Origin of the sequence: Thermovibrio sp. (assembly GCA_015488335.1) — a bacterium.
Taxonomy (GTDB): domain Bacteria; phylum Aquificota; class Aquificia; order Desulfurobacteriales; family Desulfurobacteriaceae; genus Balnearium.
This window is the reverse complement of the sequence record WFNZ01000022.1, coordinates 1-52263: the sequence shown is the minus strand read 5'-3', so window position 1 is coordinate 52263 and position 52263 is coordinate 1. Positions and strand designations below refer to the sequence as shown.

Below are 52263 nucleotides of genomic sequence, written 5' to 3'. Positions count from 1 at the left end.
AGCTTACCCTCTTCTTTTTCTATAAAGGTGGTCAGGTTTTTGAGGGCAACTACAGGAGAAGGCACCGTTAAGAGTAGTCTGAGAAATCGGTCTCCCATGGCATCAAGCCTGCTTTTCTCCTCCGGAAGAAGGCTCCTGGTTGAAAGGAGAACCTCTATAAACCGCTTAACCTCTTCAGGCTGTTCAAAGCCCATTTTCCTTAAATCTTCAACTTCGTAAAAGGAGAGAGCTCTCCTATCTCCGGTAGGGAAGAACCTGTTAAAGTAGTAGTTAACTCTTTTCATCACCCTTTTCAGCTCTTCTACGAAATCCTCTCTGCTTCTAAAACCCATTTTCCTTGCAAGCTCCTCAGCTTCTTCGCTTTCAGGATGAAAGGTCTGGGTCTGGCGGAAATCTGTTATCTGGAGCATGTGCTCACACTGCCTCAAAAAGAGGTAAGCGTTTTTAAGCTCTTCAAACTCCTCTTTAGTCAAAAAACCCCACCTCAAGAGCCTTTTAAGGGCAATAAGTGTGTTCTTTGAGCGAATCTGAGGGAACTTGCCTCCGTAGATGAGCTGGAAGGCCTGAACGATAAACTCTACCTCCCTTATTCCACCAAGGCCTAACTTAAGGTCTATTCTCTCTCCCTTTTTCCTCACTTTGGCTTTTATCATCTCTTTCAGCTTCAAAACCTCTTCAACAAGGGAAATGTCTATATACTTCCTGTAGACAAAAGCTTTCGCAAGCTTTAAGAACTCAATTCCCGTTCCTTCAACGTCTCCCACTGAAGGGCGAGCTTTTAGAAGGGCGAAACGCTCCCACGGCCTTGCAACGGCAGTGTAGTATTGTTCAAGGGCTTCAATGTCGTTAACAAGAGGCCCCATCGTTCCGTTGGGTCTTAAACGGGTATCTACAGGGCAGCAGATTCCCTCTTTTGTTCTTTCGGTAAGGAGCTCCGTTATCTCCTTCGCCAAAAGGGTGAAGAAATCGTGGTTGTGGAGCTCCCCGTAACTTCCCCCTGAAGTTTTCCCGTAGTGGCTTCCGTAAACGTATATAAGGTCTATATCTGATGCGTAGTTAAGCTCAAATCCTCCGGCCTTCCCCATATCAACAACAACAAAGGTTGAAGAGGGCTCTCCGTACCGTTTAATCAGCTGTGAGTAGGCGAAACGGTAAGCGGCGTCTATGCAGGCGTCGTGAATCAGCGTTACGTCTCTGACCAGTTCTTGAAAAGGGGCAAGGTTGAGAATGTCCCTGAGAACTACCCTTGCCATGTGAAGGTGTTTGAAGATACGAACCTCATCCATAAAGGCTTTTCTGTCGGTTGAGGAAGATTTAAACTCAAAATCTCCCGGGAGAAACTTCTTCTGGTAAATCTCCTGTAAACGGGAAAGGAGCTCCGTATGCCTTACAAGGAAATCTGCAAGGAACCGTGAGGCAGAGAAAAGCTCAATCAGGTGATAGAGAAACTCTGTTTTAACCTCTCTCGGGAACTCCCCCTTCAGAACAGTGTAGAGCCTTTCAAGGTAGATGAGAGCTCTCCTCGGGTTAGGAAGCCTATCTGCGTTTCCCTCAACGTAGGAGAGGAGCTCCCTCCACTCCCCGGAAAACTCTGCCTTTAATTTTTCAATCAGGTAATTCACGCCTTCCTCAACCTTCCCGTGACTTTATAGAAATAAAAAATAAGAACGAAAAAGAGAGCAGATGCAAAGGTAAGGACGAAAATAAGGTGGGCATTCTGAGGTTCAGGAGAAAGAAGTATGAGCTTCCTCGTAACAACGATAAAACCTATTTCAAGGAGAGATAAAACGTAGTGAATCCTCTTCTGATAAAACATTGCCGATATAAAATCAATAACAATTAAAACGAAGAGAGCATCTGTAAGGAAATCTCTCATCCGAGTAAAAGTCAAAATATAATTATTTACTTTTATTACTGAGTAAAGCCTTTCTATAAGACTTAAAAGGCAAAAAACAAGATATATTGTAAGAACAGAAATAAATATAAATCTCATAAATTGGACAATCTTCTGAAGAAACTTATAACTTCTCGTTCCTATTAACTCCATTTTATCTGGAGTCTCTATTCTCACTTAACCCTCCTTTTAGAAGCTGCAGGAATTCCCATCTCTTCCCGATACTTTGCCACGGTTCTTCTGGCAACTTTAAAACCTTTCTCTTTAAGGAGCTCCGCTATTTTGCTGTCGCTGTAAGGTCTTCTCTTATCTTCACCCTCAATTATCTTTCTAATTGCTTTTTTAACCTCTTCCTGGTGGGAAGATGCAACCTGTCTGCTGAGGAAGAAAGCAGCAGGATAGACTCCAAAGGGCGTCTCTATCAGCTTATCTTTTAAAGCCCTGCTCACTGTTGACTCATGAATGGATAGGGAAGAGGCTATCTCTGAAAGGGTAACCGGCTTTAAGGTTTTCCCGTCCTTTAAAAACTCTTTCTGCCTGTTAAATAGCTCTTTCAAAACCCTCTCTAAGGTCTCTCTCCGCTGGTCTATGGCCTTTTTGAGCCAGAGAGCTCTCTGGTACTTCTCCTTGATAAACTTTTTAAGCTCTTCTCTGGCAGCGTGTTTAAGGTAGTAGCTGTTTATCCTAAAGTTGAAATATTTTGGAAGCAGGACTTCCACTCTTATATCTCCATCTCTACTAAGCCACACCTTTGCATCGGGTTTAACGGCAGTGTTAAACTCTCCACCTTCACCGGGACGGGTATCACACCGCTTTAGGTAAGAGAGGAGCTCTTCAAACTCTTCTTTTGTCAGACTAGACTTCAACATGAAAGTTGAAGGTGACGAAATAAACTCAAGAAAAGAGAGAGAATCTATAAGTTTCTGGGGAGCTCCCATCTCTTCAAGCTGAACCTGAAGGAGCTCCCCAATTGAGTAGGAACCACATCCAACCGGCGTAAGCCTTTTGAACCTCTCCCTAACTTTTCTGACTCTCTCAGGAGAAATTCCAAAACGGGAAGATATCTCATCCTCTGGGACAAGAAGAAATCCTCTAAAATCAAGGTTTTCAAGGATGTAAAGGGCAACATCTCTATCCAGTCCATCAAACTCCAGCAAAACCTGACGTTTCAGCTTATCGTAAATGCTCTCTCTAAAAGGAAAAACCTCTCTTTCATTTTCCTCTGAAATAAACAGGTTCCCTCCCTCAAAAACAAAATCAAAGCTTTCATCCGAACTGGTCTCCTTTTCTGTTTTCTGGACAGAGAGTTCTTCCTCCTCAACCTCAATAAGGGGATTTGTTTCTATCTCGTTCTTCAAGAATTCTTCCAGAGAAACAAGGGGAAGCTGAAGAAGGTGAAGCTTTAAAACAATAGAAGGAGTAAGTTTCAGCTGCTGTGTCAGGTTAACGTTTAACTCAAACTGCTGCCTCAAATCTTTCTCCGTAGTAAAATTTTTCTGCCATGAAAAGAATATATGTTTTGCTACCAGTCCTCGTTTTAACGCTCTTTTCCTTCGCCTGTGGTGTTGTTAGAACCTCTCCTTTCGGAGAGAAATCTCTGATTCTCATTCCCACATCCGAAGAAGTTGCACTGGGTAGAGCTACCGCCCGGCAGGTTGAAAGCCGCTCGGTAATGTGCAAAGACCCGGTAATAAACAACTACGTAAACTGGGTAGGGCAGAAAATAGCTGCAGTTTCGGGAAGGTACGACATAACCTACCACTACAAAGTAATAGAGAGTCCTGAACTCAATGCATTCTCCCTGCCCGGGGGTTGGGTTTACGTTTACACAGGCCTTTTAAAACACCTAAAAAATGAAGCAGACCTTGCCTTCGTTTTAGGACACGAAACGGGACACATAGTTGGAAGACACGCCATCAGAAGGCTTCAAGTAATTTATGGAATTAACTTCCTCCTCTCTCTCACCTTAGGAGGAAAAGAGGTTTCTCAGACAGAGCTTGAAGTAATAAAAGTCCTGTATCAGATAGTCCTTGCAGGATACAGCAGAAAAGAAGAGATGGAAGCTGACGAGATGGGAGCCTACTTTACCGGTAAAGCAGGCTGGAACCCGGTTGCTTCAATAGAGACTCTTGAGATACTGGATAAATTGATGAAGTTCAAACCTTCAGGAATAACAGAGCTCTTTATGGACCATCCTACCAATCAGAAAAGAATAAGGAACCTTAACCGCTGGATAAGGACGTTTCCGAAGAAATGGCTAAAGAATCCGTTTAACGAAGAGAGGTACAGAGAGAAAGTCCTCAGGAGGCTTAATGGAGATACTGAAAGAGGGGAAAAGAGTAATAGAGGAAGAGGCAGAAGCATTAAAACGGCTGGCAGAGAGGCTTGATGAGAACTTTGTAAAGGCTGTGGAGCTCCTTCTAAAAACAAAAGGAAGAGTTGTTTTAACAGGTGTTGGGAAATCGGGGCTCATCTGCAAGAAGATAGCAGCAACACTCTCAAGCACAGGAACTCCCGCCTTCTTCCTCCACCCAACAGATGCAGCCCACGGAGACCTTGGAATGGTTAAAGGAGAGGATACGGTAATTGCCGTTTCAAACAGCGGAGAGACGGAGGAGCTCCTCTCCATAATTCCCATAATAAAAAGTTTTGGAATACCGGTAATTGCCATAACCAGTAATCCGAAATCATCACTTGCAAAGCTCTCAGATGTAGTTTTAAACCTCCACGTTGATAAAGAGGCCTGTCCTTTAAACCTTGCTCCAACAACGTCAACAACTGCCACCTTAGCCATAGGAGACGCCATTGCAGCCGTGCTTATAAAACTAAAAGGTTTTACCAATCAAGACTTTAAACGACTCCATCCAGGGGGAAAACTGGGGGTGAGGCTCTCTAAAGTAAAAGAACTAATGAGAAAAGGAAACGAAATACCGAAAGTAAAACCTGAGACATCGGTAAAAGAGGTAATCTACGAAATCTCTTCAAAAAAATTAGGAGCAACTCTCGTTGTGGATGAAGAAGGGAAACTCATAGGAATAATAACCGACGGTGATCTGAGAAGGGCTTTTGAAAACGGATTTGGTCTTGAGTCAAAAGCAGAAGAGATAATGACAGAAAAACCAAAAGTTATTGATGGAAACCTATTTGCAGAAGAAGCTTTAAAAATCATGGAAGAAAACAAAATAACCGTTCTTCCCATAGTTAACCAGGAAGGAAAAGTAGAAGGTATCATTCATCTACACGATATTTTAGGTCGAAGAATACTCGGTTTTTAAAGCAGAAGCTGAATTTTGTGATAGAATAGTTACAAACAAACAGAAATTCTGGAGGATAAAATGGCAAGAGGAAGAAAAGCAGGAAAAAGGGCCAACAGAATTGTTCGTCTCTCTATACCCAAAAGGCTCTACTTCATCCTCTTAGGAGTTGCAGGCAACAACGAGCAAAAACTTAACAGACTCATAAGGCTTATTGTTGAAGAGAAGCTTGAAAACTCAACAGTTGCCGAACTTGCACAGCTCCTTGAACCTACAAAGAGAAAAGGGGAAGAGGAAACAGAAGAGGAACAGTAGTCAGAACTCTACCCCAAGGGACTCAAGAAGGGCCCTTCCTTTGTGGAGGGTCTCCTCAAACTCCCTCTCTGGAACCGAATCCCAAACGATTCCGGCTCCAACTTGAAGAGTCCCAAGATTCCCCTTGAAAAGAAGTGTTCTAATAACGATGTTAAAGTCCATACTGCCGTTAAAGGCCATATAGCCAACGGAACCTGTATAGAGAGCTCTCCGGGTCGGCTCAAGCTCGGCGATAATTTCCATTGTTCTAACTTTGGGAGCTCCCGTTATCGTTCCCCCGGGAAACATAGCTTTTAAAACGTCAACGTTTCTAACTCCTTCTTTCAAAACTCCTCTAACGTTTGAAACGATATGGATAACGTGGGAGTAGTACTCTGGAACCATAAGCTCATCAACCTCAACTGTTCCATACCTGCATATCCTCCCAAGGTCGTTCCTCTCAAGGTCTACAAGCATCACGTGTTCTGCCCTCTCTTTTTCTGAAAGAAAGAGCTCCCTCTCAAGCTCTTTGTCTTCTTTAGCCGTCTTTCCCCTCCTTCTGGTTCCCGCTATTGGTCGTGTCTCAACAATGCTACCCTCCACCCTGACAAGCCTTTCCGGAGAGCAGGAGACAGCAGTAAACTCCCCAAGCTGGAAGAAAAAGGAGAAGGGAGAAGGGTTTAACTCCCTGAGTCTTCTGTAGAGCTCTGTAAAACTCCCGTCAAAAAGAACATCTATCCTCTGAGAGAAGTTAACCTGAAATGAGTCGCCAGAGGCTATGTAGTCCTTTATCTTCTCAACGGCACAGGTGAAGTAATCTTTACTCATATTGGTCTTATAAAAGACGGAAGAGTACTCTTCCTGAGAATATTCAGGCAGCTTATCAATCTCTAAACCACCCTCAAGGGAAATCAGATAGGCCTTCTTTTTCAAGTTGTCAAAGATTAAGGTCTGCTTCGGAAGGAAGAAGTGGACGTCGGGCATCACTAAATCGTCAACGTAAGGAGAGGGAACGTTCTCTATAAAACGGTTGGCATCGTAAGAGACGTAGCCGTAGATTCCAAAGGGCAGGCTTTCAACCCGGTACTTTTCAACATACTTTGTGTAAAAGAGGTGGAGTTCCTCAAAAACTTCCGGGTTATCCCTTAAAATTAGCTCATCTTCAATCCCTACACAGATAACAGAGAACCTGCCGGTTTTCCTGTTAACGTTAGCAGAGTCAAGAAAGAGTTTAACAGGGTAACCGGCTTTAGAGAGTGACAGGAAAACCCTCTCAGGTTCCCTATAAGCTAAAGGCTCAATCCTCAAGGGCTATCCCTCCTCTACTGAGAGTGAAACTCAATATAGGAGGGAAACGACCGTTGTGCTATCATTCCCAATTACACGAAGCAGGAGGAACGTAATGAAACTTTCCGGTGCAGAGATTCTCCTGAGAGCTTTAGAACTTGAAGGAGTTGAAAAGATATTTGGATACCCCGGAGGAGCTGTCTTAGACATCTACGACAGGCTCCCCTTCTCACCTCTTAAACACTACCTCACCCGCCATGAACAGGGAGCAGCCCACGCAGCCGACGGCTATGCAAGGGCAACGGGAAAGGTCGGGGTTTGCTTCGCAACTTCCGGCCCTGGGGCAACAAACCTTGTTACAGGCCTTGCAACGGCCCAGATAGACTCTGTTCCCGTCGTTGCCTTCACGGGAAACGTTCCAACCTACATGATTGGAAACGACGCCTTTCAGGAAGTTGATACAGTTGGAATAACGAGGCCTATAACGAAGCACAACTTTCTTGTGAAAGACGTGAAAGACCTTGCAGATACGGTAAAAAAGGCATTCCACATAGCAAGAACGGGAAGGCCGGGAGTAGTCTTAGTTGACCTTCCAAAAGACGTTACGAGGGAGATAACAGACTTCTTTGAGGAAGAGTATAAAACTCCTGTTCAGATAAGGAGCTACAAGCCCGTTCTAAAAGGACATCCCGGCCAGATAAAGAGGGCTGCAAAGGCGATAGCCTCTGCCGAAAGGCCCATCCTCTACATAGGGGGCGGTGTCGTCTCTTCCGGAGCTTCAGACCTTGTTGTAAAGATGGCAGAGGTTGCAAACATACCTATGGCGGCAACCCTTATGGGGTTAACGGCAGTTCCTGGAAACCACCCGTTCTTCTTAGGAATGTTGGGAATGCACGGAACCTACGCCGCCAACATGGCCATTCAAGAAAGCGACCTGATAGTTGCAATAGGTGCAAGGTTTGACGACAGGGTTACAGGGAAGCTCTCAGAGTTTGCTCCAAACGCTAAAGTAATCCACATAGACATAGACAGTGCAGAGATTGGAAAGAACAGGGCAGTTGACATCCCGATAGTCGGAGACGCGAAGCTGGTCATGGAGGAGCTCCTCCCCGAAGTTGAAAAGCAGGTAGCCAAGAACAGGGAGTTCTACGCCGTTCGCGAGAAGTGGATACTGAAGGTGAGGAGCTGGAAGGAGAGGTATCCGCTCTGGTACGAGCCCAGCGACAGAGTGATAAAGCCCCAGTTTGTAATAGAGAAGATATGGGAAGTTACGAAGGGGGAAGCAGTTATAACAACAGACGTTGGACAGCACCAGATGTGGGTTGCCCAGTACTACAGGTTCAGTTTCCCCAGGCAGCTGATAACCTCCGGCGGCCTTGGAACGATGGGCTTTGGAGTTCCTGCGGCAATAGGGGCAAAGGTTGGAAGGCCGGACAAAACTGTCTTCTGCATCTCAGGAGACGGCTCCTTCCAGATGAACATGCAGGAGATAGTTACGGCAGTCCACTACAACATCCCCATTAAGGTTGCAATCATAAACAACGGCTTTTTGGGAATGGTCCGCCAGTGGCAGGGAATCTTCTACCAGAAGAACTACTCCCAGGTTCACTTAGACGTTCAGCCGGACTTTGTGAAGCTTGTTGAGGCAATGGGAGGAGTTGGACTGAGGGCAACTAAGCCTGCAGAAGTTGAGGCCGTTCTTAAAGAGGCGATGGCCATAGACGACAGGCCCGTTGTTATAGACTTTATCGTTGACAGGGAAGAGGACGTCTTCCCGATGGTTCCTCCGGGGGGAGCTCTCCACGAGATGATACTCCCAAGCTACGGTAAGAAGAAGGAGAAGAAAGCCGTTTAAGAGGTTGCTATGGATAGAAAGTGCGAACAGAGGAAGCACATAATCAGCGTTTTAGTAGAGAATCAGCCGGGAGCCCTCGCAAGGATAATAGAGCTCTTTAGCTCAAGGGGATACAACATAGAGAGCCTGAACGTCGGCCACACTGAAGACCCCAGCATTTCAAGAATTACTATGGTAGCCAAGGGAGACGAGCACACGATAGAACAGATAGTAAAGCAGCTCAGGAGAATAATTGACGTCTTCAAGGTCAGGGATTTAACCGATAAGAAGAAGCTTGACAGGGAGCTCCTCATCGTTCGGGTAAACGTTGAAACACCTGAGAAGAAAGAAGAGGTAATGAGGTTAGTTGAGATATTCGGAGCCCAGGTTGTTGACGTTTCAAAGGATACCTACACGGTAGAGCTTACAGGAGACGAAGAACAGGTAGACGCCTTCTTAGAGCTTATCAAACCTATGGGAATCAGAGAAATGGCGAGAACCGGAAGGGTTGCAATGGTCAGAGCCCTTCAAGGAGAAACCTTCGGAGAACAGAAAGAATAATTGATATAGGAGGTAGCAATGGCAAAGGTTTACTACGACTCAGACGCAAGCCTTGACTACTTAAAGGGTAAAACTGTGGCAATCCTTGGTTACGGAAGCCAGGGGCACGCCCACGCCCTCAACCTGAGGGACAGCGGAATAGACGTTGTTATCGGCTTAAGGCCCGGAAAGTCTGCAGAGAAAGCAAAGGCAGACGGGTTTGAAGTTCTCTCCCCTGAGGAGGCGGCAAAGAGAGGAGACGTTATCATGTTCCTCCTTCCAGACCCTGTTCAGAAGAAAGTCTACGAGGAGGCCGTTAAGCCAAACCTTGAACCTGGAAAGGCTTTAGCTTTCGCCCACGGCTTTAACATCCACTTCAACCAGATAGTCCCTCCCGAAGACGTTGACGTTTTCATGGTAGCACCCAAAGGCCCCGGCCACCTGGTTCGCTGGACTTACCTTGAAGGAGCAGGAGTTCCTGCCCTCGTTGCAGTTCACCAGGACGCAACAGGAAAGGCCTTTGACATCGCCCTTGCCTATGCCAAGGGAATTGGAGCAACGAGGGCTGGAGTTATAGAGACAACCTTTAAGGAAGAGACAGAAACTGACCTCTTCGGAGAACAGGCAGTCCTCTGCGGTGGAACTGCAGCACTCATTAAGGCCGGATTTGAGACCCTTGTTGAGGCAGGATACCAGCCGGAAGTTGCCTACTTTGAGTGCCTCCACGAGCTCAAGCTCATCGTTGACCTCATCTACCAGCACGGACTTGCAGGAATGAGGTATTCAATCTCCGACACTGCCGAATACGGAGACTACACGAGAGGCCCAAGGGTTATTGATGAAAGAGTTAAAGAGAACATGAAGAAGATTCTCAAAGAGATTCAGACTGGAGAGTTTGCAAGGGAGTTTGTTTTAGAGGCACAGGCCAACTACCCTGTCCTCAACGCCCACAGGAAGATGGAAGCAGAACACCCAATTGAAAAGGTTGGAAAGAAACTCCGTGAGATGATGCCATTCTTAAAGCAACAGAAGAAAGAGCTCAAGTAAACCGAGGGAGGGGTTATCCCCTCCCCTTAAATTCCTTTCCGTAGAGTTCATCGGCCTTCCTTCTAAATTCCTCAGAAAGAACAGAAAGTCCTTTCCTGTTCAGTATCTCGGCTATTTCCTCGTAAATGGAAGCTGCTTCAAGGAGCTTTCCCAGTTTTACATAGCAATCGGCAACTGCTTTTCTCAAAAAGGTGTTGTCGGGCTGAGACGGAAGGGCGGGAAGGACAGCCTCAAGGAGCTCCCCGCACCTTTCCTCTTCAAGGAGCTCCGCTACCAGCTCTTCAAGGTCTTTTGGGGGAGCTCCCTTTTTTTTCTTCAACCTGAGGAAGATTACCATAAGAGCAAGCAGAACTAAAACAGGAACGCCAATTTTCACTAAAAGTTCCCCAATCTTTAAACTTGTCCTGCTGGAAGAAAGTCTATTCTGAATATTTCTAGGTTTATTAGTTTCTAATAATTTATCCTTACCTCGTAATAAAGAGTTTTTAGGCTTAAGTTCACTTTTATTTTTAAACTCTCTGTCCTCTCTTTGTTCCTGTTTTTTGGCATTTACACTCACATTTTTTTCTATTATGACCTGGGTTTTCTTTAACTCTTCCTGGGCATTTTTCAAAATTTGCTCATTTAATTCCTCATTTATGGCCGTTTTATCAGTTATATCTTGGCTTTTAGATGTAATATTGATAGCATTATTGATTTTAACCTTTTGGTTTTTAGAATTGCCGAGGTTTTTCAAAGAGGTGCTCTTGGGTTTTTTCTGAAGATTAGAATGTTTAGGTTTTGATTTAACAGTAGACTTAAACTGAGCGAAAAAAACATTTTTCGGGGAGTATCTAATTCTTGTTATGTAGTAATCTTTTATTTTTCCTTTAAGTTTTTCGTTTACAAACCGCTCAGCATCGGAAAAGGATTTAAAAAAGCCGATTCTTACCTTATACCTTCCGTTTCTGTAAGAGATTCTCGCATAAGGAAGATCTTTAAGCTTCCTTAAAATCTCCTGAGCCTTTGACATCTCCTTAAAGGAAGCCACCTGAACAGTATAAAAGAACTTTCCTGGTTCAGGTTCAGCTCCATGAGTGTTTAAAGTAAAAATCAGAAAAAGAAGAGTTAAAAATTTCCACATTACTCACCAACCTTCTTCTTTAAACTCTTCACTTCAAGCTCTAAATCGTGGATTATTGTAAGCATCTGTTTCAATGTTTCCATAACAGGGTCTGGAAGCTGACCGTGTTCAAGGTCAACCCTTGTGGGTTTTATTCCATCCCTCTTAACAACCTTTCCGGGAATCCCAACAACCGTTGAGTTCGGCGGAACGTCTCTGATAACAACTGAATTTGCCCCTATCTTACAGTTGTCCCCTACTTTCACAGGCCCCAGTATCTTTGCGCCGGCACCTATAACAACGTTGTTTCCAATCGTTGGATGTCGCTTTCCCTTTTTTGTGCTCGTTCCCCCAAGGGTTACCTGGTGGTATAGGGTAACGTCGTTCCCTATCTCCGCAGTTTCCCCGATAACAACGCCCATTCCGTGGTCTATGAAGAAACGCCTCCCTATCTTTGCTCCCGGGTGTATCTCTATTCCTGTAAGCCAGCGGGAGATGTGGGAAACAAGGCGGGCAAGTGTTTTTAACCTGTGGTTCCAGAACCAGTGGGCCAATCTGTGGAACCAGATGGCGTGGAGGCCAGGATAGCAGAGGATAACCTCTAAAATACTCCGAGCTGCCGGGTCTCTTTCAAAAACAGTTTGAATATCTTCCCTCAAGCGTTTCAACATTTTCTATACCTCTATGCTAAAATTGAGCTGCTGGAGATAGGAGGTGTCTATGTCTGACGCTTGCGAAAAAAAGTATAAAAAATACGAAAATTTCGCAAAGCTGTTTGAAATACTCTCCAACCCAATAAGAATAGGAATTATAGTATCCCTGTCTGAAAGGCCAAAAAAGCCAAAAGAGATAAGGCAGGAGCTTGGAGTTCCACAGCCTCTTCTATCGCAGCACGCAACAATTCTGAGGGAGATGGGAATAATTGAAAAGGTTGACAGGTTTAACGTTAAATCTCCCTGCAGACTTAAGGATAAATCGGTAATAAAGATACTAAAAGCTGCAGGAGTTCCCATCAACGAATCTTCAGAAGACTCAGGGAAATCAGTGCAAGAATAACGGAGATTATCCAGAAACGGACAGTAATCTTCGGTTCTTCCCACCCTAACTTCTCAAAGTGGTGGTGGAGAGGAGCCATTCTGAAAATTCTTTTTCCCTTTCCGTATTTTTTCCTTGTGTATTTAAAGTAATACCTCTGAACTATCACAGAAACGGTCTCTAAAACGAAAATTCCACCGGCGATCGCAAGGATAAACTCCTCTTTTGTCAGAAGGGCAACGGTTCCGAGGAGAGCTCCCAGAGAGAGGGAACCCACATCTCCCATGAAAACCTCTGCAGGGTAGGCATTAAACCAGAGGAAGGCTAAGGAAGCTCCAATCAGAGCGGAACAGACAATTGCAAGCTCCCCGGCACCGGGAACATAAGGAAGGTGTAAGTAGTTTGCAAGCTTAACGTTTCCGGCAACGTAGGAGAAAACTGTAAATACGAGGGCCGTTGTAATAACTGGGCCAATTGCAAGGCCGTCTAAACCGTCTGTTATGTTCACGGCGTTTGAACTCCCAACTATGATAAAAACAGCCCAGGGAATGAAGAGCCACCCGAGGTTAACGTGGAGGTTTTTAAAAACGGGGAAGTAGAGCTCCGTTGAGAAGCCGGAGAAGTAGAGGAACAGGGCAACAGCAGTTGCAACGGCAAGCTGTGAGAGAAACTTTGCCCTCTCTGAAATCCCCTCAGGGTTTTTAAGCTTAGCCTTAACGTAGTCGTCAACAAAACCGATGATTCCAAACCCGACAACGACGAAGATAACAACCCAGATAAACGGATTTAAGAGGTTATTCCAGAGAAGGACGGCCAGAAGAAGGGCAGTTATTATGAGAAGCCCTCCCATTGTAGGAACCTGCTTCTTCTTGTGGGTTTCAGGCAGGTATTCCTTAATTGTCTGCCTGAACTGTAAATCTTTCAGCTTTCTCTCAAAGTAGGGGTAGAGGAAAAAGCCGACGAACATTGCAGTAAGGGCTGCGTAGATGCTCCTGAAGGTTATGTATTTAAAGAGCGTTATTCCAAGGGCTTTGTAGAGCAGAAGGTAGAGCATATCACCTCTCTAACTTTACGTCAAAATAGTCTCTCAGTCCGTCTCCCAAAAGGTTGAAGGCAATAATAACTAAAGAGATTGCAACACCGGGCACAAGAACCCAGGGGTAGGCCGAAAGGACGTGAACGTTGCTGGCCTCGGAGAGCATGTTTCCCCACGAAGGAAACGGCTCCTGAACCCCAAGACCAATAAGGCTTAGAGCGGCTTCCCCCAAAATGTAGCCCGGAATGCTTAGAGTAGCGGCAATTATAACGTAGGAATACGTAGAAGGTATAACGTGCTTTAAGATTACGTAAAAGTGGCTTCCGCCAAGAACCCTTGCAGCCTTAACGTAGTCAAGCTCCCTGATAGAGAGAACCATTCCCCTTATAACCCTTGAAAGACCTGCCCAGCCGATGAGGGAGAGGATTGCAACGATAACGATAAAGACCAGGACGCTCGGCATATCAACGGGGAACATAGACCTTAAGGCAAGCATAAGGTAGAAGGCGGGGAAGGCCATTAAAATCTCAACAAGCCTCATTATAACGGTGTCAACTACTCCACCAAAGTAGCCGGCAACACCTCCTATTAGAAGGCCTAAAGTGAAAGAGATTGCAACTCCAACGAGTCCCACGGTTAGAGAGATTCTGGTTCCGTAAATAAGCCTTGAGAAGATGTCCCTGCCCAGCCTGTCCGTTCCGAAGATAAAGATGTGGCCTCCATCTTTAACTCCAAAGAGGTGAAGGTCTGTCTTTATGAATCCAAAGAGGTAGTGAGGGTATCCCTTAACGAAAAACTCAATCGGGTATTTCTTTGAGTAGTCAACTGTGTAGAGCTTATCTACAGGGTCAACGAGTTTGTGGCCGTAAACAAAGGGCCTTAAGTGGAAGTGGCCTTTCTCATCAAAGAAGTGGATTGGAGTTGGGGGCTGGTAGGGGTGGTGGCGGAACTGGATGTCGTAAGGGTAGGGGGCTATGAAGTCCGCAAAGAGGGCAACGAAGTAGAGGAAGATGAGGAAAACGAGGGAGTAGGCAGCGAGGGAGCTCCTCCTGTAGAGTGAAATAAAAAAGTTGAGGAACTTACCTGCCAACCTTTCCCTCCACTTCCCTTTCTCTTATTCTCGGGTCGTTGAGGGCTAAGAGAACGTCTGCTATAAGGTTTCCAATAACCAACATTATCCCGCCGATGTAGAGGGAGCCCATAACGACAAAGAGGTCTTGAGACATTACGGCGTCAAATATGAGCCTCCCCATTCCCGGCCAAGCCGTAATTATCTCAATGAGGGCAGCACCAGAGAGGAGGTTGGCTATGTCAAAACCGATGAGGGTGAAAAAGGGGTTCAGTGCGTTCCTGAAGGCGTGTTTTAGAACAACCCTTTTGTATGGAAGCCCTTTGGCGATTGCTACTTTAACGTAGTCTTTGTTTAGCTCGTCCAGAACTGTAGACCTGACAAGGCGGAGAAGACCTGCAATGCTTCCGATAACAAGAACGGTTAGGGGAATCGCCATGTGCCAGAGCCTGTCAAGGACTTTCCCGAGAAGTGAGAGCTTCTCGTAGTTCTGAGAGACAACTCCCCCTATGGGGAAAAGCCCAGTTTTTGCGGCCAAGTACATAAGTATAAAGGCTAAGAAGAAGTTGGGAACAGAGATTCCAAAGAGGGAGAAGAAGACGATGAGCCTATCTAAGAGCTTTTCCCTGTAAACGGCTGCAACTATTCCCAGTGGAACGGCTATGAGCCAGGAAAAAATAAAAGAGGTAACTGTTAATTCCAGAGTGTTTAAAAGCCTCTCTTTAATCAGGTCTAAAACCGGCTTGTGGTAGGCGAAGGAGTAGCCAAGGTTAAACGTAAGGGCGTTTTTGAGCCAGTGGAGATACTGTAATAGGAGATTCTGGTCTAAACCGTAGAGGCGGCGGAGCTCCTCAATGGTCTCTTTTGAAACCGAAGGGTTCAGTTCAAGCTGTGTAAGGTAATCTCCCGGGGCAAGCTTTATAACAACAAACGAGACAAAGGTCATCCCGATAACTATCGGAACCATCTGAAGCAGACGCTTCAGTATGTATCTGAGCATATCAGCTTCTTAAGTATTCAGTAATTACCTGATTGCCGCACTGGAAGACTCTCTTTATCCTGAATCGCTTAACGGCATCAAGGGTTTTAAAGCCCTCTCCAGAAGTGAGGGAAGGAACGTCGTCTCCTCCAACAACAACGGGAAGGTGGATGAGCCTTATCTCGTCAACAAGGTCGTTCTTTATAAGTTCCCAGTTGACGGAGCTCCCCCCCTCAACCATCAGCTTCTCAATTCCCATCTCCTTGAGTTTCTTGAGGAGCTCCACAAAGTCAACCCTATCCTTGCCGGCAATTACAACGTCTGCTCCCTTTTCCTTAAAAGCTTTTATTCTGCCAGCGGGAGCTCTCTCAGAAACGGCAATAACAGTTGGAGCAACACTGATGTTTAAAACGTTAGCATCTAAAGGAATATCTCCCGTTGAAGTTGGAATAACCCTTATCGGGTTTTCGCCCTCAACGTAGCGGACTGTGAGGTTCGGGTTGTCTATCCGAACGGTGTTTGCGCCGACCATTATCCCATCACACTCAGCCCTTATCTGGTGAAGGTATTTATTGGCCTCTTCGTCCATAAGCTTCATTATCTCTTTACTTGAAACCCCTTTAGCAAGGGTGAGTTTACCGTCTATAGTTACTTCAGAAACTATCAAAACGTAAGGTCTATCCATCTTAAACCTCATACTCTTTCCCGTAACGTTTGTAAAGGTAGTAGAGCCTGTGGAGAAGAGAAAGGAGAGACATAACGGCTATAAACTCAATTCCGTAGGTTAGAAGCTTGTGGTTAACAGGGTATAGGATTGAAGTTGTAAAGAGGACGATAAAAGTTTCAGGTCTTCCAAAGAAGCCTGTGTTCTCAAGGGGGTCTTTAATTTTGCCTATCTCCCTCTGCTGATAGCCGATTTCAGCGTAGGCAACGGGCTTTATGAACGTGTGGAGCATCGTTGAAACAACTGCAAGGAGAGCAACCCACGGGCTTGCATACTTGAGAGCAACGGCTCCAAGGACAAAGCCGTCCACCCACTTGTCGGCTATCCAGTCAAAGACTGCACCGAACTTTGTGGCCTTTCTGTTGTTAACGGCAACGTAGCCGTCGCACAGGTCAAGGACTCCAGAGACAAAGAGGAGAAAAGCTCCAATAACAGGATGGCCTGAAAAGTAGAGAACTGCAGAGAGTGTTCCAAAAACGACGGCCATAAGCGTAATAACGTTGGGTGAAACGTTGGCCTTTGCCAGAACCCACCCAAAGGGCGAGTAGAGTTTCTTCAGAGTATCTCTCTTACTGGTTATGTTCATTACGGTCTCCCGATACTTTCATACGTGCATATCTGTTTCATAACGGAAGGCTCCCAGAGGTTCCTCCCGTCAACGACAACCTTGCCCTTAAGTTTATCAAAATCAACGTCTTTAAACTCTTCCCACTCGGTAACAAGAATTAAGGCATCTGCTCCCTCAAGGGCTTCATACTTATCCTCTACGAACTTCAGCCTGTCTCCAAACCTTTTAATATCTTCACTGAAAACCCTCTTGGCGTTCTCAAGGGCCACAGGGTCGTAAGCTTTAACTACTGCTCCAAGCTCAAGGAGTTTCCTTACTATCGGAATTGACGGAGCTTCCCTCATGTCGTCTGTTTCAGGCTTGAAGGCAAGCCCCCAAACGGCCACCGTCTTCCCTTTAAGGTCTGGAATGTGCTTCAGGAGTTTCTCTACAGGCTTTAACTTCTGCTTCTCGTTTACATCTATTACAGCTTCAAGAAGCTTAGGTTCCTCTCCTGCTACTTTTCCTGTGTGTATCAAAGCCTTAACGTCTTTCGGAAAGCAGCTTCCTCCGAATCCGCAACCTGCCCTTAAGAAGTGTGGGCTTATCCTGTGGTCTAACCCCATTCCCCTGGCAACTACCGTTACATCTGCTCCGAACTTTTCACAGATGTTTGCCACTTCGTTTATGAAGGAGATTTTCGTTGCAAGGAAGGCGTTTGAGGCGTATTTGATCATCTCCGCTGTTGGAAGGTCTGTTATGAGGATTGGGGGCTGGAGCTTTTCGTAGAGTGAGGCAACCATTCCTGCAACGTCTCTGTTGTCTGCCCCTACAACTACCCTGTCGGGCTTCATGAAGTCCTCTACAGCCTTTCCCTCTCTTAAGAACTCCGGGTTTGAGACAACGTCAAAGCACTTCTCAGGCTCTTCTATCCCTCTCTTCCTTAAAAGACCGGCTATGAACTCCTTTGCCCAGCGGCCTGTTCCAACGGGAACTGTTGACTTGTTGACTATTATCTTGAAGTCCCCCTTGCAGATGTGCTCTGCTATGCTCCTATAGGCGCTCTCAACGTAGGAGAGGTCTGCAGAGCCGTCTTCCCGGGATGGTGTTCCGACGGCTATGAAGATGAAGTCTGAATTTTTAACGGCATAGCCGTAGTCTGTTGTGAACTCTATGTTCCCGTTTTCTATGGCCTTTTCAAGTATCCTGTCAAGGCCGGGCTCGTATATGGGAACCTCTCCCCTTTTCAGCCTCTCTATCTTCTCCTCATCAACGTCAAGGCCTATGACCTTGTGGCCTAAGTAGGCAAAGCAGGCTCCAGAGACAAGTCCTACGTACCCTGTTCCTATTACCGCTATCCTCTTCAACCTTTCGCCTCCCTTAAAGCTAAACCGTAAAGTAGTCCAAGCTCGCTTACAGTCAAATAGTCTTTATCAAAGACTTCACAGAAAACCTTAAAAAAGGCAAGTCCGGGAACGATTACGTCTGCCCTGTTCTCCTCAAGGCCTTTTATCTTCTTCCTCTCCTCAACGGTCAATTTCGTAAGTTTTCTATACCACTTCTCTATTACATCCCTCCCGACCTTGTAGCCGTGGACGATTTCAGGCCTGTATACCTCCATCTCCTCTTCCATTGCAACAACGGAAGTTATGGTTCCTCCAACGGCATAGACCTCAAAGGGCGGTGAGACGTGCTCCTTTACCTTGAGGAGCTCCTCCCTCACAAACTCCTCAAGGGATGAAAGCTCTTCCTTTTCTGGTGGATCAGACTTTAAGAACTTCTCCGTAAGAAAAACGACTCCAAACTTTAAACTTTCTAAATACTCAATCCTCTCCGCCGTTCCGTAGACTATCTCTGTGCTTCCCCCTCCAAGGTCAACCGTCATTGCACGGCCTTGTGGCTTAAAGGCGCTGACGTTTGCCCAGAAGACAAGCTCCGCCTCTTCCCTGTCTGAAAGGACGGAGAGCTCTATCCCAAGCTCTTTCACCTTTTTTAGAAACTCATCTGAGTTCTCGGCAAGCCTTGCCGCCTCAGTCGTTACCGCAATAACTTTTTCAGCTCCATACTCATCTATGAGCTTTTTAAACTCCTTTAAAACGGTTAGTGTTCTCTCTATGCTTTCCTCTAAAAGTCTTTTTGTTTCTCTAACGCCTCTTCCCAGTTTTGTAACCTTTCCAACCTTTAAAACGGGCTTAACTTCTCCATCTTCAACGTCTGCAATAAGAAGCCTTGTTGAGTTCGTCCCTATGTCAACGGTGGCTATCCGCAATCTTCCCTCCCGGCTATAATTGGTTGAAAATTCTACCAACCGGAGAAGAGGTGTTTACCGGGCTGATTGAGGAAGTTGGAACGGTAAAGGAGATAAGAAAGGGTGGGAAGGGAACTCTCCTCTCCATAAGGTGCTCAAAAGTCCTTGAGGGAACAAGAATAGGAGACAGTATAGCTGTTAACGGCGTCTGCCTTACCGTTGTTGAGATGGGGAAGGACTACCTCTCGTTTTTCGTCTCAAACGAGACGCTTCAGAGGAGTAATTTGGGGGAGCTCCGCTCCAGAACCCCCATAAACCTTGAAAGGGCACTGAAGGTTGGAGACAGGCTTGGAGGCCACATAGTTCAGGGGCACGTTGACACAACAACCAAGATAACAGGAGTAAAGAGAGAAGGAGAGAGCTTTATCTTCACCTTTAAACTACCAAAGGAATACTCTCACCTGTTGATAGAAAAGGGATCCATAGCCGTTGACGGGATCAGCCTAACGGTTGCAAGGCTTGGAAGTGAGGAGTTCTCAGTGGCCGTTATTCCCCACACTTACGAGAATACAAACCTTAGATGGAAAAAGGCAGGAGACAGGGTAAACCTAGAGTTTGACCTGATAGGAAAGTACGTGGAAAGGATGTTGAAGGGCGCCCCGGGAAGGGACACCCGGGGAATTACTCCTCAACTTCTACTGTAACGTCTTCGCTGTGCCAGAGGCCGTGAAGGTTGCAGTAGGCGTGGGCTGTAAGTGTTGTTGTCTCCTCAAGCTTAACCTTGAAAACGACCTCAGAAGCAGCCCTTTCTGGCTCAAGGTCGGCCCTTCCTGCTAGAAAGTCTCCAGCCCAGAGGGAGATGTGGGAGATCCAGTGCTCTTTAGTGTTTGGGTGGGGAATGTCCTTTCCTACAACAACCCTTACCTCAAACCACTCTCCCTTTTTAACCTTTGCAGGAGCTTCAATTACAGGTGTGTGCTTCCTCTTGCCTTCTGGCTCTGGTCCGTGAACTTTCATGGTTCCTCCTCCTCATCAAAGTTTTTATCTCAGCATTCCTTGAACAATTACATCTACAGCTTCGTCCTCTGTTAATCCCCTTGCCATAAGGGTCTCAAGCTGTTTCTTGTCTATGCTACCGATTGCCGCCTCGTGGGTAACTTTGGCCGTTTCATCGTTAACAACAACAACGGGAACAGCCTTAACCGTTACGTCTTTTCCTCTAATAACCTCGGAGCAGTCAATGTGGCCTCTGCACCTTGGTGCGTTTCCGTAGGTCTCACCTACGAATGTTGCCTTTGTCTCATCTACAGCAATTATACGGCTCTTTGATATGCCCCTGGACTCCTCACCGTTCAGGTGGATCACGTCCTCAACGTATATCTCATCATCCTTCTTTCCAATCATCTTTGTTTCAAATACTGCAACGCCCTTCTTATCAACCTGTGCTTTGAGGACTATACGAACCTTTCCGGCCCTTCCCCTTGTCTGCTTGAAGACAGATCTAAAGTAGGCGTTCTCACCTATGTAGGCGTCGGTCTCCGTATCAAGCTCAACGAAGGTATCCTCACCGTTGTAGTGGAGGTCTAAGAACTCAAACCTTGCGTTCTTCTCAACCCTAACCTTTAGCTTGTTCTTGTGCTTAAGCTTTATCCCCTCCGCCATAGCACCGTAGACCTGGAACTTAACGTCGGCACCCTCTCCAACAACGATTTCACCCTCTGTTGTCTGAACCTCTGTTGTTTCAGCAGCGCCGAAGCACAGGGTTACAGGCTCTTCAAGTTTTGTTCCCGGCTCAACGTAAACCTTAGTCTTAACGCCCGTTGGAGTCTCTATCACCTCAGACCTTACGCCGGGAGCCGGATAGCGGACGATGATCTTGTTCCTGTCAACCAACAGGTTGAACCTGTTTCTCTCAAAGAGGTCTTTGGGAAGGCCTATCTGGATGAACTTCTTTGCAACTGTATCAAGAACGTTTTTTGTTGCCATTACTCACCTCCTACAAGTTCCGGGTTGCGGACTTCACACTTGACGCACATTGTTTTGAACTTCTGACCCACATCCTTGGGGTTTCCGGTCTGAACAACCTTGCCGTCACACATGAGGGTTGCCCTGTCTGCAATCTCGGCAATCTCCTCCCTGTGGGTAATCATCAGAACGGTTGTTCCTCTGTCCCTCATCGTTTTAATCATATTTGCAATGTCTTCCATTGATGCAAAGTCAATGCCTGAGTCGGGCTCGTCTAAAACGGCAAGCTTCGGCCTCATTGCGAGAACTGAGGCAAGCTCAACCCTCTTCCTCTCGCCGCCAGAGAGGGTGTCATCAACGAACCTGTTGAGGTATGAGCAGTCAAGGCCAACAAGCTCTAAGCACTCAACAACGTCAAGCTCCGGGTTGTTCCTGCCCGAGAGTTTCAGGTATTCCTCAACGGTTATCCCTTCAAAACGGGCAGGTTCCTGCCAGGCGAGTGTAATTCCAAGTTTTGCCCTTTCGGTTATGTCAAGGCCGTTGACCAGTTTGTCCTGAAAGATTATCTCTCCAGAATCGGGCTCTTTCAGGTCGTTTATTCCCATTATGAGGCTTGCGAGGGTTGACTTACCTGCACCGTTGGGGCCCAGAACTGCGTGGATCTCACCCTCGTTAACAACAAGGTTTACACCTTTCAGTATCGGTCTTCCGTCTATGGTAAGCTTTACATCGTTAACCGTTAGAAGTGGAGCCATTGCCTCCTCCTGTGCTGTTTAATTTGAATCTTAATTCCAACTTTCCTGATTGTCAAGCATTTTATCAGCCTTATTGAGAATCTTTATCAATTAATTGACTGGCTGTTCACTTTCCATAAATTTCTGAGGGTCAGAAAAGAAGAGGAGAAGGAACTTGAAGCTGATAATTGTTGGAGCAGGAGAGGTTGGAAGGGAGCTGATAAAGAGGCTCCAGAAGGAGTGGAAGCTGGTAGTGATAGACCAGGACGAGGAAAAGCTCCAGAAGGTTGTAGAGCTCCTCAACTCCGAATCCCTCAACAGGGTTGTTTTACTTCAGGGAGACGGAACCAGCAAGCTCCTTCTGAAAAAGGCGGGAGTTGAAGATGCAACGGCCTTTACAGCCTGCACGGGGGACGACGAGGTAAACCTTGAGGCCTGCAGGATAGCAAAGGAGTTTGGCGTTCCAACGATTTTTGCCGTCTCAAACAGCACAGAGAACGATGAGAAGTATGAGAGGGAAGGGATAAACTACGTAAACAAGGCAGTTGCAACGGCCTCCCTCCTTGAGAGGCAGATAGAGTCGGGGATTGTAAGCCCAACCAACATCGGCCTTGGACAGGGGGAGATAATTGAGGTTTCTGTTATGCCAACCTCCATACTGGCAGGCTACCCTGTCGGGAAGTTCACGTCCCGAAGGTGGAGAATAGTTGCCATTTTCAGAGGGGATAAGCTGATACTCCCAAGGCCGAAAACGGTAATAAAGCCGGGGGACAGAATTCTGATAGTTGGAGATCCGAAAATCCTTAAGTATATTGCCGGTCTCATAAAGTCTGGAGAGCCCCAGTTCCCTCTGCAGTTTGGAACGGAAGAGGTGGTTTTCCTCCCTGAACATTCAGAGAAAGCAGTTAAGGATGCAAAGTTCTTCTACGAGAACACAAAGCTCTCAAAGGTCTCTTTCTACACCTGCAGAGACAGGAAAGACCTCCTTATACGCTCCTTTGAGGAGATAAAGAAGGGAGATGTTAGCGTTAAAGAGCTTAAAAACTGTGAAAAGGAGTTTTTTGAAAACATAAAGGAAGAGAACTTCGGCCTCATTGTTATGCCGGATAAATACAGGGAGCTCCCGCTGTTCTTAGGAATAAAGACGTTTCCTGTAGTAGTCGGAGAGGAAACTTTATCTCCCGTTGCCGTTGCAAGGGGAACAACCCCCGTTGAGAGGATTCTTGTTCCAGTATCAGGATCTTTCAGCGGTATAAGGGCCCTTGAGGTGGGGATAGAGCTCTCCCTGATGCTCAACGCCTCCCTTACAGCCCTCTACGTTTCACCCTTTGAAAACAACAAGAAGACCGAATCTTTAAGAGAAAGGATTACAAAGCTTTCAACTATGTATAAGGTTCCCATAGAGTTTAAGGTTAGGGTTGGAAACCCCATAAGGGAGTTTGCCGATGAGAGCAAGGGCTACAACCTCTCTGTAATAGGGGCGAGGAAGGGCAGAAAAACAAGCTGGTTCAACCCTTACCCACCCTACCACATGCTCCACAGGTCTAAGTGCACCTCAATCCTTGTCTGCGTAGGTGAGTAGATGGAAGGTTTGCTGGTATCTTTAATTTTTATCTCAATAGGCATTCTCTTCGTTCCTTTCCTCAGTAAGCTCCTGAGAATTCCCGTCTCTGTAGGTGAAATACTCTACGGAATAGCCGTTGGGAAGTCGGGGCTTAACCTGATTGAGCCGTCCCAGTGGCTCCAGTTCCTCTCAACCTTTGGCTTTCTTCTCCTTATGTTCATTGCAGGGCTTGAGGTTAAGATTAAGGAAATCTATAGGTTGCCTTTAAAAACAAAGCTCATCTACACGGCCGTTCCCGTTTTAATCCTCTCTATTGCCTTTGTCTCTGGTATGGAGCTCTCCTTTAAACCCTTAGTTTCGTTAGCTTTGGGAGCCATATCTGTCGGAATTGTTGTTGCAGTTTTAAAGGAGAAGGGGCTTCTACCCACCCGCTACGGAAAAACGGTCTTCTTAGTTGGAATTGTTGGAGAGGTTCTAAGTATAGGAGCACTTACACTTTTCGGCCTCTACACGGAGTTTGGCTTTGGGATTAAGTTCTGGAAGGGAATTGGGGAGCTCCTCCTCTTCCTCCTTGTGGCAAGGCTCATCCTCGTTTTCCTGAGGAGCTTTGTCTGGTGGTATCCGAACCGTTTCAGGTTCTTCTTTGAGAAGAACCCGTCTGAAATTGGGGTAAGGATAAGTTTAGCCGTTATGTTCGTCCTCTCTGTGGCGGCATCCCTCATAAACGTTGAGCCCATAATCGGGGCTTTCCTTGCCGGGGTGATATTTGCAACGGTATTTGAGGACACGGAGAACATAGAGGAGAAGCTCTCAGGGATCAGCTTTGGCTTCCTCATTCCCATATTCTTCATCTCTGTAGGGATAAACTTTGTGATGCCCCACCTTTCGCTCCACCTTCTTGAAGTTCTGTTAACCATGGTTGCTGTAAGCTTTGGCTCAAAGGTTGTTCCATCTCTCTTTTTGAAACTTGAGGGCTTAACCCTAAGGGAATCGGCTGCAGCAGGGTTTCTCCTCTCTGCACCACTTACCCTCGTAATCGTCATTGCAGAGCTCGGCGTTAAGATGGGGGTGATTGACCACCACGTAGAGAGCTCCCTAATTTTACTGGCAATCATTACCGGAATCCTTGCCCCTGTTCTCTTCAACCTCACCTACGGGAAGGGAAATGAGAGTAGTAATACTTGACGGATACGTTGACGAGCCCACCTGTTTAGGGGTTCCCCCATACATCTCAACCTACGTTCGTTACGTTGCGGGAGCTCTCGTTTCTGCAGGGCTCCCGGAAGAGAGCATCTCCTACGTTGCTGTAGACGACTACAGGAGAAAAGAGGAGAAGAGGGAGCTCCTTAAAGAGGCAGACGTTATCTTCCTGATAACGGGAATGACCGTTCCCGGAAGGTATTTAGGGGGAACTCCCATAACAAAGAAGGAGATTGAGGAGGTTGGGGAGCTCCCTGCCTACAAGGTTGTTGGCGGCCCTGTTAAGTTCGGCTTTACCTTGAAAGGGGGAAGCAGGGCTGAAAGGCTTGAATTCAAAGGATTTGACCTTATTTCATTAGGAGACGTTGAGCTTGCAGCTTACCACGTTGGGAGGGCACTTGTTGAGGGGGTGGAGCTCCCCACGGGAACATTTACCTTGAAGAGAACAGCCAGGGAAGTTGACAAGTTTGCCCCCCTTGGAGCCTTCATAGTCAAAGACCACTTCTACTACCCTTACGTAATCTGCGAGATAGAGACCTTTAGGGGCTGTGAAAGGAAGCACCACTGTTCATACTGCACGGAGGGGCTCTACGGAAGGCCAGACGAGAGGGAGCCAGAGAAGGTAGTTGAAGAGGTAAAAGCCCTCTACAGAGAAGGAGTTAAATACTTCCGGATAGGAAGGCAGCCAAACATTCTGGGCTACAAGGCCGTTAAAACGGAAGGGGAATTCCCTGAGCCAAACCCCGAAGCAATCTGTAAGCTCTTCAGAGAGATTAGAGAAGTTGGGAAGATAAAAACTCTCCACATAGACAACGTAAACGCCGGAACGATTGCAGCCCACACGGAGAAGTCAAGGGAAGCCTTAAGGTGTATAGCCACCTACGACACAGAGGGAGACATAGCCCCTTTTGGCCTTGAGAGTGCAGACCCGGAAGTGATAAAGAGAAACTACCTAAAAGTTGACCCTGAAGGGGTTAAAACGGCCATAAGGGTTGTAAATGAGGTCGGAGCCTTTAAGGAGAGGGAAAAGGGGCTCTACAAACTACTTCCGGGGATAAACTTCCTCGTCGGACTTCCAGGAGAAACGAAGGAGACCTTCAGGAAAAACATTGACTTCCTGAAGTCTATTTTAGACGAGGGGCTGCTGGTTAGAAGGGTAAACATAAGGCAAGTTATGGTGTTTGACGAAACGCCGATAGCGGATATGGTTAAAAGGCCGAAGACGAAACACAGAAGGGAGTTTGAGAGGTTTAAGGAGTGGGTGAGGGAAAATTTTGACCTGCCTATGATGAGGAGAGTCTTTCCCGTTGGAACAGTAATAAAGGACGTTCTCCTTGAAGCCTACGACGGAGCCCACACCTTAGGAAGGCAGATAGGAACCTACCCGATTCTGGTAAGAATTCCGGAGAAGTTAGAGCTTTTCAGGACAACAAATGTTGTTGTTGTAGGCCATAGAGAGAGGTCAGTAATAGGAATTCCCGTTCCAATAAAGATAAACGAGATTTCACACAAACTCCTTACATACATTCCAGGAATTTCTAAGAACACAGCCTCAGAGATAGTTCTTAAAAGACCTTTCAAAGATAAGGGAAAGCTCCTCTCCCACTTCCCACAGCTTGAGAAGTTTTCAAACGAAATTGAGGTTTAGGGCAGGGGAAATTCCCCTACCCCTCTAAAAGCTTCGCAGCCTCTTTTGCAGTCTTACCCTCGTGAACTATGGCAGCAATAGCCCTGACAATCTTTTCGGGGTTCTCATGCTGAAAAGCGTTCCTGCCAATTGAAACACCTTTAGCACCGGCCTTCATAGCCCCTTCAACCATTTCCAGAATCTCCATATCGTTGCTCATCTTGGGGCCGCCGGCGATAACAACGGGAATGGGGCATCCTTCGGTTACCCTTCTGAATGTTTCAGGGTCTCCGGTGTAGGCAACCTTAACGATGTCTGCTCCAAGCTCTGCAGCGACCCTTGCGCAGTGGGCAACAACGTCGGGATCAAAGGGGTTCTCAATGTGCTCTCCCCTTGCGTACATCATTGCAACGAGGGGCATTCCCCACTCTAAGCACTTCTCAGAAACCCTGCCGAGGTCTTCAAGCATCTTATCTTCGTTCATATCTCCAAGGTTAACGTGGACAGAAACCCCGTCTGCTCCAAGCTTTATGGCTTCCTCAACGGTGCAGACAATAACTTTAGAGTTGGGCTTTGGAGAGAGGTTTGTGCTTGCAGAGAGGTGAACAATGAGGCCAACGTCCCTACCGTGCTTTCTGTGGCCGTGGCGGACGAGCCCCTTATGGATAATGACCGCGTTTGCCCCGCCGTTTGCAACCTTATCTATTGACTCCCTTATGTCTATAATACCGGGAATTGGCCCCATTGAAACGCCGTGGTCCATGGGAATAATGACCGTGTTTCCCGTCTCCCTGTTGATAATCCTCTCCATTCTAATGGCTTTTCCTATTTTCATAACGGAAACCTCCGAAAATATTTTCAGGGTTTAAAAGAATTTGGGTGGGATTTTACGATATTTTAAGGAGAACTACTCCCTTCCCTCCCCGAAGGGAGGGAAGTAGCTGTTGTAGGAAAAGAGATACTTCTCAATGAAGTCGCAAAGGACGTGGCCTAAAGTGATGTGAACTTCCTGAATTCTTGGTGTTGAGAAGCTTTTTACTATAAATGCGTGGTCAACCATTTCAGATAGTTTACCGCCGTCTCTTCCAAGGAACCCAACTGTCAGAATTCCCATCTTTTTCGCCTTCTCAACAGCCTTTATAACGTTTTCTGAGTTTCCGCTGGTGCTTATTCCTATTAAAACGTCTCCTTCCTGCCCTAAGGCTTCAACTTGCCTTTCAAAGATTCTATCAAATGAGTAGTCGTTTGCAACGGCAGTGAGGATTGAAGTATCAGTTGTTAGGGCTACGGCGGGGAGAGCCCTCCTCTCCATGTTAAACCTTCCAACCAGCTCGGCGGCTATGTGCTGGCAGTCTGCGGCGGAACCCCCGTTTCCGCAGAGGAGGATTTTGTTTCCGCTCTTTACCCTCTCTGCAATCTCTTTAAAAACAGAAAAGATCTTTTCTCTGTTCTCCTCTATGAACTCTCTTTTAAGGTCCGCACTCTCTAAAAAGCTGTAGTAGATGAGCTCCCTCATGCGTTCATAGCCTTTAAGAAGTCTTCATTTGTTTTATACTTCCTGAGCTTTTCAAGGAGAAACTCCATAGCCTCAACGGGAGACATTGATGTTAAAAGCCTTCTAAGAATCCAGACTCTATTGAGTTCCCACTCAGGTAGAAGGAGCTCCTCCTTTCTGGTTCCAGACTTGTGAATGTTTATTGCAGGGAAGACTCTCCTCTCAACTAAAGACCTGTCAAGGACAATTTCCATATTTCCGGTTCCCTTGAACTCCTCAAAGATAACGTCGTCCATACGGCTTCCCGTCTCAACGAGGGCTGTAGCAAGGATCGTAAGGCTTCCACCCTCTTCTATGTTCCTTGCAGCTCCGAAGAACCGCTTGGGCTTGTGGAATGCGTGGGCGTCAATACCACCGGAGAGAATCTTACCGCTTGGTGGGGTAAGGGTGTTGTAAGCCCTTGCAAGCCTTGTGAGAGAGTCTAAGAGGATAACAACGTCCTTTTTGTGTTCAACGAGCCTTTTGGCCTTCTCAATAACTATCTCTGCAACCTGAGCGTGCCTTTCTGGGGGCTCGTCAAAGGTTGACGAGATAACCTCGTCAGCCAGAGTGTTCCTCTTCATGTCTGTAACTTCTTCCGGTCTCTCATCTATCAGGAGAATGATGAGGTATGTATCGGGGTAGTTTGTCTTTATTGCGTTTGCAATCTTCTGGAGGAGAACCGTTTTCCCAGCCCGTGGAGGAGCAACGATAAGCCCCCTCTGCCCCTTTCCTACGGGAGTTATCAGGTCAACAACACGGGTGGAGAGCTCCGAAGGGTCGTGCTCCAGCCTGAACCTCTCCATAGGATGGAGGGGAGTAAGCTGGTCAAATTGTGGGCGGGTTTTGGCAACTTCTGGTGGTTCCCAGTTTATTGCGTGAACCTTCAAAAGGGCGTAGTACTTCTCCCCTTCCTTTGGAGGCCTTACCTCTCCTGCTACCGTATCTCCCGTTCTAAGGCCGAACTTCCTTATCTGGGAGGGTGAAACGTAGATATCGCTTGAGCTTGGAAGGTAGTTATTCTCAGGAGAACGCAGGAAACCAAAGCCATCAGGAAGGACTTCTAAAACCCCAACCCTGAAGTTGGAACCCCTCCTTTCCGCATCCTTCTCAAGGATTTTCTTAATAAGCTCCTGCTTCTTTACAGACTTTACCTCTAACCCCAATGATTTGGCAATCTTCCTCAGGTCAAAAATACTCATTTTCTGAAGCTGCTCTAAAGAAAGACCTTCGGCCAAGTTTTCAGCCATGAACGGCTCCCTCCAAGTAGGTTGTTAATATGAGATCTCTTCTTCCTCTTCCCGTCCCCTTCCCGCAATTTTTGAAACCCAGATGCTCAGCTCGTAAAGAGCTAAAAGGGGAAGCGCCATCATTATCTGGGAAAACGCATCAGGAGGTGTGAGAAGTGCTGCTACTATAAATATAACAAGAATTGCAAACTTCCTGTTCTTTTCAAGCATCCTGTAATTTATTATTCCAAGTTTTGAAAGCAACCAGACAACAACCGGCAGGAGGAAAACAAAACCGAATGCAAGAATCATCTGAATAACAAAGGAAACGTAGCTCCCTATCGTTATCTGAGGTGTTAACAGGTCTCCCATAAACCCGAGTAAAAACCTCAAGCCGAACGGGAGTATAACAAAGTAGGCAAAAGAAGCCCCCAAGAAAAAGAAAAGAACTGAAAAGAACATAAACGGCAGAATAAACTTCTTCTCGTGTTCGTAAAGCCCCGGCTCTATGAACTTCCACACCTGGTAGAGGACGTAGGGCAGGGATATGAGAATACCGGCAAAGAACGAAATCTTCAGGGCTGTGAAGAAAGCTTCCGGTGGTGAAAGGAATATGAGCTTTCCCTGAAGGTTTGGCGGAAGAGGCCTTTCAAGGAACAAAAGTATTTTCTTCTTAAAAGGCCAGGCAATCAGGAAACCTACTATTACGGCTATGAACGATTTGAAGAGCCTCTGGCGGAGCTCCTCTATGTGTTCGGTTACGGGGAGCTCCTCTTCGGGGGTCTGGTAGTTCTTCTCTGGCATTTCCTACTCTGCTTATTCCTTAACCTTTATTTTTTCTACCTTTTCCTCTTCCTTCTTGGCCTCAGACTTTGCTACGGTCTCCTCTTTCTTCTCTTCTTTCTCCTTCTTCTCCTCTTCCTCGTCAATTATCCCGGCGGAGGCCTTCCTGAACTCGTTTATAGCCTTACCGGTTGAACGGGCAAGTTCAGGTAGTTTCTTGGGGCCAAAGATGAGGAGAGCAATTACTAAAATTATTATAAGCTCCTGCGTTCCCAAACCAAACATGTTTCCTCCAGAAATTAAGATTTTGTAGCAGCCTTAAGGCTGGAAAGGAGCTCCTTCAGTTCAGGGAGGTTCCAGGACTCAATTCTCTTCACAACAGCACTTCCAACAACAAATCCATCAGGACTATTATACATCTGCTTTATGTGTTCCGGTTTTGAAATTCCAAAGCCGACAACAGTTCTCTTTCCAGTAACTTTCTTTACTCTCTCAATATCTCTCTCTATTTCGGCGTAGGCAAGCTCTTCCCTCTCTCCAGTTATCCCCGTAACCGAAACGTAGTAAATGAACTCACCGGTAGCCTCTCCTATGAGCTCTAATCTATCGTCTGTGCTCGTGGGGGCTGCGAGGAAAACGGGGGAGAGCTTTAAGGATTTAACCTTCCTTGAGAAGTCCATTCCCTCTTCAGGGGGAAGGTCTGGAACTATGAATCCATCTGCTCCTGCAGACTTTGCATCCCTTATGAACCTCTCCTCTCCATAGACAAAAATGGGGTTGTAGTATCCCATTAAAACGATGGGTTTTTCTGTAAAACTCCTCAGCTTTGAGACGAGTTCTAAGACCCGGCAGGTGTTGGCGCCGGAAGAGAGAGCTCTCTCGTGGGCCTTCTGAATCGTCGGACCGTCTGCCAAAGGGTCTGAGAAGGGCATTCCCACCTCAACCATATCGGCAAACTCAAGGATGAGCTTAAAGACGTCTAAAGACTTCTCACAGTTCGGGTCGCAGGCAGTTGCGTAGACTATAAGGGGCTTTTCTCCTTTCCTTTCAAGCTCTTCAAACGTTCTTCTTATCCTTTCCATAGTTTCTCCAGAGGAAGTAGAGTAGCAGAGTAAGGGCTATAACAACAGCAGACACCAGTTTATGGCTAATAATAGTTGAAATCAGTTTACCTATCAAGTTGCCCAAAAAGAGGTAGGAAACTGCCCACAGGAGAGCTCCAATCCCGTTGTAAACGGTAAACTTCCAGTAGCTCGGCTCAAACGCCCCTATAACTACTGGAAGTGTCGGTCTTACAACAGGAATGAATCTTCCGAATATTAGAGAGAGCTCCCCCCTCTTCTCAACAAACCTTCTAACCTTTTCAAACTCCTCTTCAGATACTCCAAACTTTGAGAGGAATCTGTTTAGATAGCATTCTCCTATAAAGTCTCCCATAAAGTAGGAGACCTGATATCCCAAAAAGGTTCCGGCCGAAACGCAGAGGACGAAGGAAACAGGAGATACCACTCCTTTAGAAACCAGAACAGAAGAGAGAATCAGAACCTTCTCTGCAGGAAGAACCAAACCTAAGAGGAAAGCTGTTTCAAGGAAAGACCATCCGAAGAGGACAAGACAGGTAAGTTTCGGGTGTTCCTCTATAAAGTGAAGGCTTGATTCAACGAAACTGTAAAGGGCTGAAAGCTCCACTTGACACCTGAGAGGCTCTAAATTAAACTTTCCAATCGCACAACGGCCAATTATAACAGGAGGTTAGATAATGAAGAAGGGTATCCACCCTGAATACAGGGAAACGAGAGTTATCTGTGCCTGCGGGAACACCTGGGTAACCAGGTCAACAAAGTTCCCTGAAATCAGAGTTGAAGTGTGCAACGCCTGCCATCCGTTCTTTACAGGAACACAGAAGCAGAAGGTTGTTAGGGGTAGGGTAGAGAAGTTTATGGCCAAGTATCAGGGTAAATACTAAGATGAAGGTGGAGCTCCTCTCAACAACCGAAAATTACCTGAGGGTAATTGCAACGGCGGCCAGGGTCTGCTACTCGGGGCTGCCCGTTGAGGAGCTCCTCTCCCGATACTCAGAAGATGAGGACAGGGCCCTCATAGAGAGGGTCGTTGGAATGGGCCACCTCTCCGTGGTTGAGCACGCGGTTTTTACGTTTAAGGTTGATAAATCGTTCAAAGAAGAGCTCTTTAAAATCTTCATGGAAAAGCCCTTTATAAAGGTGAGCGAGAGGGAAGATTCATTTATAGTATCTCTGAATTTGAGAACTGCGGCGGAGCTCCTCTCAGAAATGCCAAACCTTAATTTCACAAAGGCCATAGAGCCATACATTCCAGACTTTATCAAACCGAAAGGTTAACAGAAATCCCCTCTCCCTTAAAAAACTCCCCTTTAAAACTCTCTGCCTCTTCCTTTGAGATGGCTCTAACCACAATCGGCTTCAACCCGGCAGACTCAAGTTTTCTCTTAATCTCTTCCGGGTCTATCCTCTCAAGAATCTCTCTACTTCCCCAGTATTCAACGGAGAGGTTCTTCCCCAGGAGCTTCAGGAGAGCTCCAAACTCCCCAAGTGCCGTGTCAATTTCAATAAACGCCTGAGAGAGTTCCTCTTTCCCCCGCCTGTAGAACACCCTTCCCCTGAAACTCTCATCAACGTATATGGGAATTTCAAGAACACCTAAAAGGGTGTAGAGGGAGTAGAGCCCCAGGAGGTGGTTTATAAGCTCTTTAACCTTCCCTTCAGCAGGGAGCTTTACTCCCCTCTTTTCAATCTCAGAGCGGACTTCAGGTTTTAAGAGTAAAAGGAGTGAGAAAATGAGATAGGGAGAGAAGACTCGCTCCGAAACAACAAAACTCTTAAAACCGTGGGCTACCTCTGGGTATTCTCTCTCAACAAAGGGGATGAGAAGGGAAAGAACTGTTTTATCGGGAAAATTAACGGTTTTTGACAAAAGGTTGGGGAGCTCCCCTTTGAGTATTTCAGAAAGTTTTTTCCTGACTGGTAAGACCAGGGAGAACTCTATCTTCTCACCTATCCCCTTTAGCCTTAAAAGGACTTCTTCCCCCGGCTGGAAGGCTCTGTCAACCTCAAGCTGTGCAGTAAACTGGGTGTTCCCCAGTTTGAACCTGCCCCTGTTCTTCCCCTCATAACCTAAAAATACAGCTTTTAAGAGGGACTCAAACTCTGTGTTTGCCTTCCCTTTCTGCTCTCCCGCCCCTATCTGAGAGAGGAGCTTCTTCATCTCGTGGTAGGAGAAGTTCTCAAGCTTCAGGGGAAGGTCTCTGTTTATCCCCTCAACAGGGATTATCCCCTCTACCCTCCTTATCTCCACAGCCCACCTACTCAAAAAGGTCGGTTGACAGGTAGCGCTCCCCCGTATCTGGAAGAACGGTTACGACTCTATCTCTTATTCCAAGTTCTCTCGCAACCCTTACTGCAACAGCTACGTTGGCTCCGGACGAAATACCGGAAAGAACGCCAAACTCCCTTGCCAGAAGCCTCGCGTAGTGTTTTGCCTCTTCGTAACCAACTTTCTCAACCCTATCTATTAATGAGGTATCAAGAACTTCCGGAACAAAACCTGCCCCTATCCCCTGAATCTTATGAGAACAAACCTCTTCACCCGATAAAACGGCACACCCTTCAGGCTCAACTGCAACGCAGATGCAGTCAGGGTTCTCTTCTTTAAACTTCTTTGAAATCCCAGTAAACGTTCCACCGGTCCCTATACCGGCAACAAAGAGATTGGGGAGAAACCCCATCTGTTCAAGTATCTCTTTAGCCGTTGTCTCGTAGTGGACCTTCGGGTTAACGGGGTTATCAAACTGCCTCGCAGGGAAGTATTTTTCAGGCTCTTTTTCAACGAGATCTTTAACTTTCTCAACTGCCCCCTTTACTCCTTCATCTGCCGGTGTTAGAAGGAGCTCCGCCCCAAAAGCCCTCAGAATCCTCTTCCTCTCCTCACTCATGTTCTCAGGCATCGCTATTAAACACCTGTAGCCCTTGGCAGCGCACACAAGGGCAAGTCCTATTCCAGTGTTACCGCTTGTTGCCTCAACAACCGTTTTCTCAGGAGTCAGCTCTCCTCTCTTCTCTCCGTCCTCAATAATTGCAAGTGCTACCCTGTCTTTAATTGAGCCACCGGGGTTAAACATCTCAAGCTTTAAAAAGAGCTCCACCCCCTCAATCTCAGCCCTCAAAAGGGGCGTGTTACCTATTGAGCTAAGGATACTTCGTAACAACGTCCTCATCGCTAAGCTCCTCTAAGATAAAAACTCTCTTTTTCCTCTTAACCGTTTCACCCTTAACTTTACCAAAGAGGCTTTCCCTAAAGATGAAGAAGCCGCTAACGTGCTTTGCAGCTTTTCTGAAGAAAAAGTCGGTTAAACCAAACTCCTCCTTTAACCAGCGGAACTTACTCTCAGGCAGTCCCCGAAGGAGCTCCCCCCTATAGAGAAATCTAACGAGGTTCTCCTCTAAAAACTCCCTCAAGAACCTCAGTTTTGAATCCCTCGTTAGGTTCCTCCTTACCGCCGTGTAAAGGTCGTCGGGAGAGGTTAAGTAGTCAGCAACAATCTTTACTATCTCGTTAATCCTGTCGGGAACAACTGAGACTATCCCTTTATAGGTTATTCTCCTGTGTTTGAAAGAGGGAAGGAGCTCCCTCGTTGAACCCTTCAGCCTCTGAGAAGAGTCAACAATTCCTCCAACAACGATGAGGGTATTCTCGTCAACCTCTTCGTGGGTAAACTCCTCTTCCCCGTTTGGGTCAAGAACTATCACCTGAGAGTAGCCGGAAATCTCCACCTTTACAGGGAACGGAACCCGTGGAGAGAAGAACTCCTCCATAAAGGTCTTCCCCTTAGGTGGAAGGTTAAAAACGAAGAAGTTTTCCGGAGTGAAGAAGTCTTTAATAGTTCCGTAGGCAATCTCAAGCTGAACCATTAAAGACTTCCTCTCTGAAGGCAGAAGTTTGTTAAAGAAAGACATATCAACGGCAAAGTCAGGGTATCTAAACTCAATTTTGGAGAAGTCAATACTTCCCGGCCTTCTAACAACTGCAGCGTCTGGCTCAACGTCTCCTTTAAAGGCAAGGAGTTCCACACCGCAGCACTCTGAAACAACCTTCCCCGGCCTTATAGGTTCATCAAACTCATCAGCCCTGAAAACCCCATACTCCCCTTTAACAAGCCTGTAGGCCAATCTGTTGAAGAAATCCCCCCTTCCCGGGTTAAAGAGGAGTTTTGGTCTATGTATCCCTTCAGAAATTAGTTTCTCAGAAACAAGAACTTTAGGACTTTTAAACTTCAACTTAAACTCCGGCAGTTGTAAACTTTAAACCAGAATTATAGGGAAGGAGGAACGATGAAAAGGGGCATTGCTGAAGTTCCGGGAATTAAGTGCGGAACGGCCTTTGCAGGGATAAAGAAGACAGAAAAGCCCATAGACAGGCCAGACGTTCTGGTTGTTGCAACAGATGAGCCTTCAGAGTTCGCAGCGGTGTTTACAAAGAACGACGTTAAGGCAGCACCCATAAAAGTGAGCATGGAGATAAACGGAAAAGTCTCAGGGATAGTTGCAAACAGTGGAAACGCCAACGCCTGCACGGGAAAAATGGGAATTTCAGACGCTGTAGAGATGTCTAAGCTCGCATCACAGCTGACTGGAAAGGGTAAGTTCTTAGTTGCCTCTACGGGAGTTATCGGCGAACCGATGCCGATGGATAAGGTGAGAAAGGGGATTGCTGAAGCTGTTAGAAACCTTGGAAAGGCGAAAGGAGAGGAGCCTGCAAGGGCGATAATGACAACGGATACGTTCCCAAAAACGTCTTTCTTTGAGGGAAACGGCTTTGTTGTTGGCGGAATAGCCAAGGGAGCTGGAATGATAGACCCGGCAATGGCTACGATGCTCTCTTTTGTTGCAACAGATGCAAAGGTTAAGAAGGAGCTCCTTGAGAAGGTCCTCAAAGAGGCAGTAGAGGTCTCCTTCAACGCAATAACTGTTGACGGAGATATGAGCACAAACGACTGCGTCTTCCTCCTCTCAACGGGGAAAAGTTCAAAAGAGATAACAGAGAAAAACTACGGAGAGTTTAAAGAAGCTCTGACAGCAGTTTTAAAAGACCTTGCCTACCAGATAGTCAAAGATGGAGAGGGAGCAACAAAGGTTGCAAGGGTTTTTGTTGAGAAGGCAAAAACAAAGGAGCAGGCAAAGGCAGTTGCAAGGAAGATAGCCCTCTCTCCACTGGTTAAAACGGCCCTCTTTGGGTGCGACCCAAACTGGGGAAGAATAGCAGCAGCTGCAGGGGCTGCAATGGTGGGAGTTGATGAGGAGAAGTTAGAAGTTTATATAGGAAACTACCTCCTTTTTAAAGGTGAAAGGGCAGACTATAGGGAGGAGGAAGTCTTCAGGTATATGAAAGAGAACGACGAAATTCTGATAAGAGTTGTTCTCAATCAGGGTAGCGAGAGTTTTGAATACCTCACCTGTGACCTAACCTACGACTACGTGAGGATAAATGCAGAGTACAGAACGTAGGGTACTGCTGATAGATGCAGGAAACACTAAGGTTAAGGGAGCTCTCTACGAAAACGACCGAATAGTCCCCCTCTTCTCAGTTGAAACAGCAGAGGTTATGAAGAGAAGGGAGCTCCCCCTTATAAAAGCATCAGACGTTGCCGCAGCTTCAGTAGTTCCAGAGGTAACAGAGCTAATAAAACGGGTTTATCCGGGAGCTCTCTTCATCTCAAAGAGCTCAAAACTCCCGTTCAAGTTGAACTACAGGGGAAACATCGGGGCTGACAGGTTGGCTAACATTGCGGGAGCTCTCTCCTACTCTGAAAGCTTCATCGTTGTAAGTTGCGGAACGGCAACCGTTATAGACATTGTGGCTAACAGGGAATTTGTAGGTGGATACATCCTGCCTGGAATAAAAACGATGGTAGAGTGTTTAAACAGGAGGGGAGCTCTCCTTCCGGAAGTTGAACTGAAAGAGCTCAGCGAAAATCCCGGCAGATCAACGGAGGAATGTATAAGGGCTGGAATTTCATTATCAACGTTGGGAGCCATTAAAGAAGTAAAAGAAAAATTTAACCTTTCACTGTTTGTTACAGGGGGACTTGGCAGGATAGTTTCAGAAATTTTAGGGGAAAGGTTTTTAGAGAATCTAACTTTTGAGGGAATTTACAGGATTTACAGGGCTGAAAGGGGGGAAAGCCCCCCAGGATAGCTTACTTTCCGAAGATCTCCTTAGCAGCAGCCTTGAGGGCAGCGTCGTTGTTCTTAACAGCAGCCATCATTGGGTTTGTTGACTTCTTAGCGGCAGCTATGAAAGCCTTAGCGTTCTTAAACTTGGCCTTCAGCTGAGCCTTTGAGGGGGCCAGTGAACCGTTGTGACATCCCATGCACTGGGTTTCCCATACACCTGCAGAAGCTGGAGCTACCATAAGAGCTACCACTGCAAGAGCACCAAGAACTTTCCTCATTTTCTACCTCCTTAAGGTTTTTCCTGGTATCAATTTATTAGAGAAAAGGCCTTTTGGCAATGATTATAAAATTTTAATCATGTCTTCTTCCCAAGGGCAACAGGTGGAGAGGGAACTTTTAAAACTCCCTTATCCCGCCAGGTAAAGTTCAGAGCGTTCGTGGGGCAGGCATCAACACACTCTGCACAGTTCCAGCAGTAAACACTCTGGCTCTCCCCAACGCTGGGCTTAATTCCCATAGGGCACCTGCTATCGCACACCTTACAGCCAACGCAAACGCCAGCATCGTACCTTATAACAAGCTGTCTCCACTTGCCAATGAGGGCAAGGAGAGCTCCCAGCGGACAGAAATACCGGCAGAACATTCTCCTTGTTAAGAGGTTCAATAGAAGAACAACAACGACAATAGTTAGCTCAATCGTCACGTGCTTGTAGAAGACGTAGAACATCGTCTCCCTTCCAACAAGCCCCGGCGGAGACCACCAGACAAAGAGGGGATAGCCAACAATCATTGTGAGGAGGAGCTCCGTCACAAGGGCAAACCAGAGGAGTCTCTTAGAGAGCCTTATCAGGTCAGGCCTATACTTGAGCTTATTCCCCCACTTTGGAACAAGGCCGAGGATTTTGTCCGTAAGCATAGAGAGGAACTCTATCGGACACATCCAGCTGCAGAAAACCCTACCCATTAAAAAAGCAAGGGTAACGGGAACAACCATTCCAACCAGAGAGGGCATATAGAAAGCCTTGGCGGTCAAAATTGACTCAACACCCTCAAGGGGAGAAACTACCCAGAGGTTTCCAACACCTAAAGACTGAAACCATCCCTGAATGAAGTTGATATCCCCGTAGTAGTTGGTAAACGGGTTTCCAACAACTATAACGAAACAGACAAAGAGAAAGAGGTATCGCCAGATCGTTATCCTCTTCCAGAAGCTCTTCCTGGCCAACTTACCACCTCTTACGATTTCTTAATATCTTCCAGTTTTATCTCTTTAATCTTCTTCCACTTAATCGGCATTATAGTTATTGCCTTTTTCCCTTTGTTTTCGTACCAGGTGTCGGCTATGCAGGAGTAGGCGCAGATTCCACAACCAGTGCAGTTTTCCTCAACGATGTAAGGTCTGAAGTCGTGGTCAATCTTTATCGCAACTCCGGCAAAAGGGCAAACATCAAAACAGGTTTTACACATGAGTCCAGTTTTCTGCTGCTGCCAGGTAACGCATATCTGCCTGTTGATTACGGCAACCCCCATCCGGACATCTTCCTTAGCACAGGGAACGAGAGAACCGGTGGGGCAAACGTAAACACACTTCATACAGAGATAACAGGGCTTTTCCATAACGTTGACGTATGGAGTTCCTGAGAAAACCCCGCCTGTTTTAACGTCAAAATACTTTATGCAGTGGTAAGGGCAGACCTCTCCACACCTTCCGCACCTGATACACTTCTGGGCAAAGTGTTCCTCTGGAACGGCGCCGGGAGGACGGAGAACGTTTGGACCGATGGGGGATTTAACCATTGTTTTTGGGTTTTTAAACCTTGAGAGGTCGCAGGATGTGAGAGCTCCAGAGAGGAAAGCTCCCAGGGAAACTTTTAAGAATTTTCTCCTGCTTTCAGTGGACTTCCTTTTCTCCATTTTCATCTTCTCCAAGCCAGGCTCTCTCCGCCTCTTTTTCCGCTTTTCTAAGCCCTCTAAACGGATTTATGGGATAAATCTCCCCTTCTTCTATCTTTTCAAACTCTTCCAAAAAGTGGGCTTCAACAACAGCCATTTGAAGGATGCCGTCTATTTCTTTTATCCTTCTTTCAATTTCTTCTAAATCCGAATAACGCTCCGCATCAAGGACAATTACAATGTGATAAGCATTTTCTTCTTCTTTCAGTCCACCGCCATAAACTTCCACTCCTGGTATTTCAAGAAGTTTTTTCTCAACAGTCTTACCCTCTTCAGGTAGAGTTGTAACAATACAACTAACTATAGGCATAATATACCTCTCTATTTTATTCTGAAAATCAGATAAATATGGGAGGAAAAAAAGGAGGGGAAAAACCCCTCCTCAAGAAATTAGTATTCACTGCGGTCAATTTCAACGTTGTGGAGATATCCACCCTTAACCTTAACAAGCTTAACGAGGAACTGCTTGAGAGGCTTAGCAGGAGCATACTTCTTGATGCGGCATGCACAGATCTTGAACTCGGGCTGCTTAGAACCTGGGTCATAAGCATCCAGTGTGCAGAAGTTAATCATTCTGTGTTTTTCCTGGTCATACCAGTAGACGAAAACCATTCCTTCCATAGGTCCTTCGTCTGTTGAGATCCTTGCAGGAAGGATGTTCCTACCACGGCGTGTCTCAACGAGAACAAGATCACCTGGGTTAATTCCGAGGCGTTGAGCATCTTTCGGGTTAACCTCAACCCATGCATACGGATAGTCAGAAGCAAGCTCTGGAACACGACCGGTCATAGAACCGGAGTGCCACATGTCAATAACCCTACCCGTTGAGAGGTAGAACGGATATTCAGCATCTGGCGGCTCAGCAGGTCCTTTGTAAGGTCTGAGCCAGATCCAGAACCTTGCCCGGCTCTCTGGAGGTAATGTAGGAAGATTATGGAGATGTCCATAATCAACAACTCTCCAGCCCTTATATTCTGGATGTTTCTCTACAAACTCTGTAGCAAGCGGGTCTTTTCCTACAACGAACCTTCTGAGGGTTCCACCTTTCATAGCAATTTCTACTGTTGGTGCAGGCCACTGAACACCATCTGGTCTAGCGAGAAGAACTTCGTAAGTCGCACCGGAAAGGTCGTTATCCCTTCCCTTGGTAACTTTTCCAGCGTATTCACTCCAGACCTCTTTAGCCAGCGTCCACCATGGGTCTTTCTTAGCAGCCTCAATAAACGGAGCTACACACTGGTAAACTGTGTGGGCTCTTGCACGAAGCCTTGGGTCACGTTCTCTTCTAAGCTTCTTAGCAAGAACCTGGGCAAATTCAACGATAATTTGGAGCTCAGGCTTACACATACCGGGAGCTTTAACTGCAACAGGAGTTAACTGTGAACGACGCTCTGTACATCCGTAAACACCAGTCTTCTCAAAGTGGAACGGAGTAGGAAGAATCAGGTTTGCAAATTGAGTAGTTCTCGTTGGGAATATCTCGTTAACAACTACAAAAACATCTTCTCTTTCAAAACCTTTCCTGTAATGGCCAACGTTTGGAAGAGATTGCATGGGTGTAGTTTCTTCTACCCAGATAAAGTGAATTGGCTTAAGACCGGGGAATCTCTTCTTGTCTCTCTCACTGTAAGTAATAGCAGCAAACATCTTAACAGTATGATAACCAGGTTTTGGAGGAATTGTTCCTTTTGGAACTCCCCAGATTTTCTCAAGTCCTTCTCTATCTGCTTTATTCTTAACAAGCCTGTGACCTGGAAGAATGTGACAGAGTCCACCACCTTCACGAACACCACCACAGGCGTTTGGCTGACCTGTAAGTGAAAGGGCATCTGCACCGTCTTTACAGATGTTACCTGTTAAGAGGTGAAGGTTTGTAACAAGGTTGTTAACCCAAACACCTCTCGTCCTTTGGTTGAGACCCATTGTCCAGATGGAGACAGTTCTCGTTGTGGCAAAGCGCCTTGCAACTTTTCTAATCATATCGGGAGTGATGTTTCCACCGCAGATTTGAGCTGCATATTCTGGTGTGTACCTGGCAAGGAATCTTTTGTATTCTTCAAAAGAAACTTGATGTCCTAATAGAGGATTCTTGTCTTTACCCTTAGTGTAGATGTGGAATGCACAATACTTGTTAACAAAATCTTTATTGTAAAGACCTTCGTAAACTATTACGTGAGCAATAGCGTTAAGAAGAGCAAGGTCTGTTCCAGGCTTAAACTGCATGTGGATGTCTGCAATCTTAGATGTTGGTGAAACCCTTGGGTCAACGTTGATTACCATATAACCGCCGGGGTTTTTCAGCTTGTTGTGCATGATACGACGGTAGAGGATCGGGTGACACTCAGCTGTGTTTGAACCGATGATGAAAACAGTTTGAGCCTTGTCAAAGTCTGCGTATCCACCAGCAGGCTCGTCTGTACCGTAGGATGTAAGGTATCCACCAACGGCAGATGCCATACAGAGCCTTGGGTTACCCTCAACGTGGTTTGTTCCAATGCACCTGAAGAGCTTCTGGAAGAGGTATGTCTCCTCTGTTAAAGCCTGTCCAGAACCGTAGTAGGCAATTCCAGACCAACCAAAAGGTGTCCACTCGCCCTTCTTAATAGCCTTGATCATCTCATCGGCGATAATCTCGTAGGCCTTCTCCCAGGAGATTGGCTTGAAGGGTTCCTTCTTGCTCTTCCTGTAGAGGGGCTGTGTAAGCCTGTCTGGGTGCCTGAAGATCTTGTAGAAAAGCATTCCTTTCATACAGAGGAAACCAAAGTTGATGGCAGAGTTCTTCTCACCCCTTATAACTGCAGGCTTACCATCCTTGAAACCTAACCATACCTTACAACCTGTTCCGCAGAAACGGCATACACCCCTTACCCAGGTGTATCCTCCCTCTTTCTTAAAGGCAGGTGACCTTTTAACCTCTTCAGGAACCCTCATAAGGTTTTCGCCTGCAGAAGCAGACTCTCCGAGGGTTACTCCGTCAGACTTTATCTTAAGGTTAATCCCCACAAGAGATGCTGCCGTTAGAGCAGCACTCTTTTTGAGGAAATCTCTCCTTCCAATTCCCATCGTGCCCTCCTTTAATTAGTACTGTTGTGGGTTAAAGTCTTTTGCTGTTTTAATGTTCTTTACACCGTTGCCGTGGAACTCAAAGATGTGAGCTTCGTGGCAGTCCCAGCACTTTGCTCCAGGCTTCTTCTGTTGCATAGTAACAACTTCCTGGTAGTGGCAGGCCATACACTTTGTAATAGGTGGAACCTTGTGGAAGTCACTAAACGTTCCGTGACACTGGAAGCAGCGGACGTTGTTTATACCGTGCCTTGAGTGTGCCCACTGTTGATAAATTTTCGGAGTTACTTTTTGATGGCATACCCTACATTGTTGTTGTTGAGGCGGCAATTGAGCAATCACGTTTGGTGGAACAGGGTGCTGGTCTGCCATTGCCAGCCCGCTTCCGGCTATCATCAGGCCGGCAAGCAGTGATAGTGTCTTTGCCTTCACTTTGCACCTCCCCTATAAGTGTTCTATTCGTGCCCTTCTTCTTTAGATTTTACTCCTTTTTTGCTGAAAAACTCCTTTAACTTCTCCTCAAAGTTAAATCCGTGGCCAACGTACCAGTGGCAGGTAAGACAGTCTCCCTTAATTTCCCCAGACTTGAGTTTCTCGTGCATAACGTTGTCTGGAAGATGAACGTGGCAGCGTTCACAGTTTGAGACAAAAACGTAGTGTTCTCTTTCTTTTCTCTTTTCAATCCAGTGCTCAAGATCGTCTGCATAGCCACCTTTAAAATAGTGGGCAATAGCGTCGTTAGTTCCGAATTTTGCTTTATTAATTAAATAAGCAAGAACACTGGTGTGGGGCAAATGGCAGTCGGCACAGCCTGCTCTAATGGCTCCTCTCTTGTTTCCAAGTGGACCGTGTGGGCCTGTTTCCCATGCCTCAAACATGGGTTTCATCTCGTGACAGGAACCGCAGAACTCTGGCTCAGCAGTGTTCTCAATCATCTGGGCAGAGATGAGAGCTCCCACTCCAGCAATGACGATGCCTACAATCCCACCTACTATAAAGGCTTTTGTCTTCTCCGTCACTTCCACCCCCTTGCAGCTGAATTTATAAGAAATTTCTTATGGAGCAATACAATTCTAACTAAAATCTATTCATTTTTCAATAGTTATCATCCTCAAAATAGGGCTTTAGCTCTTTGATCTCCTTACCGTTGGGGTTTATGGATATCATTCCGGAATAGCACTTAAAGGCACTGTCAAGGTCCCCTTTCTTTATATACCCTTTAGCAGCCTGGTAGTAAAGCTCATAGGCTTTCTTTCTGTTTTCGTTTATATCGGCCATAACGGCTTCCATGTAGAGGAGCCTCGGGTCACCAGGTTTACAGTATTTCTCTGCCTCTTTTATCTCATCTGCTGCCTCAGGGTAGTCTGAAGCTGTTATGTACTGGTCTGCAAAAAGGAGGTGGCGGGTGCAGAGGTCTAACTTTTCCGGGTTAACGGGTGATGTAACGGGGAGCTCCTGTGATGCTCCCTCAGAGATCTTCTGCTCAAGTGGAGAAGGTTGGGACTGGAGCGGTGGAGTATAAGAGACATTTTTCTTGTCTGTTCCACATGAAGCTAAAACAGAGGCTAAAATTAAGGAGAAAACCCCTTTACGCATCTTTTCCTTTCTTCCCCTGCAAGAGTTTCAGATACTTTGACTTTGGATTGAGGAGCTCCAGCCTTTTCACAACTTCTTTATATCCTGAAATGTCTCCCTGTTTTTTCAAAAGGATAGCAGCTCTGTAGTAGGCCTCTTCTGCTGCTTCGGAGTCCTGGGGAGCTCCCTCACTTAAAACTCCACTATATAAGTTACCAAGTTGGTAATAAGCTATAGCATTATCAGGGTCCACTTCAACTGATTTTTTGAACTCTTCAACAGCTTTCCTTAAATAGGCCATTCTCTCCTGTTCTAATTTATCAGACTCCTTCTGAGCTTCAGCTGTCAATTTATCTAAATCACTCTCTTTTACTCCCATTTTTTTCAGGAGTTCTGTATATTTCTTTTCATCTTTTTTGGTAAAAGCATCAGGAAACAATTTCTTTTTACTGTAAAGATTCATAAGCTCACTTATCTGGAAAAAGTCAAATCCTTCCTTTTCTAACTTATCGTAAAAGTCAGTATAGACCTTTTTAACAGAAGTATCTTGTAGATTCATAGATTTTTGATAATAAAGCATTCCTAATAGAAGATGTAAATCAGATGCTACACTTTTTACATGTGGATCTCTAAGTTTCGCATCTTTTTGAACCGCATTTGGAACTATTCCGTTTGGATTTTTCCTTAATAAAGGTCCTATTTCTTTTAGTGCTTTCTTAGCCTTTTTAATTCCAGCATCATATTTATGGTTATGGTAATCCCGATAGATGCAGTAGAAGTAAACAGGAGGATTTTTTAAGAAGTCTGCAGGACAGGTAATCTTCTTTTCAACATCTTTTTCAAATTTTGCCTCTTTCGCCTTTAATGACGGAGAGACAGACAAAGTGGCTATTAAAAGGACGATTAGCAGCTTTTTCAAGATAACCTCCAGGGGGGAATATTGATGAAAGGGGGAGACGGAGCTCCCCCTTATTGAAATTACTGAGCAGTTTCACCGTAGCGCTTAGCATAGAACTCAGCAATCTTCCTGAGTTCAGACTTGGGCATACCCTTGAACCACTTGTGTTCAGGACTGCTGAAGAGCTTCCTCTTGAACTCAGCCCAGGCTCTCTTATCAGCCCTTGTTCCTTTCTCTCTAACGATCTTATCTGCATCTGGAATGAGGTCAAAGTAGAAGTTTTTAGCAACAAGGAAGAGACCGTGCCAGTGTGTCCAGTCGGGAGCCATCATAGCAGCACCGTGGCGTGCCCTACGTCCTTCATGGTGCCAGAGGAGGAAGTAGTCCCACTCAATCTTCTCGTTGAAAGGTGTTGGGTCAATGAGGTGCCTGCTCCTGAGGAACTTCATAATAGCAGCCGCAGGCTTAGCAAACTTCTCGTTGTAGAGGTTTACAAGGTTATCAAACTGGTAGTAGAAGCCTTCTACCCATACCCTCTGGTGGCAGGCAGCACAAACTTTCTTCATCTCAGCACGCTTAGCCTGCCAGTTTGGCTTGTGCTTGGAGATTGGTGGACGGAGTGTCCAGGAGAGCCTTGCTCCAACGTCGTGTGTAGCCTTAGCTCCTGTTACAGAAGCACCCATGTGGCAGGTTACACAGTTTGGAGCCTGGTAGTAGTCCTCACCGAGAACCCACTTAGCCCTGTCAAGTGTCGGCTCAATCTCAGAAAGGTGAGCCTTGTAAGCAATACCGTGCTTGGAGAGCTCCCAGATCTCAATCTGTGGATGGTCTGGACCTTGGTGACACTTACCACATGTGTCAGGCTCACGAACCTGCTTAAGGCTGAAGCTGTGCCTGTAGTGGCAAGCAGAACAGTTACCCTTGGAACCATCGGGGTTGATTCTACCTACACCTTCGTTTGGCCATGGACCGAGAACGGGCATTCCGTTCTTAACTGGAATTGTTCTACCGTGACACTGTGCACAACCTAAGTTGAAGAGAGGCTCACCCTCAACAATCCTACCGAGAACGTTGTCAAGAGAACCTACGAAGTGAGCAGCATCTGCGTGGTAGGACTGTGTAAATTCCTTAGCTTCTGTTGGGTGACACTTTCCACAGTCAAGGGGAGAAACGATTGTGGAGATTGTGAAACCGAAGTGCTGGAAGGCGTCTTTGTCGCCTTTGTTGGCCATGTGACACTCGTAACAGCCAACGCCAGCGTCTGCGTGCTTGCTGGTTGCCCACTGCTGAACAAGGGCAGGGTTCATTCCCTTGTGACAGCCAAGGCACGCTTGAGATTCTTTGGAAATGTTTCTCAGGGCTGCTTGAGAATCGGTAGTATTAAGACCAATCACTGCTGCAGCAGCGAAGGTTACAGCAAGCAGCCCTGTGCGAAGCTTACTGAGCTTCCCCTTCATGTTTCCCTCCTTCGCTAAAAGTGGTGTTGTTTCTAATAGGAAATTTTAGCCGCTAATATTTTAAATGTCAAGCTAATTGTTTGTTTGAAATATTAAGTTTTTCTTATCGTGGTGGAACAGTCTAAGGGTAGAGAAACTTCACTTACTGTCAAGTTGAGAAAACCTAAGGAGATACAGGGCTTGTTCTTTCCATGGAAATCAGAACCTCCGGTAACAAAAAGGGAGAGCTCCCCTGCCATCTCCTTGAAAATCCTTACATCAGCAGGTTTATGTCTGTAGTGGTAAACCTCAACTCCCCCTAAGCCGCTCTCTTTTGCTTCTTTCAAAAAGCAGTAGAGTTCACCGTAATTGAGCTTTGTGCTTACAGGATGAGCTATAACAGGTATTCCCCCTGCTTCTCTTATTAAGTGGAAAATTTCCCTATAGTTCATCTTTTCCCGTTTTACACCTAAAGAGGAGAGAAAGTCTATCGCCGACTCTCTATCTTTGTAATAGCCTAAATCCATTAAAACCCTTGCTATGTTGGGTTTCCCGAAATTCTCACCATACCTGCTTACTATACTATTATAGTCAATAGGGTAACCAAGCTCTTCTAATTTCCCGCAGAGCTCCCTGTTTCTCTTAACGCGGGAGCTCCTAAAAAACTCTGTCAGCTGCCTCATTGCGTCTGAATTCGGGTTGAAGTAGTAGCCGAGGATGTGGAGCTCCCTCTTTCCCTCCCCCAAAAACGAAGTGTCAGCAGTAACCTCTATTCCGGGAATAACGTTTACACCTAACTCTTCTCCCTTTGAAACAGCCTCGTCTAAACCGCTAACCGTGTCATGGTCTGTAAGTGCTATGTAGGAGATACCTTTTTCTACAGCCAGCTCAACCAACTCTGAGGGAGTTAGAGTCCCGTCTGAAGCAGTTGAGTGGCAGTGGAGATCTACTTTCTGCACAAGAAAGCTATCCATTCTCCTTCTCCTCTCTCGGAAACCGGTTTAAACCCCACCCTCTCAAGCTCCTTTAAGAACTCCTCCCGCTGGCTCTTAAGGATCCCTGAGAAAACAGCAGTTTTTTTTGTCTTCCTGTAAATTTCCTCAAGGAGCGGCGTAAGGAGGTGCTTTTCTATGTTTGCAACAACAACGTCAAAGGTTCCGTTCACCCTGTCAACGCTTCCCTGAACAAACTCTATTCCGGAAACTCCACTCAGCTCAGCGTTCCTCTCAACCTCTTTATCAACCCTTTCCTGAACGTCGCAGGCAACAACTTTTCCAGCTCCAAGCTTCTTAGCAAGAATTGAGAGGATTCCGCTTCCCGTTCCAACGTCTAAGAACGAAACTCCCGGCTTTAAAACCTCTTCCATGAATCTCATAACTAAACGGGTTGTTTCGTGAGTTCCCGTTCCGAAACCCCTTCCCGGGTAGATGTAGATAACTATCGCCCCTTCAGGCTCCTTAAACGTCCCCTTCTCCCACGAGGGAACTACCCAGATTCTCTCAGAAACCTTTACTGGCTTGTAGTATTTCTTCCACTCCGAGTTCCAATCCCTATCCTCAAGCTCTGTTTCAGATAGAACAAACCTCTTTAAATCCTGAGGAACTGTAAAATCCGCCGGAGCGTAAACCTTAAATAGAATTTCCTTCCCCTCTTTTAGAACTTCTGTTCCCAGAGCTCCCTCTTCAAAGAGCCTGTCAACAACTAAGTCAAACTGTTCCTGCGGCACTTTCAGCGTTACACTTTTGTAGTCCAAAGTAGACCCTCTCAACCCTTGGGCTTATTGAACACATGAGCTCGTAGGGAATTTTACCTATCTTTTCAGCAACGGATTTAAAAGTAATGCCATCTCCGTAAAGGGTTGCAACATCCCCTTTTTCTGCACTAACTCTGTCAACTGAAACAACTGTCATGTCCATACAGACCCTGCCCCTTACAGGGCACATCTTCCCCTTTATCAGAACCTCGCCTCTGTTTGAGAGCTCCCTCGGGTAGCCGTCTGCATACCCGAAGCTGATAACTGCAACTTTCTCTCTTCCTTTAGTTCTGTAGGTTTTAGAGTAGGAAACGGGATAGTTCGGCGGGAGCTCTTTCACAGTCAGAACCTTCGCTTTTACCTCCATAACCTGGTGGAGCTCCGGATACCCTTCTTCAGGCGGAACGCCGTAGAGTGCAAGGCCAACTCTACAGTGGGTTAAGAAGTTGTTGAACCTGTAGAGGGCTGCTGCACTGTTCTCTGCGTGGATTTCTATGTGTGGAAATTCTCTTTTCAGAATGGAGACAAAACTTTCAAACTTTTTAAGCTGGCAGAGTGTAAACTCCTCATCTTCATCGGCAGAGGAGAAGTGGGTCATAACCCCAGCAACGGGAAGACCTTTAAGTTCTGAAAGGAGCTCCCCCCATTCTTCCTCTAAAAATCCCAGCCTTCCCATTCCCGTGTCAACCTTTACGTGGAAAGGAACGTTTAACTCTTTTGCCAGGCGGAGCTCTGTAAAGTCGTAAACAACGGGAGTGAGGTCGTAATCTTTCAAAAACTCCCTTCCCTCCTCAAGGGTTGAGGACATTACCAAAATTGGCCTCTTAACGCCTGCCTCCCTTAAACAGGCTCCTTCCTCATACGTTGCAACGGCAAAGCCGTAAACGTCACTATTTTTTTCAAGGAAAGTTGCCACCTCTCTGCTTCCGTGGCCGTAGGCGTTCGCCTTAACAACGGCGTAAACCTGCTTCCGGCAAAGTTTTTTTACTGTTTTGTAGTTCAGAAGCAACCTTTCAAGGTGAACCTCAGCCCACCTAAGCATCTGCCACCTTTTTAACTATCAGCTTGTTTCCCTTTATTCCAGTGACCTTAACCTTATCACCGTAGCGGAGCTCTCCTTCTGAATATGCGTTCCACACCTCCTCTCCGGCAGCTCCTAAGGGAAAGCGGATTTCGTAGGTAAAGTCGTCAATCTTCTTTATAACCACGCCTTCCTGAGATGAGAGCTCCTCTAAGATGTCCCGGGCTCCTTTTATCCTATTTATATACTTAAAGGAAATCCAGTAAAAAAAGGCACAGACAACCGCAAAGGTTAAAAGAGAAGCCCAGAAAGAGGGATAAAACAGGTAGACAAACCCGGCAGCTATGAGGCCAGCTCCTATAGGAAAGATGTAAGAGGTAAAGGCCAGAGCCTCTACAACGAGGAGAAGAACGCCGGCGATTACCGAGAGAGCTCCCGGGTTAAGACTCACGCTTCCTCCCAAGGAGCTCCAGAAGGCTCTCAACAGAGGGCGGCAGGAGAACCACCTTGCTGTTCTGTGAATTTGCCACCTTCTCAACAGACTTAACGTAGTCGTTTCCAATTAAGAGCTTTCCTGCAAGTTCAGGGCTTCCAACGGCTTCAGATACGCTCCTTATGGCGTTGGCCTGAGCCTGACCAATTCTCTCTATAGCCTCAGCCTCCTGCCACTTTGCAAGCTTATAACCTTCTGCTTCAAGCTCTGCAGCTTTCTTCTTACCTTCAGCTTCTGTAATCATCGCCCTCTTCTTCCTGTCGGCTTCTATCAGCATGCTCATAGCCTGAACGATGTTTGCCGGAGGCTCAATCTCCTTCACCTCAACCCTGTTAATGAGAATTCCCCAGGTAGATGAGGCTCCCTGAAGAACCTCTTTAATCCTTGCGTTTATCTTCTCGCGGGAGGAGAGAATCTCGTCAAGCTCCATACTTCCAACAATATCCCTCAGGTTTGTCTGAACCGTTTGAACGATTGCATACTCAAGGTTCTCAATGTTGTAAACGGCATCTTCAGGCTTAACAACCGTAAAGTAGCAGACGGCGTCAATCCGAACAACAACGTTGTCTTTAGTAATCACTTCCTGCTTTGGAATGTCAAGAACCTGCTCTTTAAGGCTCACCTTTGCCCTTATCCTGTCTATAAAGGGAACAATAAAGTGGAGGCCTGCCGTTAAAGTCCTGTGGTATTTTCCTAACCTCTCAACTATCCAAGCCTCTTTTTGCGGAACGATCTTCACAGAGGCCGCTATTAGAATGATGAGAAAAACTAAAAGGACTATCAGCAGAGGAATAATGTTTTCCAAAGGCCACCTCCTTTTGCCGTATTATACAATTGGCCAAGCCAAAAAGGATTAAAGGAGGAAAGAGGTATGAGACCTGTTAGAGCTCTCATCTCCGTTTCAGATAAAACGGGAATTGTTGATTTTGCAAAAGCCCTTTCTGAGCTTGGAGTTGAGATTGTTTCAACAGGAGGAACGGCAAAACTCCTTAAAGAAAGTGGAATTCCCGTAAGAGAAATCTCAGACCTTACAGGTTTCCCGGAAATTATGGAGGGGAGAGTTAAAACGCTCCACCCGAAAGTCCACGGTGGAATACTTGCAGACAGGTCTAAGGACGAGCACCTTCAGGCGATGAAAGAGCTTGAGATAGAGCCGATAGACATGGTTGTTGTCAACCTCTACCCGTTCAAGGAAACTGTTGCAAGAGGAGCCGATTTAGACGAGATAATTGAGAACATAGACATCGGCGGCCCAACGATGGTAAGGGCTGCAGCAAAAAACTTTAAACACGTTGCAATCGTAACAGACCCTTCAGACTACGAAAAAATAGTTGAGGAGCTTAAAAACACCGGAGAGATTTCTCTTAAAACCCGCTTCTACCTTGCAAGGAAAGCCTTTAACCTTACAGCCCACTACGACGCCCTTATCTCAGACTACCTCTTCAGCATAGATGAGGAGGGAAATCAGGTTTCGTGCAGGGAGCTCCGCAACCCTCTAACAATCACATTTGAGAAAGTTCAGGACTTAAGATACGGAGAGAACCCCCACCAGAGAGGAGCTTTCTACAGAGAGGTTTTCGTTAAAGAGCCCTGCGTAACAAGGGCTGAAAAGCTCCACGGCGAAAAGGAACTTTCCTTCAACAACATCTACGATTTAGACGGAGCTCTCAATCTCGTCTTAGAGTTTGACCCTAAAAAAGAGGGAACAGCCTGCGCAATCATAAAGCACGCAAATCCCTGTGGAGTGGCACTTGGAGAAACCCCTGAAGAGGCCTACGAGAAAGCCCTAAAAGTTGACCCCCTCTCAGCCTTCGGCGGAATCATCGCCTTCAACACAAAGGTCTCACCGGAAGCTGCAAGGCTGATAACAGAGAGGTTCTACGAGTGCATAATAGCCCCAGACTACGACGAGGAAGCCCTTGAGATTCTTAAAACAAAGAAGAACCTGAGGGTTCTAACAACAAAAGGCTTAACGGGAATTGAGAGGAGAGGTCAGGACTCTCCCTTTGACTACAGGAGGGTTGTTGGAGGCCTTTTGGTTCAGGACAGAGACCTTATAACCGTTGACCCCGAAAAGCTGAAAGTTGTAACAGACAGGGAGCCTACAGAGAAAGAGTGGGAAGACCTCCTCTTTGCCTTTAAGGTTGTTAAGTGGGTTAAATCAAACTCCGTTGTTTACGCAAAAGACAAGGTGGCAGTTGGAATCGGAGTAGGCCAGACATCCCGGGTTGACTCAGCCCGCTGCGCAGCAGAAAAGGCAAAGCTGATGGGATTAGATCTTTCCGGCTCCGTTCTGGCTTCTGAGGCATTCTTCCCTTTTAGAGACAGCATAGACGAGGCCGCAAAGGTTGGAGTAACTGCAGTAATCCAGCCCGGTGGCTCAATAAGGGATAAAGAGGTTATAGAGGCTGCCAACGAGCACGGAATGGCAATGGTGTTCACAGGAATTAGGCACTTCAGACACTAAAGTTGTATAATTTCGTCAAACTGCGAAATGGAGGATTCAATGGACGAGAAATTAAAGGAGCTATTAGAGTTCGGATTCAAGTTCCACGGACACAAGTGCCCTGCAATGCCGATGGGACTGAGGGCAGGCCTTAAAGCAATGGAAGTTCTGGGCGTTGACAGGGCTCAGGATAAGGAGCTCCACGTAATCTCAGAAACCGGTAAAGGCCACGCCGCAGGATGCTTTTTAGACGGAGTAATGGTTGCAACAGGGTGCACCTACGGTAAATCAAACATTGAAAAGAGATACTGGGACAAAATGGCCTTTACACTGATAGACAGGCAGACAAACAGGGCAGTAAGGGTTTCACTGAAGCCTGAATTCTTCGCTCAAGCACTGAAATCCCCATTTGTTGAGATGAGGAAGAAAGGAATTCCCCCTCAGGAGATTCCATTTGAAGTTTTAAAACCATTGCTTGACAAAATACTCACAATCCCTCCAGAGGCCTTTTTAGACATCAGCGATGTGTTTGAGTACAAGATGGAGTCTAAACCTGGCTGCTTTACGGCTGTTCCCTGTGCAATCTGCGGAGAGATGACATTTGAAAAGGCTCTAAGAGTGAAAGACGGAAAACTTGTCTGTATTCCCTGCTCAGGATACGAGAGCTAACTCTCCTTTTATACCTTTGCTCCCTTCCTAAAATTTCAGGAAGGGAGTTCCTTTTTTCTTCCTAATCAGAGCTTTCCAGAAGTTCTTCTTGAATCTTTAACTTAGAGAAAATCTGAGAAACAGGTATAAATATCTTCTCAATATCCTTCAATTCATCTTCTTTCACTAAAAGCAATACCTCGTCATTTTTATAAATCTTATCTATTTCTTTCGGATGAAGCC

Annotated in this window: 58 protein-coding genes and 1 pseudogene; 17 read left to right on the top strand and 42 right to left on the bottom strand. The window is 46.3% G+C overall.

The genetic code is table 11. From position 1 onward, the window contains the following. From F8H35_RS02380 to rpoN, 3 genes are all read right to left on the bottom strand, one after another. On the bottom strand, window positions 1-1622 hold a 1622-nt coding region (locus tag F8H35_RS02380), incomplete at its 3' end, for a [protein-PII] uridylyltransferase family protein (RefSeq protein WP_472571968.1). Further along, a complete protein-coding gene (locus tag F8H35_RS02375) occupies window positions 1619-1876 on the bottom strand; it encodes a hypothetical protein (RefSeq protein ID WP_472571967.1) in 258 nt (85 codons plus the stop codon). The genes F8H35_RS02375 and F8H35_RS02380, both read right to left, overlap by 4 nt. A 191-nt stretch (window positions 1877-2067) precedes the next feature. Continuing rightward, window positions 2068-3366, bottom strand: a complete 1299-nt coding sequence (rpoN, locus tag F8H35_RS02370; RefSeq protein ID WP_472571966.1) for an RNA polymerase factor sigma-54 — start codon at window positions 3364-3366, stop codon at window positions 2068-2070. Window positions 3367-3395: 29 nt separating this feature from the next. Here rpoN and F8H35_RS02365 point away from each other — a divergent pair, with 29 nt between their 5' ends. From F8H35_RS02365 to F8H35_RS02355, 3 genes are read left to right on the top strand one after another with little or no spacing between them, the layout of a single operon-like run. Next, window positions 3396-4283: a M48 family metallopeptidase gene (locus F8H35_RS02365; protein ID WP_472571965.1), complete on the top strand. Its 888-nt coding sequence runs from the start codon at window positions 3396-3398 to the stop codon at window positions 4281-4283. Continuing rightward, complete coding sequence (locus F8H35_RS02360) at window positions 4207-5169, top strand: KpsF/GutQ family sugar-phosphate isomerase (RefSeq protein WP_472571964.1); 963 nt, start codon at window positions 4207-4209, stop codon at window positions 5167-5169. Before F8H35_RS02365 ends, F8H35_RS02360 begins: the two co-directional genes overlap by 77 nt. 60 nt (window positions 5170-5229) lie before the next feature. Continuing rightward, entirely contained in the window at window positions 5230-5463 is a 234-nt protein-coding gene (locus F8H35_RS02355) for a hypothetical protein (RefSeq protein WP_472571963.1), read from the top strand. Here F8H35_RS02355 and F8H35_RS02350 read toward each other — a convergent pair whose 3' ends face one another. Continuing rightward, window positions 5464-6750, bottom strand: coding sequence for an anthranilate synthase component I family protein (locus F8H35_RS02350; protein WP_472571962.1), 1287 nt, complete (start codon window positions 6748-6750; stop codon window positions 5464-5466). A gap of 94 nt (window positions 6751-6844) precedes the next feature. Between F8H35_RS02350 and ilvB the strand changes: the two genes are divergently transcribed. Genes ilvB through ilvC form a run of 3 tightly spaced genes read left to right on the top strand, consistent with a single transcriptional unit; the run spans window position 6845 to window position 10150 of the window. Then, complete coding sequence (ilvB, locus tag F8H35_RS02345) at window positions 6845-8584, top strand: biosynthetic-type acetolactate synthase large subunit (protein WP_472571961.1); 1740 nt, start codon at window positions 6845-6847, stop codon at window positions 8582-8584. A 9-nt stretch (window positions 8585-8593) separates the two neighbouring features. Beyond that, entirely contained in the window at window positions 8594-9124 is a 531-nt protein-coding gene (gene ilvN, locus F8H35_RS02340; RefSeq protein ID WP_472569225.1) for an acetolactate synthase small subunit, read from the top strand. Window positions 9125-9142: 18 nt separating this feature from the next. Beyond that, window positions 9143-10150 (top strand): ketol-acid reductoisomerase, encoded by a 1008-nt coding sequence (gene ilvC / locus F8H35_RS02335; RefSeq protein WP_472571960.1) that lies wholly within the window; start codon window positions 9143-9145, stop codon window positions 10148-10150. Window positions 10151-10163: 13 nt separating this feature from the next. Here the strand turns inward: ilvC and F8H35_RS02330 are convergent, their stop codons facing one another. The 3 genes and pseudogenes from F8H35_RS02330 to cysE form a co-directional block, all read right to left on the bottom strand. Continuing rightward, window positions 10164-10526 (bottom strand): hypothetical protein, encoded by a 363-nt coding sequence (locus tag F8H35_RS02330; protein WP_472571970.1) that lies wholly within the window; start codon window positions 10524-10526, stop codon window positions 10164-10166. 480 nt (window positions 10527-11006) lie between these two features. Continuing rightward, a pseudogene (locus tag F8H35_RS02325) lies at window positions 11007-11273 on the bottom strand (SPOR domain-containing protein); the annotation flags it as partial. Next, a complete protein-coding gene (gene cysE, locus F8H35_RS02320) occupies window positions 11273-11923 on the bottom strand; it encodes a serine O-acetyltransferase (protein ID WP_472571959.1) in 651 nt (216 codons plus the stop codon). The gene cysE and the pseudogene F8H35_RS02325, both read right to left, overlap by 1 nt. A 49-nt stretch (window positions 11924-11972) precedes the next feature. Here cysE and F8H35_RS02315 point away from each other — a divergent pair, with 49 nt between their 5' ends. After that, window positions 11973-12308 carry an ArsR/SmtB family transcription factor gene (locus tag F8H35_RS02315; RefSeq protein WP_472571958.1) on the top strand — a complete coding sequence of 112 codons (336 nt, stop codon included), beginning with the start codon at window positions 11973-11975 and terminating at the stop codon, window positions 12306-12308. Here the strand turns inward: F8H35_RS02315 and mraY are convergent. Genes mraY through F8H35_RS02280 form a run of 7 tightly spaced genes read right to left on the bottom strand, consistent with a single transcriptional unit; the run spans window position 12265 to window position 18911 of the window. Beyond that, window positions 12265-13341: a phospho-N-acetylmuramoyl-pentapeptide-transferase gene (mraY, locus tag F8H35_RS02310; RefSeq protein WP_472571957.1), complete on the bottom strand. Its 1077-nt coding sequence runs from the start codon at window positions 13339-13341 to the stop codon at window positions 12265-12267. The genes F8H35_RS02315 and mraY overlap by 44 nt on opposite strands. Before the next feature lies 1 nt (window position 13342). Beyond that, window positions 13343-14413 carry an ABC transporter permease gene (locus F8H35_RS02305; protein WP_472571956.1) on the bottom strand — a complete coding sequence of 357 codons (1071 nt, stop codon included), beginning with the start codon at window positions 14411-14413 and terminating at the stop codon, window positions 13343-13345. Continuing rightward, window positions 14403-15392, bottom strand: coding sequence for an ABC transporter permease (locus F8H35_RS02300; protein ID WP_472571955.1), 990 nt, complete (start codon window positions 15390-15392; stop codon window positions 14403-14405). The genes F8H35_RS02305 and F8H35_RS02300 overlap by 11 nt, the downstream gene beginning before the upstream one ends. Before the next feature lies 1 nt (window position 15393). Further along, the gene (locus F8H35_RS02295) at window positions 15394-16056 is read right to left on the bottom strand and encodes a dihydrofolate reductase family protein (RefSeq protein WP_472571969.1); all 663 of its coding nucleotides are present in this window, start codon (window positions 16054-16056) and stop codon (window positions 15394-15396) included. A 1-nt stretch (window position 16057) separates the two neighbouring features. Further along, window positions 16058-16681, bottom strand: coding sequence for a CDP-alcohol phosphatidyltransferase family protein (locus F8H35_RS02290; RefSeq protein WP_472571954.1), 624 nt, complete (start codon window positions 16679-16681; stop codon window positions 16058-16060). Continuing rightward, entirely contained in the window at window positions 16681-18009 is a 1329-nt protein-coding gene (locus F8H35_RS02285) for a UDP-glucose dehydrogenase family protein (protein WP_472571953.1), read from the bottom strand. The genes F8H35_RS02290 and F8H35_RS02285 overlap by 1 nt, the downstream gene beginning before the upstream one ends. After that, on the bottom strand, window positions 18006-18911 hold the full coding sequence (locus F8H35_RS02280; RefSeq protein WP_472571952.1) for a Ppx/GppA phosphatase family protein: 906 nt from the start codon (window positions 18909-18911) through the stop codon (window positions 18006-18008). The genes F8H35_RS02285 and F8H35_RS02280 overlap by 4 nt, the downstream gene beginning before the upstream one ends. 50 nt (window positions 18912-18961) lie before the next feature. Here F8H35_RS02280 and F8H35_RS02275 point away from each other — a divergent pair, with 50 nt between their 5' ends. After that, the gene (locus F8H35_RS02275; protein WP_472571951.1) at window positions 18962-19594 is read left to right on the top strand and encodes a riboflavin synthase; all 633 of its coding nucleotides are present in this window, start codon (window positions 18962-18964) and stop codon (window positions 19592-19594) included. Here the strand turns inward: F8H35_RS02275 and F8H35_RS02270 are convergent. The 3 genes from F8H35_RS02270 to F8H35_RS02260 are packed head-to-tail and all read right to left on the bottom strand — an operon-like array spanning window position 19572 to window position 21610. Further along, window positions 19572-19907 (bottom strand): class II SORL domain-containing protein, encoded by a 336-nt coding sequence (locus F8H35_RS02270; protein WP_472569237.1) that lies wholly within the window; start codon window positions 19905-19907, stop codon window positions 19572-19574. The genes F8H35_RS02275 and F8H35_RS02270 overlap by 23 nt on opposite strands. A gap of 24 nt (window positions 19908-19931) precedes the next feature. Beyond that, window positions 19932-20876 carry a SufB/SufD family protein gene (locus F8H35_RS02265; RefSeq protein WP_472569238.1) on the bottom strand — a complete coding sequence of 315 codons (945 nt, stop codon included), beginning with the start codon at window positions 20874-20876 and terminating at the stop codon, window positions 19932-19934. Beyond that, window positions 20876-21610: an ATP-binding cassette domain-containing protein gene (locus tag F8H35_RS02260; protein ID WP_472571950.1), complete on the bottom strand. Its 735-nt coding sequence runs from the start codon at window positions 21608-21610 to the stop codon at window positions 20876-20878. The genes F8H35_RS02265 and F8H35_RS02260 overlap by 1 nt, the downstream gene beginning before the upstream one ends. Before the next feature lie 154 nt (window positions 21611-21764). Here F8H35_RS02260 and F8H35_RS02255 point away from each other — a divergent pair, with 154 nt between their 5' ends. From F8H35_RS02255 to F8H35_RS02245, 3 genes are read left to right on the top strand one after another with little or no spacing between them, the layout of a single operon-like run. Then, window positions 21765-23171: an NAD-binding protein gene (locus F8H35_RS02255; RefSeq protein ID WP_472571949.1), complete on the top strand. Its 1407-nt coding sequence runs from the start codon at window positions 21765-21767 to the stop codon at window positions 23169-23171. Next, window positions 23172-24338, top strand: a complete 1167-nt coding sequence (locus F8H35_RS02250; protein ID WP_472571948.1) for a cation:proton antiporter — start codon at window positions 23172-23174, stop codon at window positions 24336-24338. Then, window positions 24319-26001, top strand: coding sequence for a radical SAM protein (locus F8H35_RS02245; RefSeq protein ID WP_472571947.1), 1683 nt, complete (start codon window positions 24319-24321; stop codon window positions 25999-26001). The genes F8H35_RS02250 and F8H35_RS02245 overlap by 20 nt, the downstream gene beginning before the upstream one ends. Before the next feature lie 16 nt (window positions 26002-26017). Here the strand turns inward: F8H35_RS02245 and F8H35_RS02240 are convergent, their stop codons facing one another. The 7 genes from F8H35_RS02240 to F8H35_RS02210 all read right to left on the bottom strand — a co-directional run bounded on the left by F8H35_RS02240 (window position 26018) and on the right by F8H35_RS02210 (window position 31215). Continuing rightward, entirely contained in the window at window positions 26018-26815 is a 798-nt protein-coding gene (locus F8H35_RS02240; protein WP_472571946.1) for a 2-amino-3,7-dideoxy-D-threo-hept-6-ulosonate synthase, read from the bottom strand. A gap of 72 nt (window positions 26816-26887) precedes the next feature. Then, window positions 26888-27496 (bottom strand): D-sedoheptulose 7-phosphate isomerase, encoded by a 609-nt coding sequence (gene gmhA, locus F8H35_RS02235; protein ID WP_472571945.1) that lies wholly within the window; start codon window positions 27494-27496, stop codon window positions 26888-26890. After that, window positions 27493-28764 (bottom strand): transcription termination factor Rho, encoded by a 1272-nt coding sequence (rho, locus tag F8H35_RS02230; RefSeq protein ID WP_472571944.1) that lies wholly within the window; start codon window positions 28762-28764, stop codon window positions 27493-27495. The genes gmhA and rho overlap by 4 nt, the downstream gene beginning before the upstream one ends. A 24-nt stretch (window positions 28765-28788) precedes the next feature. Continuing rightward, the gene (gene tatC / locus F8H35_RS02225; protein ID WP_472571943.1) at window positions 28789-29547 is read right to left on the bottom strand and encodes a twin-arginine translocase subunit TatC; all 759 of its coding nucleotides are present in this window, start codon (window positions 29545-29547) and stop codon (window positions 28789-28791) included. A gap of 12 nt (window positions 29548-29559) precedes the next feature. Then, window positions 29560-29811, bottom strand: a complete 252-nt coding sequence (tatA, locus tag F8H35_RS02220) for a twin-arginine translocase TatA/TatE family subunit (RefSeq protein ID WP_472571942.1) — start codon at window positions 29809-29811, stop codon at window positions 29560-29562. A gap of 14 nt (window positions 29812-29825) precedes the next feature. After that, complete coding sequence (gene trpA / locus F8H35_RS02215; protein WP_472571941.1) at window positions 29826-30608, bottom strand: tryptophan synthase subunit alpha; 783 nt, start codon at window positions 30606-30608, stop codon at window positions 29826-29828. After that, window positions 30583-31215 (bottom strand): DedA family protein, encoded by a 633-nt coding sequence (locus F8H35_RS02210; RefSeq protein WP_472571940.1) that lies wholly within the window; start codon window positions 31213-31215, stop codon window positions 30583-30585. The genes trpA and F8H35_RS02210 overlap by 26 nt, the downstream gene beginning before the upstream one ends. Before the next feature lie 70 nt (window positions 31216-31285). On the opposite strand from F8H35_RS02210, the gene rpmE reads away from it, so the two are divergent. Continuing rightward, entirely contained in the window at window positions 31286-31492 is a 207-nt protein-coding gene (rpmE, locus tag F8H35_RS02205; protein WP_464904404.1) for a 50S ribosomal protein L31, read from the top strand. Between the two features lies 1 nt (window position 31493). After that, window positions 31494-31886, top strand: a complete 393-nt coding sequence (locus F8H35_RS02200) for an FAD-dependent thymidylate synthase (RefSeq protein WP_472571939.1) — start codon at window positions 31494-31496, stop codon at window positions 31884-31886. On the opposite strand, the gene F8H35_RS02195 is transcribed toward F8H35_RS02200, so the two are convergent. The 3 genes from F8H35_RS02195 to F8H35_RS02185 are packed head-to-tail and all read right to left on the bottom strand — an operon-like array spanning window position 31870 to window position 34838. Beyond that, entirely contained in the window at window positions 31870-32859 is a 990-nt protein-coding gene (locus F8H35_RS02195) for a hypothetical protein (protein ID WP_472571938.1), read from the bottom strand. The genes F8H35_RS02200 and F8H35_RS02195 overlap by 17 nt on opposite strands. 7 nt (window positions 32860-32866) lie before the next feature. Further along, complete coding sequence (gene cysK, locus F8H35_RS02190) at window positions 32867-33778, bottom strand: cysteine synthase A (protein ID WP_472571937.1); 912 nt, start codon at window positions 33776-33778, stop codon at window positions 32867-32869. After that, window positions 33750-34838 (bottom strand): tRNA (guanine-N1)-methyltransferase, encoded by a 1089-nt coding sequence (locus F8H35_RS02185; protein ID WP_472571936.1) that lies wholly within the window; start codon window positions 34836-34838, stop codon window positions 33750-33752. Before F8H35_RS02185 ends, cysK begins: the two co-directional genes overlap by 29 nt. Before the next feature lie 54 nt (window positions 34839-34892). On the opposite strand from F8H35_RS02185, the gene argJ reads away from it, so the two are divergent. Together argJ and F8H35_RS02175 are read left to right on the top strand one after the other, a co-directional pair. Further along, window positions 34893-36065 carry a bifunctional glutamate N-acetyltransferase/amino-acid acetyltransferase ArgJ gene (gene argJ / locus F8H35_RS02180; RefSeq protein ID WP_472571935.1) on the top strand — a complete coding sequence of 391 codons (1173 nt, stop codon included), beginning with the start codon at window positions 34893-34895 and terminating at the stop codon, window positions 36063-36065. Next, on the top strand, window positions 36046-36756 hold the full coding sequence (locus tag F8H35_RS02175; RefSeq protein WP_472571934.1) for a type III pantothenate kinase: 711 nt from the start codon (window positions 36046-36048) through the stop codon (window positions 36754-36756). Before argJ ends, F8H35_RS02175 begins: the two co-directional genes overlap by 20 nt. Before the next feature lies 1 nt (window position 36757). Here the strand turns inward: F8H35_RS02175 and F8H35_RS02170 are convergent, their stop codons facing one another. The 15 genes from F8H35_RS02170 to F8H35_RS02100 all read right to left on the bottom strand — a co-directional run bounded on the left by F8H35_RS02170 (window position 36758) and on the right by F8H35_RS02100 (window position 49731). After that, entirely contained in the window at window positions 36758-37012 is a 255-nt protein-coding gene (locus tag F8H35_RS02170) for a hypothetical protein (protein WP_472571933.1), read from the bottom strand. A gap of 77 nt (window positions 37013-37089) precedes the next feature. Further along, the gene (locus tag F8H35_RS02165) at window positions 37090-37959 is read right to left on the bottom strand and encodes a 4Fe-4S binding protein (RefSeq protein ID WP_472571932.1); all 870 of its coding nucleotides are present in this window, start codon (window positions 37957-37959) and stop codon (window positions 37090-37092) included. Between the two features lie 11 nt (window positions 37960-37970). Next, window positions 37971-38648, bottom strand: a complete 678-nt coding sequence (locus tag F8H35_RS02160; RefSeq protein ID WP_472571931.1) for a 4Fe-4S dicluster domain-containing protein — start codon at window positions 38646-38648, stop codon at window positions 37971-37973. Further along, window positions 38626-38997 (bottom strand): chaperone NapD, encoded by a 372-nt coding sequence (locus F8H35_RS02155; RefSeq protein ID WP_472571930.1) that lies wholly within the window; start codon window positions 38995-38997, stop codon window positions 38626-38628. The genes F8H35_RS02160 and F8H35_RS02155 overlap by 23 nt, the downstream gene beginning before the upstream one ends. A gap of 80 nt (window positions 38998-39077) precedes the next feature. Further along, on the bottom strand, window positions 39078-41750 hold the full coding sequence (locus F8H35_RS02150; protein ID WP_472571929.1) for a molybdopterin-dependent oxidoreductase: 2673 nt from the start codon (window positions 41748-41750) through the stop codon (window positions 39078-39080). Between the two features lie 15 nt (window positions 41751-41765). Next, window positions 41766-42182, bottom strand: a complete 417-nt coding sequence (locus F8H35_RS02145) for a hypothetical protein (RefSeq protein ID WP_472571928.1) — start codon at window positions 42180-42182, stop codon at window positions 41766-41768. A gap of 23 nt (window positions 42183-42205) precedes the next feature. Beyond that, entirely contained in the window at window positions 42206-42769 is a 564-nt protein-coding gene (locus tag F8H35_RS02140) for a cytochrome c3 family protein (protein WP_472571927.1), read from the bottom strand. Window positions 42770-42845: 76 nt separating this feature from the next. Further along, window positions 42846-43346 (bottom strand): tetratricopeptide repeat protein, encoded by a 501-nt coding sequence (locus tag F8H35_RS02135; protein ID WP_472571926.1) that lies wholly within the window; start codon window positions 43344-43346, stop codon window positions 42846-42848. Next, window positions 43339-44244, bottom strand: coding sequence for a tetratricopeptide repeat protein (locus F8H35_RS02130; protein WP_472571925.1), 906 nt, complete (start codon window positions 44242-44244; stop codon window positions 43339-43341). The genes F8H35_RS02135 and F8H35_RS02130 overlap by 8 nt, the downstream gene beginning before the upstream one ends. A gap of 59 nt (window positions 44245-44303) precedes the next feature. After that, the gene (locus F8H35_RS02125; protein ID WP_472571924.1) at window positions 44304-45680 is read right to left on the bottom strand and encodes a multiheme c-type cytochrome; all 1377 of its coding nucleotides are present in this window, start codon (window positions 45678-45680) and stop codon (window positions 44304-44306) included. A gap of 92 nt (window positions 45681-45772) precedes the next feature. Next, entirely contained in the window at window positions 45773-46633 is an 861-nt protein-coding gene (locus F8H35_RS02120) for a PHP domain-containing protein (protein ID WP_472571923.1), read from the bottom strand. Next, on the bottom strand, window positions 46606-47412 hold the full coding sequence (locus F8H35_RS02115) for a 50S ribosomal protein L11 methyltransferase (protein ID WP_472571922.1): 807 nt from the start codon (window positions 47410-47412) through the stop codon (window positions 46606-46608). Before F8H35_RS02115 ends, F8H35_RS02120 begins: the two co-directional genes overlap by 28 nt. After that, window positions 47366-48454: an alanine racemase gene (alr, locus tag F8H35_RS02110; protein WP_472571921.1), complete on the bottom strand. Its 1089-nt coding sequence runs from the start codon at window positions 48452-48454 to the stop codon at window positions 47366-47368. Before alr ends, F8H35_RS02115 begins: the two co-directional genes overlap by 47 nt. Then, on the bottom strand, window positions 48447-48884 hold the full coding sequence (locus F8H35_RS02105; RefSeq protein WP_472571920.1) for an NfeD family protein: 438 nt from the start codon (window positions 48882-48884) through the stop codon (window positions 48447-48449). Before F8H35_RS02105 ends, alr begins: the two co-directional genes overlap by 8 nt. Beyond that, on the bottom strand, window positions 48874-49731 hold the full coding sequence (locus F8H35_RS02100) for an SPFH domain-containing protein (RefSeq protein ID WP_472571919.1): 858 nt from the start codon (window positions 49729-49731) through the stop codon (window positions 48874-48876). The genes F8H35_RS02105 and F8H35_RS02100 overlap by 11 nt, the downstream gene beginning before the upstream one ends. 66 nt (window positions 49732-49797) lie before the next feature. On the opposite strand from F8H35_RS02100, the gene purH reads away from it, so the two are divergent. Beyond that, the gene (gene purH / locus F8H35_RS02095; protein WP_472571918.1) at window positions 49798-51393 is read left to right on the top strand and encodes a bifunctional phosphoribosylaminoimidazolecarboxamide formyltransferase/IMP cyclohydrolase; all 1596 of its coding nucleotides are present in this window, start codon (window positions 49798-49800) and stop codon (window positions 51391-51393) included. A 39-nt stretch (window positions 51394-51432) separates the two neighbouring features. Continuing rightward, window positions 51433-52041, top strand: coding sequence for an FmdE family protein (locus F8H35_RS02090; protein ID WP_472571917.1), 609 nt, complete (start codon window positions 51433-51435; stop codon window positions 52039-52041). Window positions 52042-52263: the final 222 nt, after the last annotated feature.

Coding starts and splice junctions, on each gene's coding strand:
- F8H35_RS02375 (WP_472571967.1), bottom strand. CDS start 1,876: ATGAGAGATTTCCTTACAGATGCTCTCTTCGTTTTAATTGTTATTGAT.
- F8H35_RS02365 (WP_472571965.1), top strand. CDS start 3,396: ATGAAAAGAATATATGTTTTGCTACCAGTCCTCGTTTTAACGCTCTTT.
- F8H35_RS02360 (WP_472571964.1), top strand. CDS start 4,207: ATGGAGATACTGAAAGAGGGGAAAAGAGTAATAGAGGAAGAGGCAGAA.
- F8H35_RS02355 (WP_472571963.1), top strand. CDS start 5,230: ATGGCAAGAGGAAGAAAAGCAGGAAAAAGGGCCAACAGAATTGTTCGT.
- ilvB (WP_472571961.1), top strand. CDS start 6,845: ATGAAACTTTCCGGTGCAGAGATTCTCCTGAGAGCTTTAGAACTTGAA.
- ilvN (WP_472569225.1), top strand. CDS start 8,594: ATGGATAGAAAGTGCGAACAGAGGAAGCACATAATCAGCGTTTTAGTA.
- ilvC (WP_472571960.1), top strand. CDS start 9,143: ATGGCAAAGGTTTACTACGACTCAGACGCAAGCCTTGACTACTTAAAG.
- cysE (WP_472571959.1), bottom strand. CDS start 11,923: ATGTTGAAACGCTTGAGGGAAGATATTCAAACTGTTTTTGAAAGAGAC.
- F8H35_RS02315 (WP_472571958.1), top strand. CDS start 11,973: ATGTCTGACGCTTGCGAAAAAAAGTATAAAAAATACGAAAATTTCGCA.
- mraY (WP_472571957.1), bottom strand. CDS start 13,341: ATGCTCTACCTTCTGCTCTACAAAGCCCTTGGAATAACGCTCTTTAAA.
- F8H35_RS02300 (WP_472571955.1), bottom strand. CDS start 15,392: ATGCTCAGATACATACTGAAGCGTCTGCTTCAGATGGTTCCGATAGTT.
- F8H35_RS02295 (WP_472571969.1), bottom strand. CDS start 16,056: ATGGATAGACCTTACGTTTTGATAGTTTCTGAAGTAACTATAGACGGT.
- F8H35_RS02290 (WP_472571954.1), bottom strand. CDS start 16,681: ATGAACATAACCAGTAAGAGAGATACTCTGAAGAAACTCTACTCGCCC.
- F8H35_RS02270 (WP_472569237.1), bottom strand. CDS start 19,907: ATGAAAGTTCACGGACCAGAGCCAGAAGGCAAGAGGAAGCACACACCT.
- F8H35_RS02265 (WP_472569238.1), bottom strand. CDS start 20,876: ATGGCAACAAAAAACGTTCTTGATACAGTTGCAAAGAAGTTCATCCAG.
- F8H35_RS02260 (WP_472571950.1), bottom strand. CDS start 21,610: ATGGCTCCACTTCTAACGGTTAACGATGTAAAGCTTACCATAGACGGA.
- F8H35_RS02250 (WP_472571948.1), top strand. CDS start 23,172: ATGGAAGGTTTGCTGGTATCTTTAATTTTTATCTCAATAGGCATTCTC.
- F8H35_RS02245 (WP_472571947.1), top strand. CDS start 24,319: ATGAGAGTAGTAATACTTGACGGATACGTTGACGAGCCCACCTGTTTA.
- F8H35_RS02240 (WP_472571946.1), bottom strand. CDS start 26,815: ATGAAAATAGGAAAAGCCATTAGAATGGAGAGGATTATCAACAGGGAG.
- gmhA (WP_472571945.1), bottom strand. CDS start 27,496: ATGAGGGAGCTCATCTACTACAGCTTTTTAGAGAGTGCGGACCTTAAA.
- rho (WP_472571944.1), bottom strand. CDS start 28,764: ATGGCTGAAAACTTGGCCGAAGGTCTTTCTTTAGAGCAGCTTCAGAAA.
- tatC (WP_472571943.1), bottom strand. CDS start 29,547: ATGCCAGAGAAGAACTACCAGACCCCCGAAGAGGAGCTCCCCGTAACC.
- tatA (WP_472571942.1), bottom strand. CDS start 29,811: ATGTTTGGTTTGGGAACGCAGGAGCTTATAATAATTTTAGTAATTGCT.
- trpA (WP_472571941.1), bottom strand. CDS start 30,608: ATGGAAAGGATAAGAAGAACGTTTGAAGAGCTTGAAAGGAAAGGAGAA.
- rpmE (WP_464904404.1), top strand. CDS start 31,286: ATGAAGAAGGGTATCCACCCTGAATACAGGGAAACGAGAGTTATCTGT.
- F8H35_RS02200 (WP_472571939.1), top strand. CDS start 31,494: ATGAAGGTGGAGCTCCTCTCAACAACCGAAAATTACCTGAGGGTAATT.
- cysK (WP_472571937.1), bottom strand. CDS start 33,778: ATGAGGACGTTGTTACGAAGTATCCTTAGCTCAATAGGTAACACGCCC.
- argJ (WP_472571935.1), top strand. CDS start 34,893: ATGAAAAGGGGCATTGCTGAAGTTCCGGGAATTAAGTGCGGAACGGCC.
- F8H35_RS02175 (WP_472571934.1), top strand. CDS start 36,046: ATGCAGAGTACAGAACGTAGGGTACTGCTGATAGATGCAGGAAACACT.
- F8H35_RS02170 (WP_472571933.1), bottom strand. CDS start 37,012: ATGAGGAAAGTTCTTGGTGCTCTTGCAGTGGTAGCTCTTATGGTAGCT.
- F8H35_RS02160 (WP_472571931.1), bottom strand. CDS start 38,648: ATGGAGAAAAGGAAGTCCACTGAAAGCAGGAGAAAATTCTTAAAAGTT.
- F8H35_RS02155 (WP_472571930.1), bottom strand. CDS start 38,997: ATGCCTATAGTTAGTTGTATTGTTACAACTCTACCTGAAGAGGGTAAG.
- F8H35_RS02150 (WP_472571929.1), bottom strand. CDS start 41,750: ATGGGAATTGGAAGGAGAGATTTCCTCAAAAAGAGTGCTGCTCTAACG.
- F8H35_RS02135 (WP_472571926.1), bottom strand. CDS start 43,346: ATGCGTAAAGGGGTTTTCTCCTTAATTTTAGCCTCTGTTTTAGCTTCA.
- F8H35_RS02125 (WP_472571924.1), bottom strand. CDS start 45,680: ATGAAGGGGAAGCTCAGTAAGCTTCGCACAGGGCTGCTTGCTGTAACC.
- F8H35_RS02120 (WP_472571923.1), bottom strand. CDS start 46,633: ATGGATAGCTTTCTTGTGCAGAAAGTAGATCTCCACTGCCACTCAACT.
- alr (WP_472571921.1), bottom strand. CDS start 48,454: ATGCTTAGGTGGGCTGAGGTTCACCTTGAAAGGTTGCTTCTGAACTAC.
- purH (WP_472571918.1), top strand. CDS start 49,798: ATGAGACCTGTTAGAGCTCTCATCTCCGTTTCAGATAAAACGGGAATT.
- F8H35_RS02090 (WP_472571917.1), top strand. CDS start 51,433: ATGGACGAGAAATTAAAGGAGCTATTAGAGTTCGGATTCAAGTTCCAC.